This window comes from Xanthobacter sp. AM11 (assembly GCF_047444035.1).
In the GTDB taxonomy this organism is placed as follows: domain Bacteria; phylum Pseudomonadota; class Alphaproteobacteria; order Rhizobiales; family Xanthobacteraceae; genus Xanthobacter.
Map to the genome: position 1 here is coordinate 168540 of NZ_JBLAOA010000001.1, position 56695 is coordinate 225234.

47 protein-coding genes, 1 tRNA gene and 1 pseudogene (2 of these 49 only partly in view) are annotated in these 56695 nt (G+C 68.9%); 21 read left to right on the forward strand and 28 right to left on the reverse strand.

Features of this window, described 5'->3' with window-relative positions; translation table 11 throughout:
- The 3 genes in view from ACI7BZ_RS00780 to ACI7BZ_RS00790 are tightly spaced (at most 47 nt apart) and all read right to left on the reverse strand, a layout consistent with a single transcriptional unit that may run on beyond the window.
- On the reverse strand, nucleotides 1-1072 hold the 5' portion of the coding sequence (locus ACI7BZ_RS00780) for an aldehyde dehydrogenase family protein (protein WP_414115310.1). Its footprint begins 353 nt before the window's first position; 1072 of the gene's 1425 nt are visible here — the first part of the coding sequence; it begins with the start codon at nucleotides 1070-1072; the stop codon falls past the left edge of the window.
- A 47-nt stretch (nucleotides 1073-1119) separates the two neighbouring features.
- Entirely contained in the window at nucleotides 1120-2616 is a 1497-nt protein-coding gene (locus tag ACI7BZ_RS00785; RefSeq protein WP_414119056.1) for a class I adenylate-forming enzyme family protein, read from the reverse strand.
- A gap of 10 nt (nucleotides 2617-2626) precedes the next feature.
- Nucleotides 2627-3739 (reverse strand): NAD(P)-dependent alcohol dehydrogenase, encoded by a 1113-nt coding sequence (locus tag ACI7BZ_RS00790; RefSeq protein WP_414115311.1) that lies wholly within the window; start codon nucleotides 3737-3739, stop codon nucleotides 2627-2629.
- A 362-nt stretch (nucleotides 3740-4101) separates the two neighbouring features.
- Between ACI7BZ_RS00790 and ACI7BZ_RS00795 the strand changes: the two genes are divergently transcribed.
- Nucleotides 4102-4491: an IS5 family transposase gene (locus ACI7BZ_RS00795; RefSeq protein WP_414115312.1), complete on the forward strand. Its 390-nt coding sequence runs from the start codon at nucleotides 4102-4104 to the stop codon at nucleotides 4489-4491.
- Nucleotides 4488-4586 (forward strand): annotated as a pseudogene (locus ACI7BZ_RS00800) (IS5/IS1182 family transposase); the annotation flags it as partial. The gene ACI7BZ_RS00795 and the pseudogene ACI7BZ_RS00800, both read left to right, overlap by 4 nt.
- A gap of 53 nt (nucleotides 4587-4639) precedes the next feature.
- Here ACI7BZ_RS00800 and ACI7BZ_RS00805 read toward each other — a convergent pair.
- The 7 genes from ACI7BZ_RS00805 to ACI7BZ_RS00835 all read right to left on the reverse strand — a co-directional run bounded on the left by ACI7BZ_RS00805 (nucleotide 4640) and on the right by ACI7BZ_RS00835 (nucleotide 14115).
- The gene (locus tag ACI7BZ_RS00805; RefSeq protein WP_414115313.1) at nucleotides 4640-5026 is read right to left on the reverse strand and encodes a helix-turn-helix domain-containing protein; all 387 of its coding nucleotides are present in this window, start codon (nucleotides 5024-5026) and stop codon (nucleotides 4640-4642) included.
- Between the two features lie 209 nt (nucleotides 5027-5235).
- The gene (locus ACI7BZ_RS00810) at nucleotides 5236-12096 is read right to left on the reverse strand and encodes a hypothetical protein (RefSeq protein WP_414115314.1); all 6861 of its coding nucleotides are present in this window, start codon (nucleotides 12094-12096) and stop codon (nucleotides 5236-5238) included.
- Between the two features lie 528 nt (nucleotides 12097-12624).
- Nucleotides 12625-12945: a hypothetical protein gene (locus ACI7BZ_RS00815; protein WP_414115315.1), complete on the reverse strand. Its 321-nt coding sequence runs from the start codon at nucleotides 12943-12945 to the stop codon at nucleotides 12625-12627.
- Nucleotides 12946-12962: 17 nt separating this feature from the next.
- The gene (locus tag ACI7BZ_RS00820; protein ID WP_414115316.1) at nucleotides 12963-13226 is read right to left on the reverse strand and encodes a DUF1488 family protein; all 264 of its coding nucleotides are present in this window, start codon (nucleotides 13224-13226) and stop codon (nucleotides 12963-12965) included.
- Nucleotides 13227-13290: 64 nt separating this feature from the next.
- Nucleotides 13291-13557: a hypothetical protein gene (locus tag ACI7BZ_RS00825; RefSeq protein WP_414115317.1), complete on the reverse strand. Its 267-nt coding sequence runs from the start codon at nucleotides 13555-13557 to the stop codon at nucleotides 13291-13293.
- A 9-nt stretch (nucleotides 13558-13566) separates the two neighbouring features.
- Nucleotides 13567-13695 carry a hypothetical protein gene (locus tag ACI7BZ_RS00830; protein ID WP_414115318.1) on the reverse strand — a complete coding sequence of 43 codons (129 nt, stop codon included), beginning with the start codon at nucleotides 13693-13695 and terminating at the stop codon, nucleotides 13567-13569.
- 207 nt (nucleotides 13696-13902) lie between these two features.
- Nucleotides 13903-14115 carry a cold-shock protein gene (locus ACI7BZ_RS00835; RefSeq protein ID WP_414119057.1) on the reverse strand — a complete coding sequence of 71 codons (213 nt, stop codon included), beginning with the start codon at nucleotides 14113-14115 and terminating at the stop codon, nucleotides 13903-13905.
- 393 nt (nucleotides 14116-14508) lie between these two features.
- Here ACI7BZ_RS00835 and ACI7BZ_RS00840 point away from each other — a divergent pair, with 393 nt between their 5' ends.
- Nucleotides 14509-15372, forward strand: a complete 864-nt coding sequence (locus ACI7BZ_RS00840; RefSeq protein WP_414115319.1) for a transglutaminase family protein — start codon at nucleotides 14509-14511, stop codon at nucleotides 15370-15372.
- Between the two features lie 149 nt (nucleotides 15373-15521).
- Nucleotides 15522-16832, forward strand: coding sequence for an RsmB/NOP family class I SAM-dependent RNA methyltransferase (locus ACI7BZ_RS00845; protein WP_414115320.1), 1311 nt, complete (start codon nucleotides 15522-15524; stop codon nucleotides 16830-16832).
- 27 nt (nucleotides 16833-16859) lie between these two features.
- Here ACI7BZ_RS00845 and ACI7BZ_RS00850 read toward each other — a convergent pair whose 3' ends face one another.
- The 4 genes from ACI7BZ_RS00850 to ACI7BZ_RS00865 form a co-directional block, all read right to left on the reverse strand.
- A complete protein-coding gene (locus ACI7BZ_RS00850; protein WP_414115321.1) occupies nucleotides 16860-18893 on the reverse strand; it encodes a YgiQ family radical SAM protein in 2034 nt (677 codons plus the stop codon).
- Nucleotides 18894-18995: 102 nt separating this feature from the next.
- Nucleotides 18996-19676 (reverse strand): response regulator transcription factor, encoded by a 681-nt coding sequence (locus ACI7BZ_RS00855; protein ID WP_414115322.1) that lies wholly within the window; start codon nucleotides 19674-19676, stop codon nucleotides 18996-18998.
- A gap of 472 nt (nucleotides 19677-20148) precedes the next feature.
- Nucleotides 20149-20748 (reverse strand): pentapeptide repeat-containing protein, encoded by a 600-nt coding sequence (locus ACI7BZ_RS00860; protein WP_414115323.1) that lies wholly within the window; start codon nucleotides 20746-20748, stop codon nucleotides 20149-20151.
- A 106-nt stretch (nucleotides 20749-20854) separates the two neighbouring features.
- Nucleotides 20855-22687 carry a methanol/ethanol family PQQ-dependent dehydrogenase gene (locus ACI7BZ_RS00865; RefSeq protein WP_414115324.1) on the reverse strand — a complete coding sequence of 611 codons (1833 nt, stop codon included), beginning with the start codon at nucleotides 22685-22687 and terminating at the stop codon, nucleotides 20855-20857.
- 350 nt (nucleotides 22688-23037) lie between these two features.
- On the opposite strand from ACI7BZ_RS00865, the gene ACI7BZ_RS00870 reads away from it, so the two are divergent.
- From ACI7BZ_RS00870 to ACI7BZ_RS00880, 3 genes are all read left to right on the forward strand, one after another.
- Nucleotides 23038-23883 (forward strand): transporter, encoded by an 846-nt coding sequence (locus ACI7BZ_RS00870; RefSeq protein WP_414115325.1) that lies wholly within the window; start codon nucleotides 23038-23040, stop codon nucleotides 23881-23883.
- A 184-nt stretch (nucleotides 23884-24067) separates the two neighbouring features.
- Nucleotides 24068-25261, forward strand: a complete 1194-nt coding sequence (locus ACI7BZ_RS00875; protein ID WP_414115326.1) for an FIST N-terminal domain-containing protein — start codon at nucleotides 24068-24070, stop codon at nucleotides 25259-25261.
- Entirely contained in the window at nucleotides 25258-26640 is a 1383-nt protein-coding gene (locus ACI7BZ_RS00880; protein WP_414115327.1) for an ATP-binding response regulator, read from the forward strand. Before ACI7BZ_RS00875 ends, ACI7BZ_RS00880 begins: the two co-directional genes overlap by 4 nt.
- A 117-nt stretch (nucleotides 26641-26757) precedes the next feature.
- Here ACI7BZ_RS00880 and ACI7BZ_RS00885 read toward each other — a convergent pair whose 3' ends face one another.
- From ACI7BZ_RS00885 to petA, 5 genes are all read right to left on the reverse strand, one after another.
- Complete coding sequence (locus ACI7BZ_RS00885) at nucleotides 26758-27441, reverse strand: response regulator transcription factor (protein WP_414115328.1); 684 nt, start codon at nucleotides 27439-27441, stop codon at nucleotides 26758-26760.
- A gap of 299 nt (nucleotides 27442-27740) precedes the next feature.
- Nucleotides 27741-28178 (reverse strand): cytochrome c-550 PedF, encoded by a 438-nt coding sequence (gene pedF, locus ACI7BZ_RS00890; RefSeq protein ID WP_414115329.1) that lies wholly within the window; start codon nucleotides 28176-28178, stop codon nucleotides 27741-27743.
- 469 nt (nucleotides 28179-28647) lie between these two features.
- Complete coding sequence (locus ACI7BZ_RS00895) at nucleotides 28648-29499, reverse strand: cytochrome c1 (protein WP_414115330.1); 852 nt, start codon at nucleotides 29497-29499, stop codon at nucleotides 28648-28650.
- A 22-nt stretch (nucleotides 29500-29521) separates the two neighbouring features.
- On the reverse strand, nucleotides 29522-30796 hold the full coding sequence (locus tag ACI7BZ_RS00900) for a cytochrome b (protein WP_414115331.1): 1275 nt from the start codon (nucleotides 30794-30796) through the stop codon (nucleotides 29522-29524).
- Nucleotides 30797-30834: 38 nt separating this feature from the next.
- Entirely contained in the window at nucleotides 30835-31362 is a 528-nt protein-coding gene (gene petA / locus ACI7BZ_RS00905; RefSeq protein WP_414115332.1) for a ubiquinol-cytochrome c reductase iron-sulfur subunit, read from the reverse strand.
- 269 nt (nucleotides 31363-31631) lie between these two features.
- On the opposite strand from petA, the gene ACI7BZ_RS00910 reads away from it, so the two are divergent.
- From ACI7BZ_RS00910 to ACI7BZ_RS00925, 4 genes are all read left to right on the forward strand, one after another.
- Nucleotides 31632-32093, forward strand: a complete 462-nt coding sequence (locus ACI7BZ_RS00910) for a tRNA (cytidine(34)-2'-O)-methyltransferase (RefSeq protein WP_414119058.1) — start codon at nucleotides 31632-31634, stop codon at nucleotides 32091-32093.
- A 65-nt stretch (nucleotides 32094-32158) separates the two neighbouring features.
- Nucleotides 32159-33088 (forward strand): oxygen-dependent coproporphyrinogen oxidase, encoded by a 930-nt coding sequence (hemF, locus tag ACI7BZ_RS00915; RefSeq protein ID WP_414115333.1) that lies wholly within the window; start codon nucleotides 32159-32161, stop codon nucleotides 33086-33088.
- Between the two features lie 73 nt (nucleotides 33089-33161).
- A complete protein-coding gene (locus ACI7BZ_RS00920; protein ID WP_414115334.1) occupies nucleotides 33162-34055 on the forward strand; it encodes a hypothetical protein in 894 nt (297 codons plus the stop codon).
- Nucleotides 34056-34128: 73 nt separating this feature from the next.
- Nucleotides 34129-34359, forward strand: a complete 231-nt coding sequence (locus ACI7BZ_RS00925; protein WP_414115335.1) for a YodC family protein — start codon at nucleotides 34129-34131, stop codon at nucleotides 34357-34359.
- Nucleotides 34360-34393: 34 nt separating this feature from the next.
- Here ACI7BZ_RS00925 and ACI7BZ_RS00930 read toward each other — a convergent pair whose 3' ends face one another.
- From ACI7BZ_RS00930 to ACI7BZ_RS00945, 4 genes are read right to left on the reverse strand one after another with little or no spacing between them, the layout of a single operon-like run.
- On the reverse strand, nucleotides 34394-35635 hold the full coding sequence (locus tag ACI7BZ_RS00930; protein WP_414115336.1) for a CCA tRNA nucleotidyltransferase: 1242 nt from the start codon (nucleotides 35633-35635) through the stop codon (nucleotides 34394-34396).
- Nucleotides 35632-35892, reverse strand: coding sequence for a DUF6111 family protein (locus tag ACI7BZ_RS00935; protein ID WP_414115337.1), 261 nt, complete (start codon nucleotides 35890-35892; stop codon nucleotides 35632-35634). The genes ACI7BZ_RS00930 and ACI7BZ_RS00935 overlap by 4 nt, the downstream gene beginning before the upstream one ends.
- Complete coding sequence (locus ACI7BZ_RS00940) at nucleotides 35892-36677, reverse strand: CoA pyrophosphatase (protein ID WP_414115338.1); 786 nt, start codon at nucleotides 36675-36677, stop codon at nucleotides 35892-35894. The genes ACI7BZ_RS00935 and ACI7BZ_RS00940 overlap by 1 nt, the downstream gene beginning before the upstream one ends.
- Nucleotides 36678-36715: 38 nt before the next feature.
- Nucleotides 36716-37378 carry a DUF1285 domain-containing protein gene (locus ACI7BZ_RS00945; protein WP_510802831.1) on the reverse strand — a complete coding sequence of 221 codons (663 nt, stop codon included), beginning with the start codon at nucleotides 37376-37378 and terminating at the stop codon, nucleotides 36716-36718.
- Nucleotides 37379-37659: 281 nt separating this feature from the next.
- On the opposite strand from ACI7BZ_RS00945, the gene ACI7BZ_RS00950 reads away from it, so the two are divergent.
- From ACI7BZ_RS00950 to ACI7BZ_RS00965, 4 genes are all read left to right on the forward strand, one after another.
- Entirely contained in the window at nucleotides 37660-38661 is a 1002-nt protein-coding gene (locus tag ACI7BZ_RS00950; RefSeq protein ID WP_414115339.1) for an AAA family ATPase, read from the forward strand.
- On the forward strand, nucleotides 38658-39617 hold the full coding sequence (locus ACI7BZ_RS00955; RefSeq protein WP_414115340.1) for a DUF58 domain-containing protein: 960 nt from the start codon (nucleotides 38658-38660) through the stop codon (nucleotides 39615-39617). Before ACI7BZ_RS00950 ends, ACI7BZ_RS00955 begins: the two co-directional genes overlap by 4 nt.
- The gene (locus ACI7BZ_RS00960; RefSeq protein ID WP_414115341.1) at nucleotides 39617-42481 is read left to right on the forward strand and encodes a DUF4159 domain-containing protein; all 2865 of its coding nucleotides are present in this window, start codon (nucleotides 39617-39619) and stop codon (nucleotides 42479-42481) included. Before ACI7BZ_RS00955 ends, ACI7BZ_RS00960 begins: the two co-directional genes overlap by 1 nt.
- A 286-nt stretch (nucleotides 42482-42767) precedes the next feature.
- On the forward strand, nucleotides 42768-44834 hold the full coding sequence (locus ACI7BZ_RS00965) for a hypothetical protein (RefSeq protein ID WP_414115342.1): 2067 nt from the start codon (nucleotides 42768-42770) through the stop codon (nucleotides 44832-44834).
- Nucleotides 44835-45182: 348 nt separating this feature from the next.
- On the opposite strand, the gene ACI7BZ_RS00970 is transcribed toward ACI7BZ_RS00965, so the two are convergent.
- The 4 genes from ACI7BZ_RS00970 to ACI7BZ_RS00985 form a co-directional block, all read right to left on the reverse strand.
- Entirely contained in the window at nucleotides 45183-45884 is a 702-nt protein-coding gene (locus tag ACI7BZ_RS00970; RefSeq protein ID WP_414115343.1) for a haloacid dehalogenase type II, read from the reverse strand.
- A 52-nt stretch (nucleotides 45885-45936) separates the two neighbouring features.
- Nucleotides 45937-47616, reverse strand: a complete 1680-nt coding sequence (ilvD, locus tag ACI7BZ_RS00975) for a dihydroxy-acid dehydratase (RefSeq protein WP_414115344.1) — start codon at nucleotides 47614-47616, stop codon at nucleotides 45937-45939.
- Nucleotides 47617-47855: 239 nt separating this feature from the next.
- Nucleotides 47856-48584 (reverse strand): GntR family transcriptional regulator, encoded by a 729-nt coding sequence (locus ACI7BZ_RS00980; protein WP_414115345.1) that lies wholly within the window; start codon nucleotides 48582-48584, stop codon nucleotides 47856-47858.
- 138 nt (nucleotides 48585-48722) lie between these two features.
- On the reverse strand, nucleotides 48723-50009 hold the full coding sequence (locus ACI7BZ_RS00985) for a sensor domain-containing diguanylate cyclase (protein ID WP_414115346.1): 1287 nt from the start codon (nucleotides 50007-50009) through the stop codon (nucleotides 48723-48725).
- 319 nt (nucleotides 50010-50328) lie between these two features.
- Between ACI7BZ_RS00985 and ACI7BZ_RS00990 the strand changes: the two genes are divergently transcribed.
- The 3 genes from ACI7BZ_RS00990 (at nucleotide 50329) to ACI7BZ_RS01000 (ending at nucleotide 53395) form a co-directional block, all read left to right on the forward strand.
- A complete protein-coding gene (locus ACI7BZ_RS00990) occupies nucleotides 50329-51255 on the forward strand; it encodes a sulfite exporter TauE/SafE family protein (RefSeq protein ID WP_414115347.1) in 927 nt (308 codons plus the stop codon).
- A complete protein-coding gene (locus tag ACI7BZ_RS00995) occupies nucleotides 51252-52100 on the forward strand; it encodes a TIGR02186 family protein (protein WP_414115348.1) in 849 nt (282 codons plus the stop codon). The genes ACI7BZ_RS00990 and ACI7BZ_RS00995 overlap by 4 nt, the downstream gene beginning before the upstream one ends.
- A gap of 512 nt (nucleotides 52101-52612) precedes the next feature.
- A complete protein-coding gene (locus ACI7BZ_RS01000; protein WP_414115349.1) occupies nucleotides 52613-53395 on the forward strand; it encodes an enoyl-CoA hydratase-related protein in 783 nt (260 codons plus the stop codon).
- A 30-nt stretch (nucleotides 53396-53425) separates the two neighbouring features.
- Here ACI7BZ_RS01000 and ACI7BZ_RS01005 read toward each other — a convergent pair whose 3' ends face one another.
- Nucleotides 53426-54274, reverse strand: a complete 849-nt coding sequence (locus ACI7BZ_RS01005; RefSeq protein ID WP_414115350.1) for a hypothetical protein — start codon at nucleotides 54272-54274, stop codon at nucleotides 53426-53428.
- A gap of 154 nt (nucleotides 54275-54428) precedes the next feature.
- Between ACI7BZ_RS01005 and ACI7BZ_RS01010 the strand changes: the two genes are divergently transcribed.
- The 3 genes from ACI7BZ_RS01010 to ACI7BZ_RS01020 form a co-directional block, all read left to right on the forward strand.
- Nucleotides 54429-54503, forward strand: a tRNA-Gln gene (locus ACI7BZ_RS01010).
- A 504-nt stretch (nucleotides 54504-55007) separates the two neighbouring features.
- Nucleotides 55008-56537: a DUF4153 domain-containing protein gene (locus tag ACI7BZ_RS01015; RefSeq protein ID WP_414115351.1), complete on the forward strand. Its 1530-nt coding sequence runs from the start codon at nucleotides 55008-55010 to the stop codon at nucleotides 56535-56537.
- Between the two features lie 10 nt (nucleotides 56538-56547).
- A protein-coding gene (locus ACI7BZ_RS01020; protein ID WP_414115352.1) for a response regulator crosses the window boundary here: on the forward strand, nucleotides 56548-56695 show its start. The gene runs 548 nt beyond the window's last position; the window shows 148 of its 696 coding nt (coding positions 1-148); the start codon lies at nucleotides 56548-56550; the stop codon falls past the right edge of the window.

A 56695-nucleotide genomic window follows, 5' to 3' on the forward strand; every position in this document is an offset into this window, starting at 1 on the left:
AATAACCCTTGCGATCCTCGATCTCGCCGCCAAGCAGGAAGCGCTGCCCTTCGGCCTTGGCATCCGCCAGGAGATTCCTGAGCTTGTCGAACTGCATTTTGTTCTGGATCGGCCCAAGGTCTGTGCCCTGGTGTGAGCCGTCGGCGACCTTGATGGTCCGGGCATAATCCACGAGGGCCTCGGCGAGTTGGTCGTAGATCGCCTCGTGAATGTAGAGGCGCTTGGCTGCCACACAGAATTGCGCGCTGTTCTGGAACGCCGCCCAGAATAGCTTTTCGGCGGTCTCCTTCACGTCGACGTCGGGCATCACGATGGCGGGGTCATTGCCGCCCAGTTCCAGCGTGATGCGCTTCAGGTTGCCGGAGGCCGATTCCATGATCTTGCGCCCGGTCGCGGTGGAGCCGGTGAAGCTGATCTTGCGCACGTCCGGATGCTGGGTCAGCCAGGCGCCGAGGTCGTTGCCGCCGGAGACCACGTTGAGGACACCGGGCGGGAGCACGTCGCGCAGGATCTCGCCAAGCTTCAGGGTGCAGAGGGGCGTGTAGGGCGAAGGCTTGAGCACCATGGTATTGCCGGCCACCAGCGCCGGCGCGATCTTCCAGATGGCGAGCAGCACGGGGAAGTTCCACGGCGTGATGGCCCCAACGACGCCAAGGGGAACCCGTCGTGTTTCCACGGTGCGGGCCTCGCTCATCTCCACGGTGTGGACGGGCAGGTCCTGCTTGGCGATCTCGCGGCACCAGATGATGGAGCCGCCGATCTCCCATTCGGCGCCCTTGCGGGCCTTGCCCTGCTCCAAGGTCAGGAGGCGCATGAAGTCTTCGGCGTGGGCCTCGATGGCGTCGCCGATACGGGCCACCAGGGCTTGGCGCTCCGCCACTGGGCGCGCGGACCAGGCTGGAAATGCACGGGCGGCGGATGCCACCGCCAGTTCGAGTTGGTCGCGGCTCGCGTCCGGGACCGTGGCAATGACCTCCTCCGTCGCCGGGTTGAACGCCTCGAAAGCCGTTGGAGAGGTCGCCGGCAGCCCGTCGATGGTCATGCTGTAAGCGGAAAAAAAGTCGATCGACATGGCGTTCCTCGTCCCATGTTTATGTTTGTGCCCAGTCGCGCTTAAGGTCAGGCATTCAGTTCGCCCAGACGGCGACGCATGATCTTTCCGGTGCTGTTTCGCGGGAGATCTTCGACGAAGACAACCCGCCGCGGCACCTTGTAGGCAGCCAGATGCTTCCGGCAGTGGCCGACCACGTCGTCCTCACTCAGGACCGAGCCGCTCCGGCGGACGACGAAGGCCTGCGCCAGCTCACCCTTTTCGTCGTCCGCGACCCCCGCGACGGAGACCATCACCACGTCGGGATGCATGGTGATGACCTGCTCCAGCTCGGCGGGATAGACGTTGTAGCCGGCGGTGATGATCATGTCCTTGCGCCGGTCCACCACGTAGAGATAGCCGTCGGCGTCCGCTCGGGCGATGTCGCCGGTGCTCAGCCAGCCGTCCTCATCGATCGTTTCTGCCGTGGCCTTGGCGTTGCGCCAGTAGCCCTTGGTGACCATGGCGCCGCGTACCATCAGCTCTCCAGCCTCCCCAAGGACGGCGTCGCGTCGCGGATCGGCGAGCTCGGCGAGGCGTACCTCGAGGCCTGGTAAGGGAAGGCCGATGGATCCCGGCCGCGCAGGCCAGTAGGGCGAATGGGTGATGGCGGGCCCGGCCACCTCGGTCATGCCCCAGAGTTCCAGCAACGGACAGCCAAACCGGCGGGTGACCGCTTCGATCTTGGGGGTGGGCATGGTCTGGCCGCCCACAGTGCAGCGCGTGAGGCTGGAGAGGTCGGCGCCGGCCATGTCGGGGTGGGCCAGCATCTGGTAGTACATGGTGGGCACGCCCTCGAAGAGGGTCGCCTTTTCCTGCCCGATGAGGCGCAGGGACTCCCCCGCATCGAAGCGCGGCGTGGTGACGATGCGCGATCCGGCCAGGAACGCCGCGTTCAGGACGATATTGCCGTAGACATGCGGGAACGGCAGGGACGTCAGAACCACATCGTCGCGGGTGCGGACGTGGATGGTCGCGGTGCCGGCGAGGCTGGCGAACAGCCCCGCATGGGTCATGGTGGCGCCCTTCGGCTTGCCGGTGGTCCCGGAGGTGTAGCCGATGGTGAAGAGGTCGTCGGGCGCGCACTCCACAGGGGCCCTGTACTCCCCCGCGAGAAGCGCCTCGAAGTCCTCGGCGCCGTCCGCCTTGCCGAGGGTGAAGATCCGGGTCTGCCCGCCTAAGGCGCCGCGCCGCTCCCCCGGCACGATCAAGGCGGTCGCCTGCGCGTCCTCGGCGATGAAGGCCACTTCCTCGGACGTGAGCAGGATATTGGCCGGCACCACCACTGCACCAAGCCGGGCGATGGCGTGATAAGCCGCCACCCACTGCCAGCCGTTCGGCAGGTGCAGCACCACCCGGTCGCCGGAGCCGATGCCGCGCGTCGCCAGCGCGCCGGCGATGCGGCCGGCCTTGTCGTCGATCTCCTCGAAGCTGAGGGTGGCGCCGCCGGCCACGGTGAGCGCAACCTTGGCGCCGAACCGCTGCCGGGCTTTGAATGCCAGAGTGCTGATTTTGGCTTCGACCATCACGATCCCCTCAAGCGACATGTTCCGGGACCAGGACGGCCTTGAGGACCTCGCCGGTCTCGGAGAGATGAACGGCTTCGTCGATGGCCGAGAGGGGGAATTTTCGGATCAGCCGATCGAATGGGAAGCGGCCCTGCCGCCACAGCGCAATCAGTTGCGGGATGAAGATATCCGGCACGCTGTCGCCCTCGATGATGCCGCGCACGGTACGGCCGAACAGCAGGCCGTTCATGTCCAGCGCCACTTCGGTGCCGAGCGGCGCCACGCCGATGATGCCGCAGATGCCGGTGAGACGCAGGCTGTCCACCGCCTGGCGGGCAACCTTCGGCAGGCCGGTGCATTCGAGGGAATATTGCACGCCCTCTCCGGCCGTGAGCGCCTGGATCGCCGCCACCGCATCCTCGCGGCCGCCGTTCACCACATGGCTGGCGCCCAGCTCCTTGGCGAGGGCGAGGCGGGTGTCGTTAAGATCCACGGCGATGATGGTCGTGCAGCCTACGGCCTTGGCCGCCATCACCGCGGCAAGGCCTACCGATCCCACTCCGAACACGGCGATGCTGGAGCCCGCGCCTGGCTTCAGCGCATTGATGACCGCGCCCGCACCGGTCTGGATGCCGCAGCCGAGCGGCCCCATTATCTCCAGGGGCACGTCCTTCTCGATCTTGACGACGTTGCGCTCGGTCGCCAGCGCATATTCGCCGAAGGACGACTGAGAGAAGAAAACGCTGCTGAGGCGCTGGCCGTGGGCATCACAGCACGGGCTCGTCCCGTCGGAGCGGCCTCCGCTGAAGTTGCAGCCGTAAAGATTGACGCAGTAACCATATTGTCCAGAAATGCAGTTGGTGCAGGTGCCGCAGCTGGCGAAGCTGAGGACCACATGGTCGCCGGCCGCGACCTTCTTGACCTTGGCGCCCACCTGCACCACGACGCCCGCGCCCTCGTGGCCGAGAATGGCCGGCAGAGGGGTCGGAAAATACTGATCGCGCACCACGATGTCGGTGTGACAGACGCCAACGCCGGCAATCTTCACGAGGACTTCGTCGTCCCGGGGCGGCTCGACCTGCACACACTCGATCTTGAAAGGGCCGCCCTTGGCGCGCACCACTGCCGCATTGAATTGCATTGTCTCGCGCCTCCCGTCGCGATCGGGAGCGGGGCGCCTGCTGTTTTTCCGCACGCTGCCACCGATCCAGTGAAGCCATGCTACGGGCCGATGGGCGGCTCAAACATAGCTACGGAAGATAATGCATCTGCAATGTTTTATCTGATGGAGATAACTCATCGCCCTTAAGGTCCTCGCGATCCTTGCATCACGTAAGATGATCGCGGTACCTGCAGGTTCAGCTATGCAAGGGGCACGAACGCTCGGCCGGCGAAGAGCGGAGCGCAATTTCTTAATCTTCGGCGTAAGAATGGATCGCGCTCTAGGCTCTAAACCCAACGCTCTAAGTGTGATTCAATTGGCTCATTGGAGGATGATTCGCCATGAGCCGGTTGTTCTGGTTGAACGAAGAGCAGTGGGCCAAGATCGAGCCGCTTCTGCCGCATTACGGCAGTCCGCCCCGCGTCGATGACCGGCGCATCCTGTCCGGCATCATCCATGTGCTGCGCTGCGGCTGCCGGTGGTGCGACTGCCCTTCCGACTACGGCCCCTATACAACCGTCTACAACCGCTTCAACCGCTGGTCCCGCAAGGGGATCTGGCAGAGGATCTACGCCGCGATCACCGGCGATGCGCGGACACCCCGCCAGCTTCTGGCCGACAGCACCCATGTGAAGGCGCACCGCTCGGCGGCCGGCGCCGAAAAAGGGGGGACCAACGTCAGGCGATTGGTCGCTCCCGCGGCGGTCGAACGACTAAGATCCATGCCCTGAGCGACGGCAAGGGCCGCCCCCTCGTCCTTGCGCTCACGCCCGGCCAGGCCGCCGACATCAAGATGCTGCCGGTGATGCTCGACGCCGCGCCCCCGGCCCGCGCGCTTCTCGCCGACACCGCCTACGACAGCGACACGGTGCGAGATGATCAGGATGTCGGCGCGATCCTGCCCGCTGGCGTGCGCCGACTTTTTTTGAGCGTGATCTTGTGCCGGTCGAAGAACCGCCAGAGCCCGCCGATGCTGGTGCTCACGCCCCTGGCCTCCAGCGCGGTCTTGATCTCGGCCAGCGTGATGTCCTGGTTGGCCGCGACGATGTCCAGGATCGCCGCGCCATACCGCTCGATGCCCTGCGAGCGCCTGTCGCCGCCCCGCGCCCCGGGGCTGGGATCGCCTTGCTCGCGCTCCAGCTTGCGCCAGCGGCTGACGCTGGCTGCGCTCACCGCGAACCGCTCGCCGGCCTGACGATGTGTCAGACCAGATGCAATCGCCGCCAGCACCCGAACGCGAAGATCGACCGACAGAGCCTTCGACATGTCCGCCGGCCTCCGACCCGGCAGACAGTCTGAATGAGCTTTCAGCCGATTCGGGAATCCCCCGCCGATGCAATCAGATCGAAATTCGCTCTCGTGGTTCGACCGCGACAGATGGAACCCTTCTGTCGCCGGCGGGTCGAACCACAAGTCTTTGATCTAGTGGATCAACTTTTCGAAACGGATGGGAACCATCCGTTTCGGTTGATCCACTAGAACCGGTAGGCGCCGCGCAGGGTGGCGGACTGGGCGAAATAGCCATCCGCCACATCGGCCCCCACCTGGAGCTTCATCTCCCATCCCTTGGCCTGGAGCACGTCGAGGCCGAGGGCGGCCCGGCCCACCACGTCGGGCACGGGCACGGTGAGGGCGCTGCGCGCCGCCGCAGCCGCTCCCTGGCCCGCCAGATGATAGGTCGAGGTGAAGCTGTCGCCCGATAGGAAGGATACGCCAGCGTTCAGATAGGGCCGCAATTCGACGCCGGAGGGAAGGGTGATGCGGCCGCCGATCTCAAGGCCCGGCGTGGCGCCGAAATAGACCTGGTCCGCGCCCTCGAACACCATGTCGAGCGCCCCGAGCCCGCTTTCGGAAAAGCGCCCCTGGTGCACCCGCATCACGTCGAGGTCGAGGAAGGGCCGCAGCAGCCAGTCGCCCACTGGCAGCTGGTAGGAGCCGCGCAGCCGGCCGAACAGAAAATCCGTGGTGGGGGAACTGCTGGCAAGGCCCTGCACCAGCGGCAAAGCGAGGCTGCGGCTGGCATCCTGCCAGTTGGTGCCGCCGGCCAGCGATGCCGACCACAGCCAGTTGCCCCATTGCCGCTTCAGGGTGAGGCCCGCCATGACACCCGACCCGTCCGACGCTGCGGAGCTGCCGGACATGTCGGTCCAGTTCTGATCGTAGCTGAGGGCGCCACCGAGGAACCAGTCGTCGGCGATCTCCTTCTGGCCGCCGATCTGGTAGCTCAGGGTGCGGCTCTGATAGCCCTTAAAATCGGTGCTGGCATATTGCTGGGCATTGCCGCCGGTGATGCGCGCCCAACTGCAATCGCCCTCCCGCAGCACCGCAGTGGTGCCGAGGAAGCCGGGACAGCTCTGCAGCGCATTGGCGAAGGCGGTGGCCGCGCCCACCGTGCTCGCCGCCCATGCGGTCGCGCCGCCCCATGACAGGCCGTCCAGCTGGTCGCGATACTGCGCGCCGGAAAGCCCGTAAAGCCCGGTGAACAGCTTCGCCAGCTGCGCGTCATTGGCCGCGCCATCCTGGTAGGAGGCCCACAGCTGCTGCAATTGCAGGGCCATGCCCGTGCGGTTCGAGCTGAGGCCGGAGCCGAGGAAATGCGCCTCCGGAGTCACGTCGAACACGATGCGCTCGCCGGCCTGGCGGCTGGAGACGACAAAGTCGAAGAGCAGGTCACTGGTGCCGGAGAGCAGGCGGCCGGCGTCGGCATCTTTGCTGCTGCCGCTGCTGCCGGCGATGGCGCTGGCCGTGACCACGGCTTCGATGGTGCCCGGCACCAGATCGTGGGGGATGATGGTGAGGGTGCCGCCCTGGGTGGCGAGCAGGCCGTTGACCGCCAGCGTGTCGTGATCGTTGCCGCGGAAGTCTACATCCGCCTCGATGGTGCCGCCCTGGAGCAGGAACAGCCCCTCCTCCACGTTCAGCGCGGCGCTCGCCAGGTTGCGGCCGCCAATGTCGATGGTGCCGGAACCGCGGATGACGCCGATGGTGCTTTCGCCCTGCGTGCTCCACCGGCCGGAATTGTTGAGCACGCTGCCGTTGGCGGCGTCGATGCGTCCGGTGATCTGGCCGCTATTGTTGATCTCCACATAGGTTTTCTGCGTCGCATCCGCGATGATAGCGAACTCCGCCGGAGTGCAGACGCCCTGCCGCGTGCCGCACACCTCGGCATCCTTGGCGATGGCGATGGTGTTGCGCTGGCTGACGGGAGAGGACGGCTTCGGCGCGCCCCCGGAGACAAAGATGGCGGACCCGCCCGCGCCGCCATAAACCTTGGTGAATTCACCAAGATCCACCGTTATCTCACCGCTATAGTATGAATTATACCAGTTTCCGACACTCTGGGCGAAGATGCCGATGGAATTGGCGCCCGTCGCCATCACCACCGGAATGTAGTCCCCGGCCATGTTGACGTAGCCGTCTTTGGAATAGGGGACATGGCTTCGCGTATCGGAGACCACCTGCGCGCTCGCGGCGAGCTTCACCTCCACCCCGCTGCCATAGCCGTCCGCCCCCATGGTGCCCATGGCGCCGTCGATGATGCCGCCGCCGCCGCCCACCGACTGGGCGACGATGCCGTGGGCGCTGCTGCCGGTGGTGACGACCGAGCCGGCATCCCCCAGCACCACGCTGACGGCGCCGCCGCTCGCAAGCCCGTTCTTCCCGCTGCCCGACTGCGCGCCGGGAAGGACGGTCGAGAACGCCTTGCTGGTGTCGCCGACGATGCCGCCGCCCCCGCCGATGGATTGGGCGAGGATGCCGAACGCCCCGTCGCCCGACGTTTGGACGGCTGCGGTGTTGACAACGCTCACGCGCCCGCCCGCATTGCCGGCCCCGGCAAAGGCATTGGCGGTGATCTTGCCGCTGAAGAATTCAACCTCGGTCTGCTCTCCCACCAGGGTGCCGCCGCCGCCGCCGATGGACTGCGCCAGGATGCCGAACGCGCCGTCGCCGGAGGTGCGGATGCCGGCCCGAAGGCCGCCCGCATTGGTGACCGAGACGGCGCCGCCGGTGCCGGCGATGCCGCCCTGCCCGCCCAGGGCCACCACGGTGAGGCTGGGGACGGTGGGCAAGGAACCGACGCTGCGCTTGTTCTCCGAGATGCCCATTCCGCCAAGGCCGCCGCCGCCACCCACGGACTGCGCCATGATGCCGAAGGACTGGTCGCCGGAGGTGGTGATCAGCCCGTCATTGCGCACCTCAACCGTGCCGCCGGAGCCGCCGGAGCCGCCGGAGCCCCCCGCTGCGCCGCCACCCAGGGTGAACAGTCCCGATTTGGTGCTCGCCACCCCGCCGATGCCGCCGCCACCGCCGATGGACTGGGCAAGGATGCCGTGGGCGAAATCGCCCCGCGTGGTCACCGCCGCCGCGTTCGTCACGCTCACCGTGCCGCCGTTGCCGCTGGCGCCGCCGCTGCCGCCGAGCGACAGGTCGATGCCGGTGGAAAAGGTGAGCTTCACGCCCTTCGCCGTCAGCAGGCGCAGCATGAATTCGCCGAGGGAGCCCTCGGCCTCCGTCAGGGCGTCGAATGCGGGCTCGGGGATCAGCTTGCCGGCGAGGTTGCCGTCGAACTTCGCCGCAAGGCCGGCGGTGCCGGTGATGGTGCTGGTCCCCCCCGCCCCGCCGCCGCCGCCCACTGACTGGGCGACGATGCCGTGGCTCTCGGTGCCGGTGGTGGTGATGGCGCCCCTATTGGTGACGGTGACGCCGCCGCCATTGCCCGCCGCCCCGCCGGACCCGCCGATGCTGAGATTCAGGTTCCCGGCATATTCGACGACGAACTTGTCCCCGGTGATGTTGTAGGGATTGATGAGGGTTTCCTTCGACAGCGTGTCCCACAGGAAGCTGGAGAAGGACGTCTCGGCCTTGTCCGCCGCGGAAAGCTTGTCGTACTTCACCCAGGCGCCGCTCACCGCGTCTGCGGCCTGTTCCAGATAGGTGCCCCAGGGCGAGGCGTTATACTTGTCGCTGACGCCGGCGGAGCCGGCCACGCCACCGCCGCCGCCCACCGACTGGGCGAACAGGCCGTAGGCGCCATTGCCGGAGGTGCTGACGGCGCCGGAATTGGCGATGGAGACGGCGCCGCCATTGCCCGCCGCGCCACCGCTGCCGCCGGCCGCCACCTTCATGGTGATGAAGGCCTTGGTCTGCGCACTGGCGGCGGGGGCGGAGGTGGGGGCCGACAGGTCATCGAAATCCGCCGCGCCGCCGCCGCCGCCCACCGACTGGGCGAACACGCCATGGGCGGCAATGCCAGCGGTGGAGATCTTCGCGCTGGTGTCGACGCTGACCGTGCCGCCGTCGCCCGCCGCACCGCCGCTGCCGCCGACGCCCACGCCGACGGCGAAGCTCGATAGCTTGGACTCGCGCTTGCCGAACATCTTGTCGGCAATGTTGAGGCCCTTGTTGCTGTTGCGCGAGGCGGCATCCCCGCCGCCGGCCATGCCGCCGCCCCCGCCCACCGACTGGGCGAAGATGCCAGTGGAGAAGTCGCCCTCCGTCGTGATGCTGCCGGCCGAGTTGACCGACACCGCCCCGCCCTTGCCGCCGCTGCCACCGCCGCCGCCCACGCTGACGGCGATATCGATGGTAGGCGAGGTCTTGCTCAGGGTCATCCAGCTGGTGGCGCGGGCAACGGAGGATCCGCCGCTGCCGCCGCCGCCGCCCAGCGACTGGGCGACGATGCCGCGGGAACTGTCGCCAGTGGTGGCGATATTGGACTTGGCCGTGGTGTCGACGCTGACCGTGCCGCCGTCGCCCCCCGCCTTGCCCTTGCCGCCCACGCCCACCGCCACCGAGACCGAAGGCAGATCCGGCGTGGAGAAGAAGGACAGCGCGCGGGAGGAGGCATCCCCCGCCATGCCGCCGCCGCCGCCGATGGATTGCGCCAGGATGGCGTCTGCACCGGCGCCGGAGGTGCGCACCGACCCGCCATTGGTGACCGAGACGGTGCCGCCGCGCCCGCCGGCCCCACCATTGCCGCCCACCGCCATCGAGAAGCTGAGAATGCCGAGGGCCCGCGCATCGGCGAGGCCGCCGGTGCCGCCGCCGCCGCCGATGGACTGGGCAAGGATGCCGGTAGCGGCAGCGCCCGTATCCCGGTCGGCATCGCCGGTGGAGACGAAGCTGTAATTGCTGACGCTCACCGCGCCGCCATCACCGCCGGCCGCGCCGGCTCCGCCGATGGCGGTGGAGAGGCCAAAGCTCCAGCCGCCGCCGGCGATGCCGCCATTGCCGCCGCCGCCGCCGATGGACTGGGCGAGGATGCCGAAGGACAGGTCCTCATGGGTGAGGATGCGGCCAAGGGAGTCGCTGGACACGTTCACCCGGCCGCCATTGCCGCCCACCCCGCCTTCCCCGCCCAAGCTGAACAGCCGGTGGGTGGAGGGGCCGCCGAGCCCGCCGCCGCCGCCGATGGACTGGGCGACCACGGCGGTGGAGGCATAGCCGAAGGTTTCCAGCGTGCCGGAATTGCTGACCGTCACCGTGCCGCCATCCCCGCCCTTGCCGCCGCTGCCGCCGACGCGGGTGAAGAAGCCGCCGCCCACCCCCACGCCCCCGCCGCCGCCGATGGACTGCGCCACGATGTTCGAGCTCGCGCCGGAATAGGTCTTGATGGTGCCCCTGTTGTCCACCGTGACTGAGCCCGCCGGCTTGCCATCGCCCGAAAGGCCGGGCGAGGTGGAGCCGAGGCTGGTGCCGGAGAAGGCGTCCAGCATGTAGGCAACGCCGCCGCCCCCGCTCACGCTCTGCGCCAGGATGCCGTGCTGGGTGTAATCGGTGTCCAGGGCATCGCGGCTGAGGCCGGTGGTGATGGTGCCGCGGTTGGTGACGCTCACGGTGGCACTGCCGCTGGCGGTGCTGCTGGTGGAGCCGAAGCCATCGCCGGTCTGGCCATTGATGCCGACGATGCCGCCGCCGCCGCCCACCGACTGGGCGATGATGCCCATGGAGCCCCGGCCGCCGGTGCGGATGCTGCCGGAATGGTCCACCTCCACCGCGCCGCTCTGGCCGCCGGAGGTGGTGTAGGTGGTGGTCTGCCGCACGGCGGTGGAAAGCCCACCGGCGACGCTTCCCGCCACGACGCCGGCGGAGAAGGCGCCGGTGGTGGAGATATCCGCCGCATAGGACGTGGTGACCTTGACCGTGCCGCCGGTGCCGCTGATGCCCTGGCGCTTGGCGCCGATGACATCGCCGCCCGAACTGATGGCCTCGATGCCTGCGGAGCCCTGGCCGGCGGTGGCGATCGCACCGGAAACGCTCACCTCCACCCGGCCGCCGCTGCCACCGGCGATGCTATTCTGGGCCACCGAGCCGCCGCCGCCCTGGCTGATGGCCATGATGCCCGCGGAATTGGGAGCAACGGTGGTAATGCGCGAATTGCTGGAGGTGGTCACCTTGACGGTGCCGCCGTCGCCGCCTTTGCCGAGCACGGTCCAGCCGCCGGATTCGTACTGCGCCGCGGCATCGCCGCCCTGGCTCAGGGCAAGGATGCCGGCATTGGTGTTGAGGCCGCTGGCAGACTGCGCCATCCACGCGCCGGTCTCGATGGTGCCTTCGTTGACGATGGTGATGTCGCCGCCCTTGCCGCCGCGCACGCCGCTGGAGCCGAGATTCTGCCCGGACGTGTCATGGTCCGGCCCGGCGCCGCCGCCGCTGAAGGCGAGGATGCCGCCGCCCCAATTGATGTCCAGCCGGTCCGCCGAAAGCTGCCGCCAGACGGAGACCGTCTCATAGGTGGACGGGGCATCGGCAAGCTGGGGCCGGCTGCTGGTATTGACGAGGATGGAGCCCTTGTTGGTGATGGTGATGGCCCCCCCGTCGCCGGGAAGGTTTCCGGGGTTCTTCTTGTCGTAATTGTGCTGGGTGCCGCCGCTGGAGATGGCCGTTATCCCGCTCGTCAGCGCCGGCTTGTCCTGCACCTTGTAGGAAGAAGGAAAGCCGATAAGGATCAGAAGGGGATTGGTATAGACGGCCGTCGCGCTGCCGACGCCCAGCGTATATCCCCTGTCCAGGACGATACTGACCGCGCCGCCATTGCCGGCCTTGCCGGATTCCGAGTTTCCGCCGGAGGCGTTCACGAAAACGCAGGCGGTGACGCAGGATTTTCCACCGACTTCGCCGCTGGACGCGCTGACATTTTCCTTGACGACAAGGTCCACCGCGGTGCCGTTGCCTGCAGCGGCTTTGCCGGTGGCGTCCGTGGCCCAGTTGCGCAGGACGATGGCGTCCTCCGCCCGCGCCGGCACCATCACCCCCGGCAGCACCAGCGCCGTGGTGCCGCAGAGGGCGGCGCGCAGCAGCACGGCGGCGCGGTGCGTGGGTTTCGCAGTTTGCAAGACGAATTGGGAAGAGTGAGGCGGCGAGAGGCGCTGTCGCAATGTCTTCGCCGTGCGCGATGCCGTTTCATTCGCCGTTCGCATCAAATGCCCCCATCTGCGCTGCCGAACACACGGCTTCAACAGATAGAGTTACGGCGCAACGGCAATATGACGCAGCATTACGGGAAATCCGCTGCCATATCTTCTTAAGAACGTAAGTTAAATGCAGCGATCCGGCAATTCATCCGCCGCATCGTGTGGATCCGCGCCCGGGACGGGAGTACGGCGTCAGGAGAGGATGTATGCCTTTACCTTAAGCGCTGCCGCAGCGCCGGCCGCCCATTTCCCGTGCCGCGCGCCCCCTGCGCGGAAGCGAGCGAGAGCTTGCCGCATCTTGCGGTGCACGATGGCCGGGGCGGGCGCCGGTAATCGCTCGTGGCTATCGGGTTTGCCCCGCGGGTGGCGGGAGCGTCTCGACGCCGCAGCACAAATCCGTAGCCAAGCTGGTGTCCGGGGTGCGGGACGCGCAGATGCCAGGCGGCGGACTCATAACGCATTGATCCAGATGCGTGTTGCGGCGAGCTTGAGGGCTGCGAGGAAGTTGTCCGGGCGGCGGTCGTAGCATGTGGCGAGGCCACGCATCTGCTCGATACGGGTGAAGAAACGCTCGAACTGGCTCTTCTGGCGGTCGAGCCAGAGGCTGAAGGCGCACAGGGCCTGAATGCGGTGCCATGCGCCTGTTGCGGCGTTCGTGGCCGCCGGTCCTAGTGGGTTCGACCGCGACAGATGGAACCCATCCGTCGCGACCAGCTCGAACCACAACGCCTTGATCTGGTGGATCAACTTTTCGAAACGGATGGGAACCATCCGTTTCGGTTGATCCACTAGAAATCGGATGTGGAGAGACGGTGGAAGCTCTGGCGCCGCCGCGCATAGACGCCGCTGGCGACGCGCTCGATGCGGTTGCGGTTCACATCGAAGACCCGCAGCGATGCCGCTTCGTCCTCCCCCGCCTGGGGGCTGAACCGCTGCAGGACATCCCGATCGAGGTGGAAAGCGATTTCGAAGGCCGAATCGTGCCCCCAGAAGGTGACGCAGCGCCGGGCCGGATCATAGATGCGGCTGGCGTTGGGAAATTGGAGCGGCATCGGCATTCCCTTTGATGGGCACGTCCCTCTGGGCAGACGTGACGGGAGAGGAGGCCTTGCGGTTTCAAGCTGAAAGCTGCCGGTCCTTCGCCAAGGCCGCATCGAGCTCGGCGGCGTCCACGGCCAAGCACGCGCTTCTGCCCTTTGGCGCGGCGAGAGCCGGCGTGTGAAGCATTGTCGCCACGCGCCGATAGGCGACGAAGGAAAGGCCGAGAATCGGCTCCTCGTCGGTCACCACGCGATAGGTCCCCGCCGGCAGAATGCCATCGGTACCGCTCAGCTGAAATGGATGATCGAACGTGACCTGTGTTTCACGGGTCCGAACGTTCATGCCAGCACCTCAGCTCTTCTTCTTGGGTGGGCCGATGGACACCGGCGTTCCCTTCGCGAAGACGGGCGGCGCTTCCGGCACCTTGACTTTCTTGGGCTTCTTGACTTCGCGATTGCCGCGCACCTGTCCCTTGGCCATGGCCGCCTCACTCTGGGTCGCGTCGGTTGGCTCTGCGGGTGCAACGAAGAACGCCCCGCAACCTCAAGGGCTGCAAGGCATCCGTCGTCCTGCAGGGCAGGAGGATGGCGCATCGCTGTCGAAGCTGCCGGTACATCCGCGGTCAGCCACAGGGAAGCGATGCGCAGGGCCGGCCTTCCCGAATGGCTCGGGATGCCGGCCGATTGGTCAGCTCAGGTCCTTGAGCATGTCGGCGGACATCTTCCCGCTCTTGCGGTCAGTGACGAGCTCGAAGCCCACCTTCTGGCCTTCGCGCAGCTCGCCGAGCCCGGCGCGCTCAACGGCGCTGATATGGACAAAGGCATCGCTGCCACCCGCATCGGGAGCGATGAATCCAAAGCCCTTCTGGGCGTTGAACCACTTCACGGTTCCCTCAACCATGGGAAACCCTTTCAATTTAATATTTAGCTCACCGGCACGCGGCCGATGGTCGAAATCGCATTTTCGGGCGAGAATTTTTGGTTGGGCGCAGAAGATTCCTCCGCGCAAAGCCAAGTGATCAGGCTTTCGATCGACTGGGAGAATATGCTCTGAAATTTCCGATCTTGCAACAATATTTTATGGATCGAGCGTTTTTTCACTCTGCGTGGCACGTGTTATGCTAGGCAAATTATACGTTCCCGCGCCCTCCTCGCCCTGCGGCGCCTGCCTGCGCGGCCGGAGAATTGGACCCGGGAGCGTTCAGCCGAACGGGCTCGGGCCAACTCTGGCGCGCGGCCTGCCCTTGCCCCCGGGCCAGGCCATCGGTCGCGGCCCCAGCCCCGCGGAGCGCCTTTGATCCCTCTCCAGATCCGCCATACCACCACCTACCGCTTCCATCGGCCGGTGACGTTCGGCCCCCATCGCCTGATGCTTCGCCCGCGTGAAAGCCGCGACCTGCGGGTCATGTCGAACCAGGTCACCCTGACACCGGCGGCGACGGTGACATGGGCCCAGGATGTCTTCGGCAATGCGGTGGCCACGGCGACCTTTGCGTTCGCCGGCGACCATCTGGTGATCGACAGCACCACGCAATTGCACCTCGACGCCGTGCCGTGGCCGGTGTTCGCCATCGCCGGCTCGGCCGTGAGCTTCCCGTTTCGCTATTCCGATGACGAATGGACCGACCTTGGCGCGTTGGCCACGCCGCAATTCCCGGATGCCTCGGGCCGGCTGCGGAACTGGGCGCAGGGGTTCGTCCGGGGCAACCCCACCGATACGCTGTCGCTGCTCAAGGACCTGAGCGCCGGCGTCTCCCAGCGGATCTCCTACCAGAGCCGGGACGAGGAGGGCACCCAGTCGCCCACGCAAACCCTCGATCGGGGCTGGGGCTCCTGCCGGGATTTCGCCGTCCTGTTCGCGGAGACCGCCCGCAGCCTGGGCTTCGGCGCGCGCATCGTGTCCGGCTATCTCTACAATCCCGCCGGCAGCCTCGTGGGCACGGCGGGCACCGGCTCCACCCATGCCTGGGCGGAAGTGTTCGTGCCGGGGGCGGGCTGGATTCCGTTCGATCCCACCAATCGCAGCATGGGCGGGTTCAACCTCATCCCGGTGGCCGTGGTACGCGACATCCGCCAGGCGATACCGGTGCAGGGCATCTTCGTCGGCGACGGCGCCGCCTTCCGGGACATGCGGGTGGACGTGCAGGTCACAGCATGAGGAAGGTCACCGCATGAGGAAGGTCACCGCATGGGCTGGGCCGCACCGCGGCCCGTTGCGGGATCAGCCCGAAGAACAAGCGCCGCCATAGGCAAGGCCGGCGCCCTCGTCTATGATGCCGCGCCGTTTTTCAGCCTGAACGCCTCGAAGTGACACCCGCCGCCCGTCTGCAAGCCACCCTCGACCTGATGCATGAAATTGATCGCATCGCGCGTCCCGCCGATGCTGTCGTTTCCGCGTGGTTTCGGGCCCATCGCCATATCGGCGACAGGGACCGCGGCCATATTGCCGATCTGCTCTATGCCTTGCTGCGGCATCACGCACGCATAGGCTGGTGGCTCGGCAAGCATGGGCGTGAGGCGGTGCCGCGCAATCGGCTGCTGGCATGGCTTGCGCTGGATGGCGGCAAGACACTGGATCAGGTCCAGCATCTGTTCAACGGTGGAAAGCTCGCGCCGGCTCCCTTGAGGGATCACGAGTGCACGCTGCTGGTGAAATTGCAGGGCTGCCCCATCAACCACCCCGCCATGCCGGACGAGGTGCGCTTTGAATGCCCCTCCTGGGCGGTCGAGCCCTTGCGGCGGCGTTTCCAGGACTCGTTCGGGCGCGAGATGGCCGCGCTTCTCACCGCCGCCCCGCTCGATCTGCGCGTCAATCCGCTCAAGGCCACGCGCGAAACCGTGCTGCGCGCCCTGCACGATCTTGGCCTGCCGGCCGAGGCATCCGGCATGGCCCCTTACGGCATTCGGGTGAAGGAGCGCCCCCCGCTGGCCGGCCTGCCCATGCTGAAGGACGGCGAGGTCGAGATCCAGGACGAGGGCTCGCAGCTCGTGGCCATGCTGGTGGACGCAAGGCCGGGCGAACGGGTGGTGGATTTCTGCGCCGGGGCCGGCGGCAAGACGCTGGCCATTGCCGCGCAGATGGCGAACAAGGGCCATGTCATCGCCTGCGACGTGCTGGAGGGCCGCCTGAAGCGCGCCGCCGAGCGCTTCAGGCGTGCCGGGCTCCACAATATCGAGACCCGCACCCTGGCCAGCGAAACGGATCGCTGGGTGAAGCGCCACAAGGGCACGTTCGATCGCGTGCTGGTGGATGCCCCCTGCAGCGGCACCGGCACATGGCGGCGCAATCCCGATGCCCGCTGGCGCCCGCTGGGCGCCGGGCTTGAAAATCTGCTGCCGCTGCAGGCCGGCATTCTTGCCAGCGCGGCCCGGCTGGTGAAGCCCGGCGGGCGGCTCGTCTACGCCACATGCTCCATGCTGCCCGAGGAAAACGAGGCGCAGGTGGCCGGCCTCCTGGCGGCGCACCCCGATTTTCAGGTGGTGCCGCTGCGCGAGGCCGCGCCGCAACTGACCAGCTCCGCGCATCCCGACCACCTGTCGCTGACGCCCGCACGCCACGATACCGACGGCTTTTTCGCGGCTGTGATGCAGCGCGCGCCCGCGCCGTCGCCGGCATAAGGCACGGAGCGCGGGGGCGCCGGCCGGTCACTTTCTGGGCAGGCAGACGCCCTTCGTGGTGAAGCGCTGCGCCCCGCTCGTGCGGCTCACCGGCCGTCGCGTGCCGGCGGCCTTGCCGGTGCCGGGCGGCTGGTGCGCCGGCACGAGCTGGTCGGGGCGCGAGCCGATGAGATCGGCGCGGCCCATCTGCTTCAGCGCCTCGCGCAGCAGCGGCCAATTGTCGGGGTCGTGGTAGCGCAGGAACGCCTTGTGCAGCCGGCGCTGGCGCAGGCCCGTAACCGTCACCACCTTCTCGCTTCCCCCGTGCCGCACCCCCCGCAGGGGATTGACGCCGCTGTGGTACATGGCCGTTGCCGTGGCCATGGGCGAGGGCAGGAACGTCTGCACCTGGTCGGCGCGATAGCGGTTCTTCTTGAGCCAGAGCGCGAGGTTCATCATGTCCTCGTCGGTCGTGCCCGGATGCGCGGCGATGAAATAGGGGATGAGGTAGTATTTCTTGCCCGCCTGCTTCACCGCGGCGTCGAACATCTCCTTGAAGCGGTCGTAGGTGCCGATGCCCGGCTTCATCATCTTGTCGAGGGGGCCGCGCTCGGTGTGCTCGGGGGCGATCTTCAGATAGCCGCCGACGTGATGGGTCACCAGCTCCTTGATATATTCGGGGCTCTTCACGGCGAGGTCGTAGCGCACGCCGGACGCGACCATCACCCGCTTGACCCCCTCCACCTCGCGCACCTTGCGATAGAGCCGGATCAGATCGTCGTGGGAGGTGTTCAGGTTGGGGCAGATGTCGGGGAAGACGCAGGACGGCAGCCGGCATGCCGCCTCGATCTTCGGGTCCTTGCAGGCCATGCGGTACATGTTGGCGGTGGGGCCGCCGATGTCCGAGATCACGCCCGTGAAGCCCGGCGTCCGGTCGCGGATCTGCTCGATCTCGCGCAGGATCGAGCCCTCAGAGCGGTTCTGGATGATGCGGCCCTCATGCTCGGTGATGGAACAGAAGGTGCAGCCGCCGAAGCAGCCGCGCATGATGGTCACCGAGAACTTGATCATGTCCCAGGCGGGGATCTTCGCATCGCCATAGGCGGGATGCGGCGCGCGGGCATAGGGCAGGTCGTAGACCGCGTCCATCTCGGCGCCGGTCAGGGGGATGGGCGGCGGGTTCAGCCACAGGTCGCGGTCGCCGTGGCGCTGGACGAGGGGGCGGGCGTTGCCCGGATTGGCCTCCCGGTGCAGCACGCGCGAGGCGCGGGCGTAGGCCTCCTTGTCCGCTTCCACCTGCTCGTAGGCCGGCAGCCGGATGACCACATCACCGGGGCGGCGGGCGGCCCCCTCGTCGGCGGTGTCGAGATCGTCGGCGTGAAGTTCCGTGTAATGGTCCGGCACGCGGCGGAACAGGGCGACGCCGCGAACGTCGTCGATATCCCGCGGCGCCTCCCCGGCGGCGAGGCGGTTCGCCACCTCGATGATGGCACGCTCGGCATTGCCATAGACCAGCAGGTCCGCCTTGGCGTCCGCCAGGATCGAGCGGCGCACCTTCTCGGACCAGTAGTCGTAATGGGCGATGCGGCGCAGCGATGCCTCGATGCCGCCAAGCACGATCGGCACGTCCTTGAACGCCTCGCGGCAGCGTTGCGTGTAGACGATGGTCGAGCGGTCCGGCCGCCGGCCGCCCTCCCCGCCGGGGGTATAGGCGTCGTCGTGGCGCAGCCGGCGGTCCGCCGTGTAGCGGTTGACCATGGAATCCATGTTGCCGCCGGTGACGCCGAAGAACAGCTCCGGCCTGCCCAGCGCCTTGAACGGCTCTGCCGACTGCCAATCGGGCTGCGCGATGATGCCCACCCGGAAGCCCTGGGCTTCCAGCAGCCGGCCGATGATGGCCATGCCGAAGCTGGGATGATCCACATAGGCGTCGCCTGTCACCAGCACGATGTCGCAGGCGTCCCAGCCGAGCGCGGCCATCTCGGCGCGGCTCATGGGCAGGAACGGCGCCGCCCGGCCGGCAGGCGGCCGGTAGCAGGACAAGGAACTCAAGGGTTTCTCTGCGTCAGCGTGGATATGCATCGCTTTCGCATAAGGCTGCCTTGCAGCGAATTCAACTCGCCGTGTTGAGGACCACAGGACCCATCCCCGCATCCATGGCCGCAGGGGCGGCACCCGCCCGCTTCAGCCCGCAGCCAGCTTGAAGCCCACGCCGCGCATGGTCACGATCCGCGCCGAGCCGGAGAGCTCGTCGATCTTGCGGCGCAGATAACCCACGTACACATCGACGGAATTCTCGGTCACGTCCGCATCCAGGCCCCACACGCCGGTAAGGATGGCCGCGCGGCTCAAGGCCTTGTTGGGGCTCTTCATGAAGAATTCCAGCAGATGGAACTCGCGCACCGTCAACGGCGCCGGCACGCCGCAGACCAGCAGCTGATGGGCGTCGCGGTCGAGCACGAGGTCGCCCACGCGCAGCTTCGGGGCCGGCTGGTCCACCGGCGCGGGGCTGCGCCGCAGCAGCGCCCGCAAGCGGGCCAGCAGTTCGTCGAAGGCGAAGGGCTTGGCCAGAACGTCGTCGCCTCCGGCATCCAGCGCCCCCACTTTCTGCGCCACGCTGTCATGGGCGGAAAGCACGAGGACCGGCGGCCCGTTCTCCTCGATCCGCAGCATCCGGCACACGTCGAGCCCGTCCATGTCGGGCAGGGTGAGGTCGAGGATCACGGCGCCGTAGGGGCCGGTCCGCGCCTTCTGCAGGCCGTCACGGCCGCTTTCGGTCCAGTCCACGCAATAGCCGGCCGTCTTGAGGCCATGGGTGAGAATGCGGCTGGAGGCGATGTCGTCGTCGACGAGCAGGAGATTCATCGGAGCGTCTTCCCTGGTGGCCGCGGCACGGTGGCTTGGCCGTCGCCGCTTGCTTGGTTTCGTCCCGTCTGGCGCGGGATTGACAAAAGGGGTGGCCGGCACCGAACGCGCGCCGGCGGCACCGCATCAGCGGTCCGCTGCGTGGGGCGGGCGCGTTTGAGGGCAGGCGCCGGCGCATGCCGTGCAGCGGCGGGAACGGGTCCGGCGACGGACACCGCGCGGGGCGGGCGTGGGCGGGCGCACGGGCGCCGCCGGTCACGGCGCAACCGCTCGCCGCGGGGCCGGAGCGCGGGCGTGTGGATGGGATCTTGTGCGCGGCGTGCGGCATCGTCGGCGGAGCCCGGCTTCAACGGGGCATCACCCTACCAACGTCCCCGGCACCCCGACATTTCACCTTCGGGCAATACGCCCCGGCCCCGGCGGGGGCCAGCGGCCTTGCCCTGCGGCCCGGCCTCGGCTGCGGCTCCGGGGCCTACCAGTCGAACGGGCAGCCCTTGCAGCCTTCCATGAAGGCGTCCTGGAAGATGGCGAACTTGATCTTCGCGCCGGTCATGTCGGCAAAGGACAAATTGGCCTCGTAGAGCTTGGCCTCCTGAAGGGCCGCATTGACGAGGCGCGCGCGCACCAGCTGCACGCGCTGCGCCCGCACCGCCTCCAGATTGGCGGCGGTGAGGTCCGCCCCGCTCATGTCGGCGCCGGCGATGCGGGCGAACTCCAGGTCCGCGCCCCGCAGGCTCGCGCCGGAAAGATCGGCCCCCTGCAGGAACGCCATCTGAAGCCGTGCGCCGTCGAGGTTGGCGCCCTTCAGCCTGGCGCCGCGCAGATTGGCGTAGCGCAGGTCGATGCGCGCCATGTTGGCGCCGGTCAGGTCTGCATTGGAAAGGTCCACGCCCTTCAGTTCCGCATGGCGCAGATCGGCGCCCGGGCACGCCGCATTGGGCGCGATGCGGCAGCTGCCGATGGCGAGAGGCTCCGCGGCATCGTCCCCCTCCCCGTCGCCGGCCACCGCGGGTGCCAGCATCAGAAGCAGCGAAACGACGAGGGCAATGCCCGTCCTGGGAAGGGTGGCCATGGCGGAACGGGTCCTGGAGCGGGGATGAGGGGCGGCCGGATCGTCCAGGGGACAGGTCCGGCCGCGATGGGGGATCAGGGACGGCGGGGCAGGCCCGCCGCCGGCCTCAGCGCAGCTCGAACACCCAATAGGACCCGCCCTGGGTCACCTGCCGGGTCAGCTCGGCCATGTCGCCGCCCCACAGGGGCACGGCGCCGCCATAGCCCGAGGCGATGCCCACATATTGCTTGCCGTCCATCTCCCAGGTGATGGGCGAGCCGACGATGCCCGAGCCGGTCTGGAACTTCCATAGCTCCTTGCCGGTCTTGGCGTCGAACGCCTTGAAGTAACCGTCGCTGGTGCCGGTGAACACCAGATTGCCGGCCGTGGTGAGCGTGCCCGCCCACAGGGGGAAGGTTTCCTTGTGCTCCCAGGCGACCTTGCCGGTCTTCGGGTCCATCGCGCGCAGAATGCCCACGTGGTCATTGTACATGCGCTTGATGCGGAAGCCCTGGCCGAGATAGGCGGCACCCTCCTTGTAGGTGACGTTCTCGGTCCAGTAATCCTCCTTCCAGTGGTTGGCCGGAATGTAGAACAGGCCGGTGTCCGGGCTGTAGGCCATGGGATTCCAGTTCTTGCCGCCGAGGAAGGGCGGCGAGACCTCGACTGCGGCGCCCTTGCTCTCGCCCTCCTTGGGCAGCGGCGGGCGCTGGCCGTCCACCTCGATGGGCCGGCCGGTCTTCAGGTCGATGCCCTTGGCCCAGGTGATGCCGTCCACGAACGGATAGGCGGCGATCACCGCATTGGGCTTGTTGATTGCGCCGTCGGCGGTGGCGAGCTTGGTGCGGTCGGTGACGTAGAAGAAGCCGTTGCGGTCCGCATGGGCGCCGGCCTTCACGGTCTTGCCGGAGGCATCCTTGTATTCGAACAGGATGATCTCGTTATTGCCCGAGAAGTCCCAGGCGTCGTTGGGGGTGTGCTGGTAGAAGCCCTTCAGCTCGCCCGTCGCAGGGTCCACATAGGCCTGCCCGGAGGTGAACAGGCTGTCGCCGGGCCACCTTTTCCAGCCGTTCCACGGGGCGGGGTTGCCGGCGCCGATGACGATGGTGTTGGTCTCGGTGTCGAAGGCTGCGCTCTGCCATGGGGCGCCGCCGCCGTGGTGCCACGCCTCCACCAGCTCGCCCTTGGCGTCCCGCGGCCAGGACGGGGCCTTGGGATCGCCGGTGATGGTGGACTCCTTCCCGTCGAGCCGCCCCTTGTGGCCTTCCACCAGCGGGCGCATCCACACCTCTTCGCCGGTTTCCGGGTCCCGCGCGAACAACAGGCCCACCACGCCGAACTCGTCGCCCGACGAGCCGTGGATGAGCAGCACCCGGCCGGACTTCTGGTCCTTCACCAGGGTGGGCGCGCCGGTCATGGTGTAGCCGGCCTTGTGGTCGCCGAACTTCTTCTTCCAGACGACCTTGCCGGTATCCTTGTTCAGCGCCACCACGGAGGCGTCGAGGGTGCCGAAATAGACCTTGTCGCCATAGATGGCGGCGCCGCGGTTGATCACGTCGCAGCACGGGCGGATGTCGTCGGGCAGGCGATGGGAGTAGGCCCACAGGCGCTTTCCGGTCCGCGCGTCGATGGCGAAGATGCGGGAATAGGAGGCGGTGACGTAGAGCACCCCGTCGTGAAGCAGCGCCTGGGTCTCCTGGCCGCGCTGGCGCTCGTCGCCGAACGAGAACGACCAGGACGGCACGAGCCGCGACACGTTATCGGCCGTGATCTTGTCGAGCTTGCTGTGGCGCTGGGCCTTGGGGCCGAGGCCGTACATCAGCACGTCGCCGGGGGTCTCGGCGTCGTTCACGATGTCGTTCCAGGTCACGTCCTTGGCGAGCGCGCCGGCCGTGAAAGCAACGGCCAGAGCGCCGGCGCTCACCACCGTCAGCGCCGCACGGCGCAGTAGGTTCAGCATGTTCCGCATCCTCCCTCTTATGGTTCGGCCAATGCCGCTCTTGTCGGAGCAAGATGCCGGAACGCTATCGCTTCAAATATAAGATTGTCATGAGAACAGAGTGATAAGGAGATGATAAAATACTGAGAGAACACAAATTGTTGCGCTGCTAATTTTGATGAAATCCATATTTCAAGCCATATTTTATGTTATCGACAGGCGCAACGCCAGAATTCTCCATCGACGTCTTTCCCCAAAGGGCAATGGCAAGAAGCGCGAACGCGCCAGACAGTGGCCCCGGCTCGCTCGAACGGGTGGAGGCGCCACGTCCGCCCGTTCCGCAGCGCAATAAATAACAGGGGGAGAGAGAGATGAACGCCAACTGGGCTCAAGCAGTTCTGGCCGGATTGGTAGCCGTCGGCACGCTGAACACCGTCGCGCATGCAGGTTCCGTCACCCAGCCCGGCGAGACGGTCGGCCTTGCCGTGGGTGCGCCGTTGCCGGAAGGCTTCTATTTCGTCAACACCGCGGACTGGGGCTGCCGCAACACCGATCCCGACACCTGCCTAGGGGTGAGCATTCCGGTGCTCGCCTGGTCCACCCCCTGGCATCTTGCCGGTGCCCGGCTGCAGTTTCTTGCCGCAGCACCGGTGGCCGAGGTGGGGATTACCGACACGACCTATCTCTACGGCTTCTACAACCCGTTCTTCGCCGCCCAGCTGGCCTGGGACCTCGGCGGCGGCCTCGGCTTCAGCTATCTCATCGGCGCCTATGCCGGGGTCGATACGGATGTGGGGTTCGACAGCAGCTCCCTGAACCAGCGCTTCGCCGTGAGCTATACCGGCGACGGCTGGAATCTCACCGCCAACGTCATCTGGGGCATCCAGGCCGACGGTGCCACCAAGACCGTCAATCCCGACTTCCTGAACATTGACCTCACGGCAACCAAGAAGTTCGGCAAGTGGGAGATTGGCCCGGTCGCCTATTATTCCACCGATCTCAACACCCCCGTCTACGGATACCGCAAGCAGAGCCAGTTCGCCCTGGGCGGGCTTGTGGGCTACGACTTCGGCCCGGTGATCCTGCAGGCCTACCTGACCTCCGACGTCTATGAGGAAAACTACGGCGGCTACGACACCCGCCTGTGGGGCCGCATCATCGTGCCGCTCGGCAATCCCTTCGCCGCCCCGACGCCGGCCGGCCTCGTCACCAAATAGGCGCCCCCGCCTGCCTCGCCCGGATGCCCGTGCATCCGGGTCCTTTTCGTGACGGGACGGCCCCTTCCCCTGCCGGCCCAAGGGGGCGCTGCGGCCCGTGATGTGATGTGGTTGTGACGGCTGGCGCGAAGGGTTACCTTTAAAAAAAACGTCAATCTCAGGGATGGAAAGGGAGGGAACGCCATTGCTGCGTTTATCCGCCCATGCAAACGCCACTGCCGGCAACGGCATTGTCACCGTCGCGCAAGCGGAGGCGGACATAGACGGCTTCGCGGCCATGGTGCGGGCGGCGGCGGCGGAGCGCGAATTCTCCGCCATGCTGGTGTTCTTCTCGTCGTCGCTGGACGCGGCATCCCTCGCTGCGACGCTGAAGCGCGAGGTCGATATTCCCATGCAGGCGGGGTGCTCCACCGCGGGCGAGATCGGCCCCTTCGGCATGAGCGACGGCGGCGTCGTGGCGCTGTTGTTCCCGGCCGAGAAGTTCCGCTGCCTGGCCGGCCTCGTCACCCAGATCTCACGGCACGGCTTCGAGCGCGGTATCGCCTGCGCCCAGATGCTCAAGGAGCGCTGCGCCGCGCTCATCGGCAGCGAGATGGCGCATTCCGCCTTCGCCGTCACCCTCATCGACGGCCTGTCCAACTGCGAGGAGGTGATGGTCTCCGCCTTCCAGGTGGAGCTGAGGGACATTCCCCAGGTGGGCGGATCGGCTGGCGACGGGCTGGCCTTCCGGGAAACCTGGATCATCCACGATGGCGCGGCCTACACCGATGCGGCGCTGCTCTGCCTCTTCCACTCGGCGCTGCCCTTCAGGATCTTCAAGTCCGATCATTATGAGCCGACGGACGTGCGCCTCGTCGTCACCGAATGCGATCAGGAACGGCGCGTCGTCACCGAGATCAACGGCGCCCCGGCGGGCGAGGAATATGCGCAGGTCACCGGGCTGGACGCCGGCACCCTTTCGCCCATGAGCTTTGCCTCGCATCCGCTGATGGTGAAGATTGGCGGCGACTATTTCTGCCGCTCCATCCGGCGGGTGGAGCGGCAGGGCCTGTCCTTCTTCTGCGCCATCGACAACGGCGTCGTCCTCACCCTGGCGCGCCGGCGCGACATTGCCGAAAGCATCGACAGCGCCCTCGGCCGCCTGGAGGCCGAGATGGGCGGGATCGACGTGGTGCTGGGCTTTGATTGCGTCCTGCGGCGGGTGGAAGCCGAGGATCGCCAGCTCTCCCACCGCGTGGCGGAGCTTTACCGCCATTACCATGTGGTGGGCTTCAGCACCTATGGCGAACAATACAAGGCCATGCACATCAACCAGACCTTCACCGGCATCGCCTTCGGGCGCGCGGCGGCCGGGCAGCACGCGTGGCCGACCCCATGACCGACATCATCCTGGGCAGTTGCGGAAGCCTCGACGGCCGTTCTTCGCGCGTGGAGGATCCCGAGCGGGTGAAGCGCCTGGAGAAGGTGAACGCCGCGCTCATCGACCGCGCCGAGCGCATGATGGACGGGCAGGCCAACGCCTATTCCCTGTTCCAGGCGGCCATCGTGCTTCAGGAACAGGTGCATCAGCGCACCGAGGAACTGCTCGCCGCCAAGCGCTGGCTGGAGAAGAGCAACCGGGAAATGCTGGAGGCGAAGGAAGCTGCGGAAATTGCGAACCGTTCCAAGAGCAAGTTCCTCACCGCCGCCGGTCACGACCTGCTGCAGCCGCTGAACGCCGCGCGGCTGCTGCTTTCGGCCTTGTCCGAAGTCTCCCTCTCCGCCGACGGCCAGCATCTCGTGGGGCAGGTGGACCGGGCCCTGGCCAGCATCGAGGACCTGATCAAGAGCGTGCTCGACATCTCCAAGCTCGATGCCGGGGTGATGGTGGCCAACCAGGGCGCCGTGCGGGCGCGCGATCTTCTGGCCAGCGTTGCCGGCGAATTTGCGCCCATGGCGTCCCAGAAGGGGCTGCGCATCTGCGTGCGCGCGCCCGATGTAACCTTGTGCAGCGACCCCGTGCTGCTCAAGCGCATCATTTCGAACCTCGTTTCCAATGCCGTGCGCTACACGCCGGAGGGCGGCGTCCTTTTGGGCGCGCGGCGGCGCGGGCAGCACGTGCGGATCGATGTGGTGGACACGGGCATCGGCATTCCGCCATCCTGCCACGAGAGCATCTTCGAGGAATTCCAGCGCGGCCCGGCCGCGGGACTGGATGGCCCCTGCGGCAACGGCCTGGGCCTCGGCCTCGCCATCGTGCGCCGCATGAGCGACACGCTCGGGCACCGGCTTTCCTTCCGTTCGGTGGAGGGCCGCGGCTCGGTCTTCTCCCTGGAGGTGCCGGTGATCGACGACGCCAGCGTGCTGCCGCGGCCCGAGCGGCTTCTCGTGTCGCGCGCCTATGGCATCGCCGACGCCCGGCTGCTGCTGGTGGAGAATGACCGCCTGGTGGTGGACGCCATGCAGGCGCTGGTGGCCCGCTGGCAATGCACCCTGCGCTTCGCCCACGACGTGCCTTCCGCCTTGACGCTTCTGGACCAGGACGGTTTCATCCCCGACCTGATCGTGGCCGACTATCATCTCGACCACGGGCTCTGCGGCCCCGAGGTGGTGGAGCGCGTGCGGGCCATGGCGGGCCGGGCGATTCCGGCCATCATCACCACTGCGGACTATTCCCCCCATGTGGAGGCCGAGGTGGCGGGGCAGGGCCTGGCCCTGCTGAAGAAGCCCCTGAAGCCCGCGGAGCTGCGCGCGCTGATCGCGCATCACCTTCCCTAGAGCACGCGCCGATCAGCTTGCATCGCATGCTGATCGGACAACGCGTTCTCTTTCCTTAAGTTAGAGCGCCGTGCGCCCATAGCGGACCCGGGCGGCAAGCCCGCCGGCAAGGCGTTCTTATGCCGCGGTGCCCCGCGCGTGGGCGTTCTCGGTGAGCGATTCGAAGTCGATCTTGGCGGTTTCGATGACCACCTGCGTGCGGCTGTAGACGCCGAGCTTGCGCAGGATTTCCGAGACATGGGCCTTCACCGTGCGCTCGCACACGTCGAGCTCATAGGCGATCTGCTTGTTGAGGCGACCCTGGCGCAGCATCTGCAGCACCCGCAGCTGCTGTGGCGTCAGCGCCGCGAGGCGGGTGAGCACGTCGTTCTGCTCCGTCCCCTCCAGGCCGGAGGAGCCGGGCCCCAGAAGGGCTTCGGGAATATGGATCGCCCCGCTCATCACGGCGGTGATGGCCCCGGCGATGACCTCCCGGGATGCGGATTTGGGAATATAGCCCGCGATGCCATAGAAGAGGGCGCGCTGCACGATGCGCGCATCGTCGAGGCAGGAGACGATGACGATGGGCAGTTCGGGGAAACGGGAGCGCAGCTCCAGCAGCCCTTCGAACCCCTCGGTTCCCGGCATCGAAAGGTCGAGCAGAACAAGGTCGAAGGCGCGCTCGGGCTGCTGGATCTGGACCACCGCCGCGGCAAGGGTGGTGGCTTCCTCGATCTGTGAGGACGGGCAGGCAAGCCGGACCGCGCGGTGGAGCGCCTCGCGGAACAAGGGATGATCATCGACGATCAGAAACCGGTTCATCGCGCTTGCACCATGGCAGGCGTGCCGTCCGCTCAGGGATCGAGCACCGGGCACGCTATCGGATCCGACATTCGGGGGCACCGTTCCCGCCGGAATGCCCCCACCCGAGAGAACGCCCCGATCAGCTTGCGTCGCAAGGTGATCGGACAACGCGTTCTCTATCCTTAAGTGAGAGGGCGATTGACCGAGCAAATGGATTCAATTTGCTCGGATCGCGCTCTAAGGGTCGCCGCCATACGAAGGGTAGCGGCAAAGCGGCCCCGCCGCCAGCCCCGCGGGACCGGATAGGCGGCGCCCCGTCAGTTCGGACGGGTCTCAAGGTAGGAGCGGATGGCCCACATGGCTTCCTGGTTCAGGATGTTTTCGAACGGCGGCATCTTCACGCTGCCGTCCTGGCTGTAGCCATGGCGGATGCGCTGCAGGAACCACTGGTCGCCGTCCGTGCCAGTTTCGAGATAGCGCAGATCCGGGGCGATGCCACCGGACACGGCTTCGAGGCCATGGCACCGGGCGCAATTCTGATTGTAGCCGGAGGCGCCGATCTGCTGTGCCAGCTCATATTGCTTGCCCCCTTTCAGCCGATAGGGGTTCTCCTCAAGCCAGACGGTTCCCACCGGATCGAGACCGGCGGTGTCCACCGGCTGCGGCGCGGCATCCCCATGGCCGTGCACGGCCGTCATCGGTCCCACGGCGGCAGACAGGAGCGTGATCAAGACAAGGGCGCGGCGAGCCCACATTTCAGTCCTCCCAGCAGATCGTTCTTGTTGCGGCGCTTTGCTGCGGCCGCTTTCCGACGACATGCTAGCGATGGACGAATGGGTGCCAATTGCCCCTTGGTACATCACCATCGCGCAGGGCACGGCCCAGCGATCCACCGGCCGGGTGAATGGCGAACCGCCGGCCTGGACGCAGGGCCATTCCGCGGGGAGGCGGCACGGGAAGCGGCGTCAGCGGCAGCGCCAAGACGCGAAGGGAAGCGTCAGGAACGGCGCCCCAGGTCGGGACCCGCCCCGCCCCCTCCACGCCGACACGCAAGGATGCCGCAATGACCATCTCCAGGCAGCGGCGCACAGCCGATGGCGGGCCGGCCCATGCGCCGCCGGGGGCCGGCGCCGAGGCACGCCTCCCCGCGCCCCGCACATATGAAAAGGGGCCCCGCAGGGCCCCCGTCACCACACGATCCACACAGGCGGGCCGGAAGCCCGCTCAGTGCGCAATGTGCGACCAGATCTTCTTCTTGGTGAAATAAAGGAGGCCCGACAGGACGATGAGGAAGATCATCACCTGGAAGCCGATGCGCTTGCGGTCCTCAAGGTGCGGCTCGGCGAGCCACATGAGGAAGGCCGACACGTCCTCCGAATATTGCTCCACGGTCTGCGGCGTACCGTCCGTGTAGTCCACCTGCCCGTCGCTGATCGGCTTCGGCATGGCAATCTGGTTGCCCGGGAAATAGGTGTTGTAGTGCAGGCCCGGCTGCACATCCACGCCTGCCGGCGGGTCCACATAACCGGTGAGCAGCGCGTGGATATAGTCCACGCCATGCTCCTGGTACTGGATAAAGGCGTCCGTGATGAAGCCGGGGAAGCCCACGTGGTAGGAGCGGGCCTTGGCGATCACCGACAGGTCCGGCGGCAGCGCGCCGCCGTTGGACGCGCGGGCGGCATTGTCGTTGGGGAAGGGCGCCGGCCAGTGGTCGGAAAGGCGGCCCGGGCGCTGGAACATGTCGCCGGCGTCATTCGGGCCATCGGTGATCTGGTATTCGCTCGCCACCTGCTTGGCCTGGGCCTCCGTGAAGGACGGGCCGCCCGGCTGGGCGAGGTTGCGGAAATAAAAGTAATTCGCGGAGTGGCAGGCGCTGCACACCTCCTTGAACACCTTGAAGCCGCGCTGGAGCTGGGCCTGATCATAGAGGCCGAACGGCCCGGCGAAGGACCAGGACATGCGGTGCGGGCGGGCATCGTGACCGCCGCCCTCGGCGGCGGTGGCCGGAGCCCCGGTGCCCGCCGCGAGGAGCAGCGCCGCCGCGACGGCACCGAAGAGACTGCTACGAATGGTCATTGCTGTTCTCTCCGCGCCCGGCTCACTTGGTCTCGGGGGCAGCCGCCCCGGCGACCACAACCGCACCGCCCTTGCCCTTGGCGAGAACGGCATCCGCAATGGACGCCGGCTGGGGCTTCGGGCGCTCGAACAGGCCGAGGAGCGGCAGGATGATGAGGAAGTGAATGAAATAGTAGGCGGTGAAGATCCGCGACACGATCAGCGCCAGGCCTTCCGCCGGCTGGGACCCGAGATAGCCGAGGCCGATGGCCACCACCGTGAACACCCAGAAGAACTGGCGGTACAGGGGCCGGTACTTGGCCGAGCGCACCTTGGACGTATCCAGCCAGGGCAGGAAGGCCAGCACCACGATGGCGGCGAACATGGCGAGCACGCCGCCGAGCTTGTCGGGGATGGCGCGCAGGATCGCGTAGAACGGCAGGAAGTACCATTCGGGCACGATATGCGCCGGGGTCGAGAGCGGGTTGGCCGGGATGTAATTGTCCGAGTGGCCGAGATAGTTCGGGGTGTAGAAGATGAACCAGGAGAAGAAGATCAGGAACACCACCATGGCGAACACATCCTTGATGGTCGCGTAGGGGGTGAAGGGGACCGTGTCCTTGGCGACGCTCTTCACCTCGATCCCGTCGGGATTGTTCTGGCCCACATGGTGCAGCGCCCAGATGTGCAGCACCACGACGCCGGCAATCATGAAGGGAAGCAGGTAATGCAGGGAGAAGAAGCGGTTCAGCGTGGGGTCACCCACCGAATAGCCGCCCCACAGCCACTGCACGATGGTCTCGCCGATCCAGGGGATGGCCGAGAACAGATTGGTGATGACGGTGGCGCCCCAGAACGACATCTGGCCCCACGGCAGCACATAGCCCATGAAGGCGGTGGCCATCATGAGGACATAAATGATCACGCCCAGGATCCACAGCACTTCGCGGGGCGCCTTGTAGGAGCCGTAATAAAGGCCGCGGAAGATGTGGATGTAGACTGCGATGAAGAACATCGACGCGCCGTTGGCGTGAATATAGCGGATGAGCCAGCCATAGTTCACGTCGCGCATGATGTGCTCGACACGGGCGAAGGACACCGGCGCATAGGCCACGTAATGCATGGCGAGCACGACGCCGGACACGATCTGACAGACCAGCATGAAGGTCAGGATCGCACCGAAGGTCCACATGTAGTTGAGATTCTTCGGCACCGGATAGGCGATTGCCGAAGAATGAATCAGCCCAACGATCGGCAGGCGGCTTTCGAACCACTGCGCGACCTTCCCCTTGGGCTGGTAGGTGGAATGTCCTTCCATGGGTCCAACCTTTTTTGAAAGCGGCGACGAAGCGCGCGTCAGCCGATCACGATCTTGGTGTCGGATGTGAATGCATAGGGCGGGAGCAGAAGATTAAGTGGCGCAGGCCCCTGGCGGATACGGCCGGAGGTGTCATAGGCCGAGCCGTGGCACGGGCAGAACCAGCCGTGATAGGCGCCCTGGTGACCCAGCGGCACGCAGCCGAGATGGGTGCAGATGCCGATCACCACCAGCCACTGGTCCTTGCCGGCCTTCACGCGGTCCTGGTCGAGCTGCGGATCCGGCAGGGCCGAAAGCGGCACAGCGCGTGCCTCCTCGATCTCCTTCGCGGTGCGGTGGGAGATGAAGATGGGCTTGCCGCGCCACTGCACCGTGACGATCTGGCCCTCGGCGATGGGGGAGAGATCCACCTCGGTGGTGGAAAGCGCCAGCACCGATGCATCAGGCTGCAGCTGGGAAACGAACGGCCAGACCATTGCCGCCGCACCGACCGCGCCCACGGCGCCGGTCGCGATGAAGAGGAAGTCCCGACGCGTCGTCGTGTCCGACGTCTCCGTATGTGCCACGGCGCAGTTCCCCGATCCTGTTTTCGTCTCGCCCGTGTGCCTTGCACCCGTCCCGGTGCCGGGCGCACGCGCGGTCATGATGTCCACGCGCAGACGCGGGCCACCACCTTCGAGCGCCTCTAATTGCACCCTCTCATCATCTTGTCCAGATCGTGGCCGTGCGGCACGCGGTCCTGCCATAATGTCCTATTGCCGGCGCACGCTCCGCCCGGCACGTGCGGACCGGCGCGCCGCGGTGCCGCGCCTTCCTTGATCCGGGCTTGGCAAGCATGATCCTCGCGCTCTATTGCCCCGACATCGCGCAGAATGCGGGTACCTGCCTGCGAACCGGGGCCTGCCTGGGCGCCGAGGTCCACATCATCGAGCCTGCGGGCTTCCCCGTGGGGGCGGCCGGCTTCCGCCGCGCCGGGATGGATTATATCGACGCGATCGCCTGGCAGCGCCACGCTTCGTTTGCCGCTTTCGACGCCATGCGGCGCGCGCAGGGGCGCCGGCTGGTGCTGTTCACCACCACGGGGGCGGTGCCGCTCACCGCCTTCCGCTTCCGTCCCGGCGATGCGCTGCTGTTCGGCCGGGAATCGGCCGGGGTGCCGCCGCAGGTGCATGACGCGGTGGATGCGCGGGTGAAGATTCCCATGCGCCCGGGATTGCGCTCGCTGAATGTGGCGGTGGCCGCCGGCATCGCCTTGGCCGAGGCGCTGCGCCAGACCGACGGCTTTGGCGGCGCCTGAGGCCGGCGGCTTCCGTCGCCGGGCGGCAGGGAGTAGAAGCCGCGGGTGCACTTGCGGAGCCGCCCATGCCCACCACCTCCCCAGCCCCCGCGCCTTCCGGCGCCGATGCGACGCCGGCCCGGCGCACGGCCGCTCAGGCCTGGTTCGCAGAGCTGCAGGGCCGAATTCTGGCGGCTTTCGAAGCACTTGAGGACGAGGCCGCACCGCAGCTCTACCCCGGCGCGCCCGGCCGTTTCACGCGCACGCCCTGGAACCGCACCGACCATACCGGCGCGCCCGGCGGGGGTGGGACCATGGCGCTCATGCGGGGGCGGCTGTTCGAGAAGGTGGGGGTGCATATTTCCACCGTCCATGGGGAGTTTGCGCCGGAGTTCCGCGGGCAGATCCCCGGGGCGGCGGAAGACCCGCGCTTCTGGGCGGCCGGAATCTCGCTGATCGCCCACATGACCAACCCCCATGTGCCTGCCGTGCATATGAATACGCGCTTCGTGATGACCACCAAGGCGTGGTTCGGCGGCGGGGCGGACCTTACTCCGCTACTGTCAAGCAGGCGCACGCAGGAGGATACAGATACCATCGCATTCCATCGGGCCATGGAGGCGGCCTGCACCGCCCATCCGGTGGCCGATTACGGGCGCTACAAGTCCTGGTGCGACGAATACTTCTTCCTGAAGCATCGCAACGAGATGCGCGGCGTGGGCGGAATATTCTACGACTACCTGGACAGCGCGGCCGCCGGACGGGGCACCTTTGAGGACGACTTCGCCTTTACGCGGGATGTCGGGCTCGCCTTCCTCGATATCTATCCAAAGATCGTGCGCGCCAACATGGCCAAACCCTGGAGCGAAGCCGAGCGGGAGGAGCAGTTGGTCAGGCGCGGCCGCTATGTGGAATTCAACCTGCTCTATGATCGCGGCACCATTTTCGGCCTGAAGACGGGGGGAAATGTGGAATCCATCCTCTCCTCCATGCCACCCGTGGTGAAATGGCCCTGATCTTCCCCCGTTCTGGGGATGCGCCTTTCGCCTGCGGGGATAGGCTGGTGGCGTCGCAGCATCGGGGCCAGCCATGCCGCCGGAGATCGAGCCCGCAAGCATTCCACAGCCGTTCCGCATCCTGAGCGAGCAGCCGCCCGCCGGCAGGAAGAGCTTTTTCTCGCGACTCAAGGATATCGGCCTCATCGGCATTGCGGGAACCATATTCGCCGCCGCCGTAGGCACGGCATTTCAGTATGCACGATGGTACGTTGAAGAAAAACTGGAGCGGAACGCCGATGACTTCACGGAAGCCACCAGGACATTCGATTCCATGAACGTGGAACTTGCCAAGGCCCAGACCTTGCAAGAAGTGATCTATTTCACCTACGCCGACGCCATGGAACCCCACCCGCCGCAGAAGCTGAAATACCTGCGCGAGCGCGCCGCCGCCACTTTCCCTGCCTATGAAGCACAACGCATGATGCTGCGCCAGAAGATGGATGCCCTCGTCTTCGATGCCCAGCGTCATCTGGACTGGGCTTCTGCGCCACAGTACCGCGACATGAGCGCTTCTACCGGTGCCGCGAAAGATCCACTGAGCTATGGCAAGTTGAAGCAAGCAAAGTTCGATTGCACCGGCGAAGCCAGCATGCCCCATTTCCCGGATGAGAAGACCCTTGATGTCGTCAGCTTCAAGGGGTTCGATATCGACTGGCGCAGCATCAAGCACCACCTCATCGTGTTCAATTATTGCTTCCGGCAGGTCCATGATGCCATCGAGCCGGCCCGGGTGTGGGCGGCCGGCGCGCCGGATGTGAGCCAGGCCCCGCTTCCCGCGCCCCCGCCGGCGGCCACGCGCCAGCAGCTGGACAACAATGTGCAGCGCCTGAACGGAATCTCCATGCTGGGGATGATCCAGGTGGAGCGGGTGCGCGGCCTCAACACCCCGCCAGACCTTTTTTATTTCCTTCGGTGGAAACCGTGACCGGATCGTCATGAAGCCCGACTAAGCGTTTCCCCTGCGGCTCCGGCCGCGCCTTCAGCGGGGAGACACAGCCATGGCGTTCGCGCCCGGAGAGATCGTGCAGCTCAAGTCCGGCAGTCCGGCCCTCACTATCGTCGCCGTCGCCGGCGAGGATGTGTCGGTGATCTGGTATGCCGACGAGGTCAGCGAGTTCCGCACCCAGACCATCCCCGCCATCGCCCTCGAAACCCTTGATATCGCCGAATTCGACGAAGACGAGGACGAGGATGAAGACGAGGACGAGGCGGACGACGACGAGGACTGACCCCGGCCGTCCTTCACTCCCCTGATACCTTCGGTCAGGCCCCGCCGGGCAGCCCTGCCGCCGCGCGCAGCAGGGTATTGATGGTATCAGGTTCCGCGGGAAAATCAGCCGCCACCCAGGCCTCCTCCGCCCGCCCCAAGGCGACGCCGAGGGCCCGGCCGGGAGCGAGGCCCAGGGCCATGAGGTCGGCGGCGCCGAAGGGCGGTCGCGGCGGTGTCCAGCTGTGGCACAGGGCCACCACCGGCTCCATGCCGCTGCGCCCCCGGGCCGCGGCAAGCAGGGCGCGATCCGCCGCCGCCGCGCCGGCCCGGTAGATGAAGGCCCGCGCCGCCTGCGCATCGGGCAGGGGCGGCACCGGTCCGCACAAGGCCATCAGCCGGCGGGTTTCCGCATTGGACAGGCGCAGCCGGTCGCGCAGCCGCTCCACATCGTCCACCACCCGCAACGCCAGCGCCGCCAGCCGGCGCACCGGGTCCGGCGCAACGGCCAGGCGTTGCTCCAGCGCCGCCAGGCGGATGAAGGCCGGCACATCGCCAATGCCGGCCAGCAGCATCTGCAGCAGCCCCGCGTCGCCCATGGTGGCCAGAGTCGGCCCGGCGCCGGCGGCCACCAGCAGCTTCATCATCTCCGCCCGCACCCGTTCCCGCGACAGGCTGAGCAGCCCGGTGCGCAGGCCGATGGCGGCGGTGAGGGCGGCGGCGTCCACCGGCCCGTGGCCGTAAGCGGCATGGAAGCGGAACAGGCGCAGGATGCGCAGGTAGTCCTCGCGGATGCGCGCCTGCGCATCGCCGATGAAGCGCACCCGGCGGGCGGCAAGGTCGGCAAGGCCGCCCACCAGGTCCAGCACCGTCCCGTCGGGCAGGGCATAAAGCGCGTTCAGGGTGAAATCGCGCCGCTCCGCATCATGCAGCCAGGAGCGGCCGAATCGCACCACGGCGCGGCGCCCGTCGGTCTGCATGTCCTCCCGCAGGGTGGTCACCTCGAAGGCGTGGTGGTCCACCACCACCGTCATGGTGCCGTGGTCGATGCCGGTGGGCACCGCCTTCAGGCCGGCGCGCAGCGCCCGCGCGCGCACCACCTCGGGCAGGGCGGTGGTGGCGATGTCCACATCGGCCACCGGCAGGCCCAGCAGGGCATTGCGCACGGCGCCGCCCACCACCCGGGCCTCCTCCCCCTCCGCATTCAGAAGGCCGAGCAGCACCAGAAGGCCGGGCGTCGTCCAGAAGGCCGCGCCCGCGAGGTCGTGGCGCCCGGCCGCGCCGGCCGGTCCGCTCATTCGAAATGCCCGGGCACGAACACGCCGTCGCGCACCTGCGCCGGCACATAGCGGCTGCCGGGCGGGGCCTGGCGGCCATGCTCGAACACGAAGAGGCCCAGCACCACCAGGAGGATCGCCACCGTCGAGACCGCCACGAGGGCGCCCAGCGACCAGTGCTCCGGCACCAGCGAGCCCTTGGTGGCCAGCAGCAGCGCGCCATAGAGGAGGAAGGGGGTGAGGAACAGGACAAGTTCGATGAGAAGGCTGCGCACCATCAGGCATAGATCCGTTCATAGAGGTTGCGCAGCATGCCCGCCGTCGCGCCCCAGATGTTCCGCCCTTCATAGGGCATGGCGTAGAAATGGCGCAGCGTGCCCTTCCATTCGCGCGACTGGCGCTCGTGATTGCGCGGCGTCATGAGGAAAGAGAGCGGCACCTCGAACGCCTCCGCCACCTCGGCGGGATTGAGGGTGAGATCGTAGGCGGGGTCCACCAGCCCCACCACCGGCACGATCCAGAAGCCGGTGCCGGAAAGATAGCCGTCGAGATAGCCCAGATGGCGCACGAATCGCCGGTCGAGCCCCACTTCCTCCTGCGCCTCGCGCAGCGCCGCGGCGCGCTCGTCCGCATCGCCGGGGTCCACCCGCCCGCCGGGAAAGGCGATCTGCCCCGCATGCTGGGACAGATGGGGCGAGCGCAGGGTGAGCAGGATGGAGGGCTGCGGCCGCGCCACCACCGGCACCAGCACGGCGGCGTGCCGCGGCACGGCGGCGGGGGCGAGATTCTGGCGGTCCGGCTGCAGCGCGTGGTCGCCATTGAGGCCGGCGAAGGCCGCCTCGGAATAGAAGGGCGGCGGCGCGGGCAGAAGGCGCGCCCCGGCCCGCTGCAGGAAGTCCGCCAGCGTCAGGTCCGCCGGCGGCCCCTCCCCCTCGGAAGCATGAGCGGGGCCGGGCGCATCGTCATCCTCGGGCGGCGGCCCGTCGGCGGCCCCGCCGGACGATGCATCCGGCCCGAATGCCGCATCATGCCTGTGCGCCTCGGGGGGCTGGTCCTGCGGCATCGAATCATCCGCGGTCGAATCATCAGGGGGCAGGCGGGTCATGGGCACAGGTCCAGATCCAGGTCGGCGGCCGGCATCACGGGAAAGAAGCTACCGCCGGAAGCAACTCCGAACATGGGCTGTCCCGCCACGTCCCGCACCTCCCCTTCGGCCATGAGGTCGAGATGCAGGGCCCGCGTCAGCCGCGCCTCCAGCCCCCGCCGCACGTGGAGATAGGGCACCCATTCCCCCGGACCGGCCCCGGCAGCAAAGCGCAGGTCGTGCCCCGGCCCGCAGCGCACCACGTCATCCATATTGGTGCGGAACACCAGGGTGCGGCCGTCCGCCGCATCTTCCACCGCCATGTCCACGGCCAGGAAGGGCACGTCGTCCACCCGGATGCCCACCTTTTCCACCGGCGTCTTCAGCACGTAGCGGGTCCCCTCCCGCGCCAGCACCGAGGCGAACAGGCGCGCCAGCGCCGGCCGCGCCACCGGCGTGCCCATGTAGTGCCAGGTGCCGTCGGCGGCGATGCGGATGTCCAGGTCGCCGCAATCGGGCGGGTTCCACGCCTCCACCGGGGCCGGCCCGCGCCCGCCGGCGGCCTGCGCCGCCGCCATCAGCGCCTCCAGGCGCCCGGGCGCGGCGGCCGGAGGGGCGGAGGGCGGGGCGGAGGGCGGAGGGGCGGGGACCACATGGGCGCCTTTCCGCAGACCCGGCATGTCATTCTCCTTGCGTGCAGCGAAGGCCCCGTGGCGCGCCCTCGCGATGACGTGAGCGCGGCGCTCCGGCGCCGGGCCGGCGCGGGGTTCGACCTGCGCCGATCTTAGCGTAAGCTCTCCGTTCGGCTGGCGCGAGGCTTGCAACGCTGCGGCCGGGGGGCCGGGTTGCGCGGCCGGGGCGTTTTGTTGCCGCTTTTGGCGGCAAGCCTGTCCGGGGCGCGCGTGTGATGTGCCAGTGTTGCGTGCCGGGCGAAACGGGCCCGGCTCAAGGAGAAGCGCAGATGTCCGCTGCCGGCGAGACCTTCGACCTCGACCAGATGATCATCCGCAATGCGGAGACGGCGGCGGCGCATGTGAAGGCGGCCCGCGGCGCCATCGCTTCCGTCATCTTCGGCCAGGAGGCGGTGATCGAGCGCGCGCTCATCACCATCCTGTCGGGCGGCCACGCCCTGCTGGTGGGCGTGCCCGGCCTCGCCAAGACCAAGCTGGTGGAAACCATGGGCACGGTGCTGGGGCTCGATGCCCGCCGCGTCCAGTTCACCCCCGACCTCATGCCCTCCGACATCCTCGGCTCCGAGGTGCTGGAGGAGAGCGCCGGCGGGCGCCGCGCCTTCCGCTTCATCAAGGGCCCCATCTTCGCCCAGTTGCTGATGGCGGACGAGATCAACCGCGCCTCGCCGCGCACCCAGTCGGCGCTGCTGCAGGCCATGCAAGAATATCACGTCACCGTGGCCGGCGAGCGGCACGACCTGCCCAAGCCGTTCCACGTGCTCGCCACCCAGAACCCGCTGGAGCAGGAGGGCACCTACCCCCTGCCCGAGGCCCAGCTCGACCGCTTCCTGATGGAGATCGACGTGGATTACCCGGACCGCGACGCGGAGCGGAAGATCCTGTTCGAGACCACCTCGGCGGAAGAGCAGAAGGCCCGCGCCGCCATGAGCGTGGACGAGCTGGTGGCCGCCCAGCGCCTGGTGCGCCGCCTGCCGGTGGGCGAATCGGTGGTGGAAGCCATCCTCACTTTGGTGCGTTCGGCCCGTCCCGGCGCCGAAGGCCCCGAGCAGCGCTACATCGCCTGGGGTCCCGGCCCGCGCGCCAGCCAGGCGCTGATGCTGGCGGTGCGCGCCCGCGCGCTGCTGGACGGGCGCTATGCCCCCTCGGTGGACGACGTGGTGGCGCTCGCCGAGCCGGTGCTCAAGCACCGCATGGCGCTCACCTTCGCCGCCCGCGCCGAGGGCGAGAACGTGCCGCACATCATCCGCCGCCTCACCGAGCGGCTCGGGTGAGCGCCGGACGCGACACGCGCGCCACGGCGGGCGACGCGCATCACGCCGTGGAAACCGCCGCCCTCGCCGCGGCCGGCCTTGCCGCCGCCATGCCGCGCCTGGTGCTGGAGGCCCGCCGCATCGCCATGAGCGTGCAGCACGGCCTGCACGGCCGCCGGCGCTCGGGGGCGGGCGAGAATTTCTGGCAGTACCGCCGCTTCGTGGACGGCGAGCCGGCCCAGCGCGTGGACTGGCGCCGCTCCGCCCGCGACGATCATCTTTATGTGCGCGAGCGCGAATGGGAGGCGGCCCACACGGTGTGGGTCTGGCCCGACCTCTCCCGCTCCATGGACTATGCCTCCCGCGGGCAGGCGCCCAAGCGCGAGCGCGCCCTCGTCATCGCCTTCGCTTTGGCCGAGCTGCTGGTGAAGGGCGGCGAGCGGGTGGGCATTCCCGAACTCATGCGCCCGTCCGCCAACCGCCGCATCGTCGAGCGCATGGCCGAAGCGGTGGTGCTGGCGCCGTCCCTGCCGGCCAGCCTGCCCCCCGCCTTCGCCCCCTCGCCCTTCGCCGAAGTGGTGCTGCTGGGCGATTTCTGGAGCCCGGCCGGCGAGGTGGCGGCGCGCCTGCACGCGCTGGCCGCCTCCGGCGCCCATGGCCATGTGGTGCAGATCGTCGATCCGGCGGAGGAGACCTTCCCCTTCTCCGGCCGCATCGAGTTCCAGGAGCCCGAGGGCGGCGAGCGCCTCACCGTGGGCCGCGCCGAGAGCTGGCGCACCGATTACGAGCTGAAGCTGGTGGAGCACCGCGCCCGCATCCGTGCCGCCGCCGGGCGGCTGGGCTGGAGCTTCGTCGTCCACCGCACCGACAAGCCGGCGAGCGAGCTGCTGCTCGCTTTGCATGCCCGCATGGGCGCGGGCGGCGCGCCGGCGCGCGCCTCCGGCGGGCATGCCTTCGTTTCCGGGGAGTTCACCTGATGCTCGGCCTCCCCCTCGCCTTTTCCGCCCCGCTGCTGCTCACCGCCTTCCTCGCCTTGCCGCTGCTGTGGTTCCTGCTGCGGGTGGTGCCGCCGAAGCCGCGGCCGGTGAGCTTCCCGCCCATGCGGCTGCTGCTCTCCATCACCCCCAAGGAGGAGAGCGCGGCGCGCACGCCGTGGTGGCTCACCCTGCTGCGGCTGCTGCTGGCGGCCCTCGTCATCCTCGCCGCCGCCGGGCCCATCTGGAACCCGCCCGCCGCCGGCCCCGCGGGCAGCGGCCCGCTGGTGCTGATGCTGGATCAGGGCTGGCCGGCGGCCCCCAGCTGGGAGGCCCGGCGCAGCGCCGTTGCCGCGCTGATCGACGAGGCGGAGACCGGCGGGCGCGGCGTCGCCCTCATTCCCACCGGCGACGTGCCGCGCGAGCCGACCCTGATGACCCCCGCCGCCGCCCGCGACCGCCTGCGCTCCCTGGAGCCGGTGCCCTACGCCCCGGCCCGCGGCGATGCCCTGGCCCTGGCCCGGCGGCTGCTGGCGGCCGAGCCGCAGGCCGGCGTCGTCTTCGTCAGCGACGCGGTGGACCTGGGCGCCGACCCCGATCTCGCCCGGGCCTTCGCCGATCTCGGCCCGCGCCTTCTGGTGGTCGGCGGCGGCACCCCCGCCCCCCTCGCCCTCGCCGGCGCCGAGAATGCCGCCGAAGCCCTCACCGTGAAGGTGCTGCGCCCCGAGGCCGGCGCCCCGCGCGCCGGGCAGGTGGTGGCCCGCGACATGCGCGGCCTCTCCCTGGGCGAGGCCGCCTTCACCCTGCCGGAAGGCGCCACCGAGACCGAGGCGCGCTTCGACATGCCGGTGGAGATCCGCAACGAGGCGGCACGGCTGGAAATCTCCGGCGAGCGCTCGGCCGGCGCGGTGCAGCTGCTGGACAAGAGGTGGCGCCGGCGCTCCGTGGGCATCGTCTCCGGCACCTCCACCGATACCGGCCAACCGCTGCTGGCGCCCACTTATTATCTCTCCCGGGCGCTGGGCCCGTTCGCCGACCTGCGGGTGGCGGAAACCGGCTCGGCCACGGAGAATATCAATCGCTTCCTGGAGCAGCGCCTGCCGGTGCTGGTGCTGACCGACGTGGGCACCATCCCGCCGGCCACCCGCACCCGCCTCGCCCGCTTCGTGGAGGATGGCGGCGTGCTGGTGCGCTTCGCCGGCCCGCGCCTCGCCAATGCGCAGGACGACCTGTTGCCGGTGAAGCTGCGCCGCGGCGGCCGCGTGCTCGGCGGCTCCCTGTCGTGGGAGACGCCCCAGCAGCTGGGCGCCCTCACCCCCGAAGGCCCGTTCCGCGATGTGCGCGCGCCCGGCGACGTGACGGTGAACCGGCAGGTGCTGGCCGAGCCCGACGGCACGCTCGGCGAACGCACCTGGGCGACCCTGGCGGACGGCACCCCCCTCGTCACCGGCGTGCGCCGGGGCAAGGGCGCGCTGGTGCTGTTCCATGTCACCGGCGACACCTCGTGGTCCAACCTGCCCCTCTCGGGCGCCTTCGTGGAGATGCTGCGCCGGGTGGTGGCCCTGTCCGACACCCCCGCCGCCGCCGAGGCCGCGCCCGCGGACACCACCCGCGCCGTTGGCCGGCCGGACGTGGCGGCCCTGCCGCCGGCCCGGGTGCTGGACGGCTTCGGCGCCTTCCATCCCCCCGGCCCCACCGCCCGCGCCCTGCCCGCCGATTATGCCGGCCGCGCCAGCGCCGACCACCCCCCGGGCTTCTACGGCCCGCCGGACGGGCTGTTGGCGGTGAATGCCCTCCTCCCCGCCGACCGGCCGAAGGCCCTCGACCTGGCCGGCCTCGGCGGCCGGGTGGAGCCGCTGCAGGAGAGCGCCCCGCGCGACCTGCGCGGCACGGTGCTGGCGGCGGCCATGGGGCTGCTGCTGCTGGATGCGCTGGCGGTGCTGCTGCTGGCCGGTGGCCTGTCGCGCCTGACGCGCCCGCCCGCCGCGCCCCGGGGCAAGGCGCGCGCCACGGACCGGGACACCCCCCGCGGCGCCGCGGCGGCGCTCATCGCCGCCCTCGCCCTCGGCACCCTGGCCGGGCTCGGCGCGCCGCCTGCCCCGGCCCGCGCCGACGACGCCTTCGCCCTCAAGGCCACCATCCAGACCCGCTTTGCCTATGTGATGACCGGCGATGGCGAGGTGGACGACATCTCCCGCGCCGGGCTCGACGGCCTCGCCACCTTCCTCGGCCAGCGCACGGCGCTGCAGGCGGGCGAGGCCATGGGGGTGGACATCGCCAAGGACGAACTGGCCTTCTTCCCCGTGCTCTACTGGCCCATCCTGCCCGACGCCCCGGTGCCCCCCGCCCCGGTGCTGGCCCGCATCGACGCTTATATGAAGCAGGGCGGCACGGTGATCTTCGACACCCGCGACGCCATCGAATCCCCCGGCGGGCCGGGCACGCCCCTGTCGCCGGCGGGGGCGAAGCTGAAGGAGATCCTCTCCCGCCTCGACATTCCCGAGCTGGAGCCGGTGCCGCGCGACCACGTGCTCACCAAGGCCTTCTATCTGCTGAAGGATTTTCCCGGCCGCTTCACCGGCGGCACCACCTGGGTGGAGGCGCTGCCGGCGGTCGCCGAGGATGCGGACCGCCCGGCGCGGGCCGGCGACGGCGTTTCGCCGGTGATCATCACCTCCAACGACCTCGCCGGGGCCTGGGCGGTGAGCCGCAATGGCGAGCCGCTGCTGCCCCTCACCCCCGGGGAGCCGCGCCAGCGCGAGATCGCCTTCCGCGCCGGCGCCAACATGGTGATGTATGTGCTGACCGGCAACTACAAGGCGGACCAGGTGCATGTGCCGGCCCTGCTGGAACGGCTCGGGCAATGACGGCGCGGCTCCAGGCGCCACCGCGCCCCCGCTCCGCCGCCGCGTTCGGCTGCCCCACGCCGGAGCTGGAGGCCCCCCGCTTCCGGCACGGGCGGGCTGGGAAGGGGACGGCGCCCCGGGGCGGCCGTGCGCCCTCCCCCACCCGAGTTCCGCCTGAAACCCCATCGGCGGGTCCCGCCGACGCCTTGCCCGCCCCGGCAGGCGGAAGCGGGCTTCAGGCCCCGCAGCCCACCTGCGGCCGCCGGGCCCGGCGCGGCGCCACGACGCCGAGAGGCAGCATCCGCCCATGAGCTACGGCCTCGCCTTCTCCCCCTTCGTGCCGCTGCCGGTGCTGATCGCCCTCGCCGTGGTGGCGCTGGTGCTGGCCGGCCTGCTGCTGGCCGCCCGCACCCGCGGCGCGGTGTTCCGCGCCCTGGCGCTGGCGGTGGGCCTCTTGGCCCTGTCCAACCCCTCCTTCACCCGCGAGGAGCGCGAGCCGCTCACCTCCGTGGTGGCGGTGGTGGTGGACAAGAGCCAGAGCCAGTCCTTCGGCGAGCGCACCCGCCAGACGCAGGCGGCCCAGGCCGCCCTAGCCGAGCGCCTCGGCAAGCTCTCCGGCGTGGAGGTGCGCACCATCGAGGCCGACGCCGCCAATGGCGACACCGACGGCACGCGCCTGTTCTCCGCTTTGTCCGCGGGGCTTGCGGACGTGCCGCCGGAGCGGGTGGCCGGCGCCATCCTCATCACCGACGGGCGGGTGCACGACGCCCCGGAGAACCCGCAGGCGCTGGGCTTCTCCGCGCCGATCCATGCCCTCGTCACCGGCCAGCCCGGCGAGCGCGACCGCCGCGTGGCGCTGGAGAAGACCCCGCGCTTCGGCATCGTCGGCCAGAAGCAGAGCGTCACCTTCCGCGTCACCGACGAGGGGGTGCCCGCCGGCGCCCGGGTGGCCGTCACCATCCGCCGCGACGGCGAGGTGATCGCCCGGCCCACCGTCACCGCCGGCCGCAGCACCAGCGTGGAGGTGGACATCACCCACGCCGGCGCCAACATCGTGGAATTCGAGGTGCCGCCGCTGGAGGGCGAGCTGACGGCGGTGAACAACCGCACCGCCGTCGCCATCGACGGGGTGCGCGACAAGCTCAAGGTGCTGCTGGTGTCCGGCGAGCCCAACGTGGGCGAGCGCACCTGGCGCAACCTCCTGAAGAGCGACGCCAATGTGGACCTCGTGCACTTCACCATCCTGCGCCCGCCGGAGAAGCAGGACGGAACCCCCATCAACGAGCTGTCGCTCATCGCCTTCCCCACGCGCGAGCTGTTCCAGACCAAGATCAAGGATTTCGACCTGATCATCTTCGACCGCTACGCCCAGCAGGGCGTGCTGCCGCAGGTCTATTTCGACAATATCGTGCGCTATGTGCGCGGCGGCGGCGCGGTGCTGGTGGCGGCGGGGACCGACTTCATCGATTCCGGCTCCCTGTTCAATACGCCGCTGGAGGAGATCCTGCCCGGCATGCCGCGGGGCGAGGCCACCGATGCGCCCTATCATGCCCGCCTCACCGATCCGGGCAAGCGCCACCCGGTGACCCGCGCCCTGCCGGGATCGGACAGCGAGCCGCCCCGCTGGAGCCGCTTCTTCCGCGTCATCGACGCCACCGCCCGCTCGGGCACCAGCCTGCTCGGCGCCCCCGGCGACAAGCCGGTGCTGCTGGTGGACCGGGTGGGCGAGGGCCGGGTGGCGCTCTTGTTGTCGGACCATATCTGGCTGTGGGCGCGCGGCTATGAAGGCGGCGGCCCGCACATCGACCTGCTGCGCCGCCTCTCCCACTGGCTCATGAAGGAGCCGGACCTGGAGGAGGAGCGCCTCCGGCTCACCGTCTCCGGCCGCGAACTGGTGGTGGAGCGCCAGACCATGGCCGATGCGGTGCCGCCCGCCACCGTCACCACCCCGTCGGGCGCCGTGCGCACGCTGGCCCTGGCGCAGGCCGAGCCCGGCCTGTGGCGCGCCACCACGCCGGCGGACGAACTGGGCCTGTGGCGCGCCGCCAACGGCACCCTCACGGCGCTGGCCAATATCGGCCCCCTCAACCCCAGGGAATTTGCCGAGGTGACCAGCACCCGCGACGTGCTCGCCCCGGTGGCGCTGGCCACGGGGGGCGGCATCTGGCGCCTGTCCGATCTCAACGGCGCGGTGCCGCGGGTGGTGCAGGTGGCCTCCACCGACCGGTTGGCCGGAGAGGACTGGATGGGCCTGCGCACCCGCGACGTTTCGGTGGTGCGCGGCATCGGCCTGTTCCCGCTGTTCGCCGGCCTCTCCGGCCTGCTGCTGCTCCTGGGCGCCATCACCGCCGCCTGGGTGCGCGAGGGGCGCTGAAGCATCCGCCGACCCGCTTGCATCGCGTGCTGGTCGGCGAAGGCGTCTCATACGTGTTCCGTGGCGGGCCTCGTGCGCGAGGCGGCAGGCACAGCCCCCCAGACCAGGCTCCAGATCCCGCAAGATGCTTGGATTGGCTCGGTGCATCCACGCCTCCCGCACCACGCGGCCGTTGGCGATGACGAGGCGTGGTCCGCCACCGCCAGGGTGATGTTGGCGAGGACGGACTTTACCCGCTTCGGCGCCGGCCCCAGGGATGGCGCCTTCGACGGGTCCGTCGCCGATGCGGATGCGGCCCGATGCCGGCGCGTTTCGGCCGGCTTTTTCTTGCGGCTTTTCGGCGGGGCGTCAGGCCCAGCCGAGGGTGCCGAAATAACCGGGAACGCGGTCGAGGGTGGCGAACACCGCCTCGGGGCTGTAGTCGGGCAACGGCTTGCGGCCGGTGCCGCGGTCGATCCAGATGCAGCGGAAGCCCATGTCCCGCGCGGCGGCAAGGTCGAGGTGCGGGCTTGCGCAGATGTGCACGATGTCTTCCTTCGCCACGCCCAGCGCCCGGTGGGCATGTTCGAAGATCTGCCGGCTGGGCTTGTAGGCCTGGGCCTGCTCGGCGGTGATGACGCGGTCCACATGGCCGCCGAGCTGGGCGACGTTGCCGGCGATGATGTCGTCGTCCGTGTTGGAGACGATGCAGAGCCGGAAGCCCTGCGCCTTCAGCGCGCCCAGGGCGTCCACCACTTCCGGGAAGGGCGGCATGCGGGAGATGGAGCCGGTGAGGATCTCGATGTCGGAGGCGGTGTAGGCCAGCCCCAGCTCCTCCATGGCACGGCGCAGGCCTTCGCCGGCGACCGTGCGGAAGTTCCGGTGCGGGCGCTCCTCCTCCAAAGCGTGCTCGTATTTGTCGTAGGTGTGGATCAGGGTGGCCGCATCCACCGCGCTGGCGCCCTGCCGGGCGAGGATGGCCTCCACCGCGGCCAGCAGCCCCTCGTCCCACTGGATCAGGGTACCGTAGCAATCGAACGTGAGCCATTCGGGTTTGCGACCCGCCATCATGGTCTTTCCTTTCCTCGTTCGGCCCCGCCGTCGGCGGGAGAAGCTGAGCGGATCAGAAGCGCGGCATCACCGCGCCTTCCGAGGCCGGGGTCACGTGCTCCGCGTAGAACTTCAGGTAGCCGCGCCTGGCCCGCGGCTCCGGCGCCACATAGGCCTCCCAGCGCGCGCCGATCTCCTTTTCCGGCACGTCGAGGTCGAGGGTGCGCGCGGCGAGGTCGATGGAGATGAGGTCCCCGTCGCGCACCACCGCGATCACCCCGCCGCGGGCGGCTTCCGGCGTCACGTAGCCGATGGCCGGACCGTGGGTGGCGCCGGAGAAGCGGCCGTCGGTCACCAGGGCGCAGCTGTCGCCGAGGCCGGCGCCCATGAGGGCGGAGGTGGCGCCCAGCATCTCGCGCATGCCCGGTCCGCCCCTGGTGCCCTCGTTGCGGATGACGATGCAGGTTCCGGGGCCGATGGCGCCGGCCCGCAGGGCGTCGATGGCGCCTTCCTCAGCGTCGAACACCCGCGCGGCGAGGGTGCAGCGCCACATGGCGCGGCTGACGCCGGAGGCCTTCACCACCGCCCCGCCGGGGGCCAGCGAGCCCTTGAGGATGTAGAGCGAGCCTTCCGGCTCCACCGGATCATCGGCGGTGCGGATCACCTGCGGGTTCTCGATGCGGGCCGCATCCACGATCTCGCCGGCGGTCTTGCCGGACACGGTGCGCGCGCTGCGGTCGATGCCGGCACCCAGCGCCTTCATCACCGCCGGCACGCCGCCGGCATCGTTGAGCTCGGTGACGCCCCAGGGGCCGGAGGGGGCGAGCTTCACCAGCGTGGGCGTGGTGCGCGAGAGACGGTCCCAGGTGTCGAAGCTGACATCGACGCCAGCTTCCTTCGCCATGGCCATGAAATGCAGCACCATGTTGGTGGAGCCGCCCACCGCCATGCCCACCCGCATGGCGTTCTCGAACGCCTGCTGCGTCAGGATCTGCGAGGGGCGCACGTTCTGCGCCAGCAGCTCCATGATGCGCATTCCGCTGTATTTGGCGGCGCGCAACTGGTAGTTGGAGCCGGCCGGCAGCGTGCCGGAATGCGGCAGGGCCAGGCCCAGCGCCTCGGTGTAGATGCCGGCGGTGTTGCCGGAGGTGGCGGTGTCGCACGCTCCGGCGAAGGGGAAGTGGTTGTCCTCCAGCCCCTTCAGGTCCTCGGCGGAAAGCTCGCCGCGGATGTGCTCGCCCACGCCGTCATAGACCGTTTCCAGGAACACCTTGCGGCCGCGGTAGCGGCCCACCGGGGTTGGGCCGCCATAGAGCATGATGGCGGGCAGGTCGAGCCGCGCGGCGGCCATGACCATGCCGGGCATCACCTTGTCGCCGGAGCCGATGAGCACCAAAGCGTCCAGCCGGTGGCCCTCCACCATCAGCTCGATCATGTCGGCCACCACGTCGCGGCTCGGCAGCACATAGCGCATGCCCACGGAGGCGAAGGTCTCCGAATCCGTCACATGGAACGTATTGAATTCGCAGGGGGTTCCCCCGGCCATGCGGATGCCGGCCTTCACCGCGTCCGCCACCTGGCGCAGGTGGATGTTCTCCGGCGAGAAGTCCTGCCAGGTGTTCACCACGGCGATCATGGGGCGGGCGAATTCCTCGTCGATGAGGCCCGCGCCCTTGGCCCACGCCCGCTGCAGGGAGCGCTCGACCCCCTGAAACTGGTGCTTGCTGCGGCTGTTGTTCTGGTGGTCGGCCATCGTTGGTCCTTTCCCGGTCGCCGGCCCGCTTGCGAGCCGTTTCTGGCCGCGGGCGATCAATCACGGGACTCAATGAACCACATTCTCGATTGTCTAACAACCGACAATTTTGCGTGACGGCTGAATTTCTGCGCCACGCCCCCGCGAGGCTGAGAAAGTCCCCCGCGAGGCTGCGAAATCCCCCCGCGAGGCTCAGAAATGCCCCTGCGAGGCCCCTAAACGCTGCTGCACGGCCTCCCTCAGGCGGAGGCGCGGGCCTCCTGGTCGCGCAGGAAGGCCACGAGGATCTCGCCTTGCTCGGTGTTGTGCTCCACCGACAGTTCCGCCGCCGCCGGGGCATCCCCGCGCACGATGGCATCCACGATGGGCTGGTGCTGCGCCACGATCTGCTCGGGATGGGGCACGAGGGAATCGCTGGAGGCGATGTAGATGCGCACCTGCTGTTCCACCTGGCGATATTGCTCGGCGAGCCGGCCGTGGCCCGACAGGTCGATAATGGCCTTGTGCAGGGCGAAGTCGGCCTCGGCCATGTCGTGCACCCGTCCGCCCGAGCAGGCCGTCGCCAGCGCCTTCAGCGCCTTGTCCAGCCGCTCCTTCACCGCCCGCGCCTCCTCCGCCGAGCCCGCGGCGCGCTGCGCCACGAGGCGGGCGGCCAGGGCCTCCAGGCTGGAGCGCAGGGTGTGCAGTTCCCACGCATCCACCGATGTCAGGGTCATCACCGTCCATCCCGTATAGGGCACCTGGATGATGAGCCCCTCCTGCGCCAGCTGGTGCAGCGCCGCGCGCACCGTCGCCCGCGACACTTCCAGCTGCTCGGAGAGCTTGATCTCCGTCAGGCGCGCGCCGGGAGGCAGGCGCCCGCTGACGATGCTCTCGCGCAGCGCATCGGCGGCCTGCGTCTCCGCGCTCACCTTCTTGACCGGCTTGATGGCTCGTCCCGGGCTGCCCATGTCCTTCTTCGCCCTCATGTCGATTGTCCGACAAGATAGACAGTTGCTGGATTTTGCCAAGTGTGTTGCCAAGTCTGTTGCCAAGTGGCGTGCCAAGCGTGGCGCGGACGGGTGTTGTCGGACGGGAGACGCGCCCCCGCCCGGCGCCGCCGGGGCTCAGCCCGGCTGGATTTCGATCCGGTCGCGGCCGCGGTTCTTGGCGCGATAGAGCGCCTCGTCGGCCTGCTGCATGGCCTGCGCCACCGCCACGGTCCCCACCCGGCGCAGCGCGCAGATGCCGATGCTCACGGTGAGGGACGACAGGCCGGGGTGCACCTGCGTCCAGCGTTCCATGCGCAGCGCGCGGCGGATGCCCTGCGCCACCGCGAGGGCCTCGTCGGCGGTGGCATTGGGGAGCAGCACGGCGAATTCCTCGCCGCCCTGCCGCGCGGCGAGGTCGCCCGACCGCGTCACCGCTCCGCGCACCGCCGCCCCCACCCGACGCAGGCATTCGTCGCCCGCCGCATGACCGAAGCGGTCGTTCACCAGCTTGAAATTGTCGAGGTCGATGACCATCACCGCCATGGGGGTGTCCGCCTCGGCGCAGGCCCGCCAGGCCTCGTCGATGGCGGTGTCGAAGCGGCGGCGGTTGGCGAGGCCGGTCAGTCCGTCGGTGGCGGCGATGGCGGAAAGCTCGTCCAGCGCGCGCTCCAGGGCAGCCTGCTGGCGCTTCAGCTCGGTGATGTCGGAATGGGTGAAATAGCCGATGCCGCTGGCGATGCGCCGCGCGATCACCCGCCGCCACCGCCCGCCCGGCAATTCCACCTCGAACGGGGCGCCGGCGAACACCAGCGCATCGCGCACGAAGCCGCGCGCGCCGCCATCGGGCTGGCCGGCCCGTGCCCAGGCCGCGTGCACCACATCTTCCAGGCTGGCGCCGACCACCGACTGGCCCTCGGGCACGTCGTAGAGAATGCGGAACTCGGCATTGGTGTTGATGATCCGGTCGTCCTGGTCGAGCACCGCCGCGCCGTCGGCGATATGGTCCAGAAGGTCGATGGGGAAGTCGTGATGGCCGGCGCCCGTGGCGCTCGCCCCGTCGGCGAGCTGGACCCAGAGCCGCAGCCGCGATCCGTCCGGCGTTGGCAGGGAGGCCACCTTCAGGCGCCGTCCCAGATGGGTGAAGACGAAGGGGCGCGACTGCGCCCGGTGGCGGGCGATGCCTTCCGACACATAGCGGTCGCGCATGGCGCGCTCCTCGCCGGTGAGGCGCGCGTCGTAGAAGCGGCGGAGGTTCTCGCGATAGGGCTCGCCTGCATGGACGTGCCCGGAATGCTCGGGAAAGAACCGCAGGAAGGTGGCGTTCCACACGAGGCTGCGGTCCTGCCCGTCAAACAGGCAGAGGGCCACGTCCAGCGAATCAAGGAGGGTTCCAAGGAAGCTGTAGATGCGCGTATTCGACACGAACCGCCTCTCGTCACCGGCGCCGGGATGCAACCACGGGGCGCACGGCCGGTCAACAGGCCACCCGTCGCCCCCTGGAGCGGCGCGGGGCAGCCGGGCGCGGGCATTGTAGAATGCGGCCGCATCTCCGCTTGAAAACGAGCGGCGCCGGAACCACCGCCGCCACCTGCGCGGCGCGCTCGGAACGACCCCGGCGGCGCACGCGTCTTCATGCCGGGACACGACCAAAAAAGCTATTCGATGGAAGTAGTTCTTCTTTTCTTGTACATTTGCCCGCTTTATACGCGCGGCACACACCGCTTTTTGCGAAGATCGTCTCGTGACCATCTATCTGCCCATCGCCGAGCTTCCCGTCGCCATCTTCACGGTCTTCGCCATGGGACTTGCCGTGGGCTTCATCTCCGGCATGTTCGGCGTGGGCGGCGGCTTCCTGATGACCCCCCTGCTCATCTTCACCGGGGTGCCGCCGGCGGTGGCGGTGGCGAGCGTTTCGCCCTACATGGCGGCGTCCTCCTTCTCCGGCGCCTTGTCCTACTGGCGCAAGGACATGGTGGACCTGCCGCTGGCCGCGGTGCTGCTCACCGGGGGCCTCGCCGGCACGGTGGCGGGGGTGGCGCTGTTCCTGTGGCTGCGGATGATCGGCCAGGTGGACCTTGCCATCCGCATTTCCTACACGCTGCTGCTCGGCACCATCGGGTCCCTGATGCTGGTGGAAAGCGTGCGCGCCATCGCCCGCACCCGGCGGGGCGAACGGCCGGTGGTGCGCCGGCCCGGCACCCGCGCCTGGTTCATGCGGCTGCCGCTGAAGCTGCGCTTCCGCCGCTCGCGCATCTATGTGTCCGCGCTGCCGGTGGTGGGCATCGGCTTCGTCATCGGCCTTCTGGGCGCGGTGCTGGGCGTGGGCGGCGGCTTCATCCTGGTGCCGGCCCTCATCTACCTGCTGCGCGTGCCCACCCAGACCTCGGTGGGCACATCGCTGGTGCTCACCCTGGTGACCATGGTGGCGGCCACCGTTCTGCATGCCGAGGCCAACGGCACCGTGGACGTGGTGCTCGCCTTCGTGCTCATGGTGGGCGGCACCATGGGCGCCCAGTTCGGCGCGCGCACCGGGCAGACCCTGAAGGCCGAGCACCTGCGGCTGCTGCTGGGCCTGCTGGTGCTCTCGGTTGCCGTGCGCGTGGCGGCGGACCTGGTGAGCCAGCCGCCCGACACCTACGCCGTCACCGTCATCGAGGCCGCGCCATGATCGGTGCCAAGGTCCGCTCCGCGATCCGCGCCGCCCGCGCTAAGGTGTCGGGGGGGCGCCTGCTGCTGCTCGTCGCGGCGGCGCCGGCAGCTCTCGCGGCGGCGGCGCCGGCAGTTCTCGCGGCGGCGGCGCCGGCATGGGCGGACCGGCTCGTGCTCTCGGTATCCCAGCCGCAGGTGCGCATCACCTCCAGCTTCGCCGGGGCCGACCTGGTGGTGTTCGGGGTGGCGGAGATGGAGGGTGCCGGCCCCGCCGCCCCCGACGTGGTGGTGAGCGTGCGCGGCCCGCGGGAGAATTTCACCACCTGGCGCAAGTCCCGCGTGCTGGGCCTGTGGGTGAATTCCGACAGCCGCACCTTCCTGGAGGTGCCGGCCTTTCTCCATGTCATGGCCAACCGGCCGCCGGAGGCGATGGCAAGCCCGGAAACGCTGCGCGTGGAGCAGATCGGCCTTGCCCGCAACATCCTGGTGCAGCGGATCGGCCCCGACTTCGCCGACGTGGTGCCCACCGACCCGTTCCGCGCCGCCTTCCTGCGCATCCAGGCGGCGCAAGGCTTCTACCGGGAGGACCCGCACGGCGTCGCCTTCCTCGCCCCCCACGTCTTCCGCACCGAGGTCAGTATTCCCGGCGTCGCGCCGCTGGGGCGCTATACAGTGGAGGTCAAGCTTCTGCGGCAGGGCAATGTCACCGCCACGGCTACCACCACATTCGATGTTGAGAAGACAGGAATAGAGCAGAAGATCGCAGAATTTTCACAGCAGGACCGGCTTATTTACGGCTTCGTTGTGGCATTCGGCAGCCTTATTGTCGGCTTCATCGGCAACCTGCTGTTCCGCAAGGAGTGAACGACCCGCGACGATCGCCTCGCCAGGCACCGGTTCGGCCGCTGTAACGCCGGAAACAGGGGCAAGGGATTACCGATTTCCTGATTTCCCTGCATCAAATGTCATTTTTTCCTTGAAAGGTCCGGCAACCGGCGCCAGACAAATAAAAAGGAGGCTGCGGGCAGCTCCGGTACGGCGCGGCGGCTCCCCGCCCCCGGCGCAGTGCCCCAGCCACGTCACCGCCGCATTGCAGCTTCGGGTGCCAAGCCCTGACCGGCGCCCGTTGGGGAGGGGGTGGTGCTTTGCACCACCCCCGAACCCGCCCGGCGGGCACTGCGGCATCTCCGCCATCGCGCGCCACACGTCGTTCACGGGCCCCTCTGTCGCTGTCCCGCGCGCCGGCCCGGCCTGCCCCCGCCATGCCGTCATGCGTTGCCATCCGGCCGCTGCGTGCTCTAGAGGTGGGCAGGCTCCGGCGACCGGGGCCAGTGCCGGCCGCCGCGATGGCGCCGGACCAGCGGGGGAGCGCGCGCGTGGCCGGCAGCATCGCCATTTCCGTCGAAGGCGGCATCGCCCGTCTCGTCCTCACCAACCCGGAGCGGCGCAACGCCATTTCCAGCGGCATGTGGCGGGCGCTGAGCGCGTTCGCAACCGAGGCGGCCGGCCGCGCCGACATCCGCATGGCGGTGCTGCGCGGCGAGGGCGAGCTGGCTTTTTCCGGCGGGGCCGACATTTCCGATTTCGATGCGGCCCGCTCGGATGCCTCCGGCGCACAGAGCTATGACGATCTGGTGGAAGCCGCCTGCGCGGCGCTGGAGGCCCTCTCCTTCCCCACCCTCGCCCTGCTGCGCGGCGCGTGCGTGGGGGCCGGCGCGGCGCTGGCCGCGAGCTGCGACATGCGCATTGCCGCCGACGACGCCTTCTTCGCCATTCCCGCGGCGCGCCTCGGGCTCGGCTACGATCCGCGCGGCCTGCCGCGGATTCTGCGGGTGTTCGGCAGCCACGGCGCCCGTCAGTTGTTCTTCACCGCCGAGCGCCTGGATGTGCACCGCGCCCACGAGATGGGCGCGGTGGACCTGATCGCCCCCGCTGCCGAGGTGGAGGCCGCCGCGGAGCGCACCATCCAGCGCATCGCGGAGAATGCGCCCCTGACCCTGAAGGCGGCCAAGCTCGCCATCCGGGCGGCCGAATCGGGGGCGGGCTCTCTCCTGGCGGAGGCGCGGCGCGCCACCACCCTCGCCAATGCCAGCGCGGATTATCGCGAGGGCCGGCGCGCCTTCGCCGAGAAGCGCGCGCCGCGCTTCTCGGGAAGCTGAGGGGAAGGCCGCCCGCGCGGCCCGGCGGGACTACTTCCCCGCCGCCTTCAGGCGCTTGTTGCAGGCGCTCCAATATTGCGGCCAGGTCTGGCCTTCGGGGATCTTCCCCGCCTCCTTGGCGGCGCGCCACTCCGCCCCGCAATCCTTCATGCGCTGGCGGGCGGCGAGCTGGCCCGGCGTGGGCTCGCGCACGCCTTCGCCGGTGTCCTCGTCGTCATCCGGCTTGGCGGCGGCGGGGGAAGCGGCGGGGGAAGCGGCGGGCTTGGCCGCAGGAGCGGCGGCCGGCTTCGCGGGTGCGGGCGCGGCGGCGGGAGCGGCCTGGGGCTTGGCCGGCGCTGCCGGGGGCTTGGCCGGCGCTGCCGGGGCGGTCGCTGCCGGCGCGGCCGCGGGCGCCGGGGCGGCGCCGGACAGGCGCGCATTGCACTCGGAATAATATTTCTGCCAGGTCTGCCCCTGCGGAACCTTTCCGCCGGCCTTGAGCGCCTGCCACTCCTCGGCGCACTGCTTCATGCGCGACTGGGGGGTGGCGGGCGCAGCGGCGGCGGGGGCGGCAGCAGCAGCCGGCGGGGCCGCGAGGGTGGCAGCGGGTGCGGCGGCGGTGGGTGCGGCGGCGGTGGGTGCGGCGGCGGTGGGTGCGGCGGCGGGAGTGGCAGGCGCGGCAGCCGGAGCCCCGGCCTGGAGCCGCGCGTTGCATTCCTTGAAGAAGTCCTGCCACTTCTGGCCGGCGGGAACCTTGCCCGCCTCCTTCGCCGCACTCCATTGCGCGCTGCAGGCCTTCATGCGGTCCTGTGCGGTTGTGGCGGTCTGGGCGAAGGCCGGAGCGGCAAAAGCCATGGCTGCGCCAATGGCGACACTGAAGACAGCGGTGCGCAGGGCCATTGCGCAACCTCCCCATATGAGCCACGCGGAAGCTGCGCAGCAGGCGCAACCTACTCCCGCGCGCAGGCGGAGGCGAGGCGGTTTCCACAACGCCGCCGCTCTGTCCGCAACGTTGGACAGGCGGGCGCGCGGACGATATGTTCCGCGCCCGCGTTGGGGCGTAGCCAAGTGGTAAGGCAGGGGATTTTGATTCCCCCATCCCCTGGTTCGAATCCAGGCGCCCCAGCCATTTTCCGGCTTGCCTCACCTTTCAATAACTTACCGGCACCCACACAGATCGCTCCGGGACCGCGCTTTAGCGCGTTTCACATCGACACCGCGGGAACAGGGATCAGCTGAGCGCCACGCGGCGCCCACGGCGGGCGGGGTGAGTCGAAACGGCCTGCGGGCCTCCACCGGCGGGGCCAATCAGGGGCGCGGCCCGCTCCGCCCAGCGCAAGGCGCTTCGCGCGTCCGCCGACGACCGATTGATCTGCACATAAGCTGCACAGCAATCCGCGAAATCTCCTTGCGCCCCTCAAGGGCGCTGCACAGCCGCCGTCCATCCTGCGCGGCATGCAAAACCTGACCGACCTCCCCGTCCGACCCGCTTTGCTGCCGCGCCGCCTGACCCGGGACGGCTGGTGGCTCGTTGCCACGCCGAGATCCTCGTCGGCGGCAATTCCCGGTCCCGCACCGGGGCAACAGCAGCGGCCGCCGCACGCTTCCCCGCTCCCCTGCCCCGAGGTCTCCCATGACGACTGACGCCCGCTTCCGCCCGGCGCGGGCGTCACTCAGCTGGCTGGCCTGCAAAGCCGGGCTCGCCCTCGCCGCCGCCGGGCTCGCCGACTGGCTTTTCTTCAACAGCCATGCGGTCGGCATCTCGCTGCCGCTCTTCCTTGCCGCCTGCGCGGGGCTGCTGGTGGCGGCGAACCCGGTTCGGGTGCCCGCCCGGCTCCAGTTACTCTATGGACTTGCACTCGTTCTCGCGCTCGCGGCGCTGGTCGAGAATGTGTCCTGGCTGTCGCTGCTCGTGGCCGGCGCCACCCTCCTGTATCTTGTCCGCCTGATCGCCGGAAACCGGGAGCCCTGGCCGGCGGGGCTGGCGCGCAGCCTGGGCCTGCCTTTCGTCGGCCCCCTCCGGCTCGCGCGGGATATATCCCGCGCCTTCCGCCTCGCGTCGCGGAGGCGCAGGGCCAGCGTGAGCGCCGCATCCCTGGCGGCCTGGATTGTGCCGGTCTTTCTGTCGCTCGTATTCCTGGGATTGTTCGATGCCGCGAACCCGCTGATCCACGACTGGCTGCGCGCGCTCGATCCCGCGCGCATTCCCGCGCTCATATCGGTTCCCAGGGTCGCCTTCTGGCTCGCGGCGCTCTGCCTCGTCTGGCCGCTGGTGCATATGAGGCGGGCGCGCAGGCGGGCTGCCCCGGTGCAATCCGCGCCGCCGGAGGACCTGCCGGAAGTGTCGGCCCTCCTCGGTCCGCCGGCGGTGATGCGCTCGCTGGTCCTGTTCAATGCGCTGTTCGCCATCCAGAGCGGGCTCGACGCGGCCTATCTGTGGGGCGGCCTCGCCCTGCCGGACGGACTGACCTATGCGGCTTATGCCCATCGCGGCGCCTATGCGCTCATCGTCACGGCGCTGCTGGCCGCCGCCTTCGTGCTCGCCGCCATGCGCCCGGGCGGGCCGGCCGAGGCGTCGCGCCGGCTCCGGCCCCTGGTGCTCGTCTTCGTGGCGCAGAACGTCGCGCTTGTGGCCTCCTCCATCCTGCGCACGGCGCTCTATGTGGAGGCCTATGGGCTGACCCAGCTGCGGCTCGCGGCATTCATCTGGATGGGGCTGGTGGGGCTTGGCCTCCTGCTGATCGTGGTCCAGATCATCGGCCGCAAATCCAATGCGTGGCTGCTCGACGCCAATGCGATCGCGCTGGCGGCGACGCTCTATCTCTGCTGCTTCGCGAATTTTCCCTATATCGTTGCGCGCTACAACCTGGCGCATTGGCAGGAGAGGGATGGGATGGGACCCGTGCTCGACGTCGGCTATCTGGCCTCCCTCGGGCCGGATGCGCTGCCCGCATACGCCGGGATCGCGGCGGCCACCGGGCCGCATCCTCTGCCCGGCTGGCAGCGCGGCCTGCTGCAGCGGGAACAGCGCGCCGCCGCGCACATGCTCGATCAGGCCGACTGGCGCAGCTGGACCTTGCGAAACTGGCGGCTGAAGCGCGTTCTCGATGCCCATCCCCTCGATGAGGCTCCGGCGGGCACCGCGCCTGCCGCCGCGAACTAGACCCGGAGCCATGGCCTACCGCATCCTCGTCGCCGACGACGATCCCCACATCCGCGACATCATCTGCTTCGCGCTGGAGAAGGCTGGCATGACCGCCCTCCCCGCCCGCGACGGTGCGGAGGCGCTGCGTCAGTTCGTTGCAAGCCCGCCGGATCTCA

Excerpts from the sequence above, each read along its gene's own strand:
- ACI7BZ_RS00785 (WP_414119056.1), bottom strand. The coding sequence starts at position 2,616 with ATGGTCGAAGCCAAAATCAGCACTCTGGCATTCAAAGCCCGGCAGCGG.
- ACI7BZ_RS00790 (WP_414115311.1), bottom strand. The coding sequence starts at position 3,739 with ATGCAATTCAATGCGGCAGTGGTGCGCGCCAAGGGCGGCCCTTTCAAG.
- ACI7BZ_RS00795 (WP_414115312.1), top strand. The coding sequence starts at position 4,102 with ATGAGCCGGTTGTTCTGGTTGAACGAAGAGCAGTGGGCCAAGATCGAG.
- ACI7BZ_RS00805 (WP_414115313.1), bottom strand. The coding sequence starts at position 5,026 with ATGTCGAAGGCTCTGTCGGTCGATCTTCGCGTTCGGGTGCTGGCGGCG.
- ACI7BZ_RS00815 (WP_414115315.1), bottom strand. The coding sequence starts at position 12,945 with ATGGTTCCCATCCGTTTCGAAAAGTTGATCCACCAGATCAAGGCGTTG.
- ACI7BZ_RS00820 (WP_414115316.1), bottom strand. The coding sequence starts at position 13,226 with ATGCCGCTCCAATTTCCCAACGCCAGCCGCATCTATGATCCGGCCCGG.
- ACI7BZ_RS00825 (WP_414115317.1), bottom strand. The coding sequence starts at position 13,557 with ATGAACGTTCGGACCCGTGAAACACAGGTCACGTTCGATCATCCATTT.
- ACI7BZ_RS00830 (WP_414115318.1), bottom strand. The coding sequence starts at position 13,695 with ATGGCCAAGGGACAGGTGCGCGGCAATCGCGAAGTCAAGAAGCCCAAG.
- ACI7BZ_RS00835 (WP_414119057.1), bottom strand. The coding sequence starts at position 14,115 with ATGGTTGAGGGAACCGTGAAGTGGTTCAACGCCCAGAAGGGCTTTGGA.
- ACI7BZ_RS00850 (WP_414115321.1), bottom strand. The coding sequence starts at position 18,893 with ATGCATATCCACGCTGACGCAGAGAAACCCTTGAGTTCCTTGTCCTGC.
- ACI7BZ_RS00855 (WP_414115322.1), bottom strand. The coding sequence starts at position 19,676 with ATGAATCTCCTGCTCGTCGACGACGACATCGCCTCCAGCCGCATTCTC.
- ACI7BZ_RS00860 (WP_414115323.1), bottom strand. The coding sequence starts at position 20,748 with ATGGCCACCCTTCCCAGGACGGGCATTGCCCTCGTCGTTTCGCTGCTT.
- ACI7BZ_RS00865 (WP_414115324.1), bottom strand. The coding sequence starts at position 22,687 with ATGCTGAACCTACTGCGCCGTGCGGCGCTGACGGTGGTGAGCGCCGGC.
- ACI7BZ_RS00870 (WP_414115325.1), top strand. The coding sequence starts at position 23,038 with ATGAACGCCAACTGGGCTCAAGCAGTTCTGGCCGGATTGGTAGCCGTC.
- ACI7BZ_RS00880 (WP_414115327.1), top strand. The coding sequence starts at position 25,258 with ATGACCGACATCATCCTGGGCAGTTGCGGAAGCCTCGACGGCCGTTCT.
- ACI7BZ_RS00885 (WP_414115328.1), bottom strand. The coding sequence starts at position 27,441 with ATGAACCGGTTTCTGATCGTCGATGATCATCCCTTGTTCCGCGAGGCG.
- pedF (WP_414115329.1), bottom strand. The coding sequence starts at position 28,178 with ATGTGGGCTCGCCGCGCCCTTGTCTTGATCACGCTCCTGTCTGCCGCC.
- ACI7BZ_RS00895 (WP_414115330.1), bottom strand. The coding sequence starts at position 29,499 with ATGACCATTCGTAGCAGTCTCTTCGGTGCCGTCGCGGCGGCGCTGCTC.
- ACI7BZ_RS00900 (WP_414115331.1), bottom strand. The coding sequence starts at position 30,796 with ATGGAAGGACATTCCACCTACCAGCCCAAGGGGAAGGTCGCGCAGTGG.
- ACI7BZ_RS00910 (WP_414119058.1), top strand. The coding sequence starts at position 31,632 with ATGATCCTCGCGCTCTATTGCCCCGACATCGCGCAGAATGCGGGTACC.
- hemF (WP_414115333.1), top strand. The coding sequence starts at position 32,159 with ATGCCCACCACCTCCCCAGCCCCCGCGCCTTCCGGCGCCGATGCGACG.
- ACI7BZ_RS00920 (WP_414115334.1), top strand. The coding sequence starts at position 33,162 with ATGCCGCCGGAGATCGAGCCCGCAAGCATTCCACAGCCGTTCCGCATC.
- ACI7BZ_RS00925 (WP_414115335.1), top strand. The coding sequence starts at position 34,129 with ATGGCGTTCGCGCCCGGAGAGATCGTGCAGCTCAAGTCCGGCAGTCCG.
- ACI7BZ_RS00930 (WP_414115336.1), bottom strand. The coding sequence starts at position 35,635 with ATGAGCGGACCGGCCGGCGCGGCCGGGCGCCACGACCTCGCGGGCGCG.
- ACI7BZ_RS00935 (WP_414115337.1), bottom strand. The coding sequence starts at position 35,892 with ATGGTGCGCAGCCTTCTCATCGAACTTGTCCTGTTCCTCACCCCCTTC.
- ACI7BZ_RS00940 (WP_414115338.1), bottom strand. The coding sequence starts at position 36,677 with ATGCCGCAGGACCAGCCCCCCGAGGCGCACAGGCATGATGCGGCATTC.
- ACI7BZ_RS00945 (WP_510802831.1), bottom strand. The coding sequence starts at position 37,378 with ATGCCGGGTCTGCGGAAAGGCGCCCATGTGGTCCCCGCCCCTCCGCCC.
- ACI7BZ_RS00950 (WP_414115339.1), top strand. The coding sequence starts at position 37,660 with ATGTCCGCTGCCGGCGAGACCTTCGACCTCGACCAGATGATCATCCGC.
- ACI7BZ_RS00960 (WP_414115341.1), top strand. The coding sequence starts at position 39,617 with ATGCTCGGCCTCCCCCTCGCCTTTTCCGCCCCGCTGCTGCTCACCGCC.
- ACI7BZ_RS00965 (WP_414115342.1), top strand. The coding sequence starts at position 42,768 with ATGAGCTACGGCCTCGCCTTCTCCCCCTTCGTGCCGCTGCCGGTGCTG.
- ACI7BZ_RS00970 (WP_414115343.1), bottom strand. The coding sequence starts at position 45,884 with ATGATGGCGGGTCGCAAACCCGAATGGCTCACGTTCGATTGCTACGGT.
- ilvD (WP_414115344.1), bottom strand. The coding sequence starts at position 47,616 with ATGGCCGACCACCAGAACAACAGCCGCAGCAAGCACCAGTTTCAGGGG.
- ACI7BZ_RS00980 (WP_414115345.1), bottom strand. The coding sequence starts at position 48,584 with ATGAGGGCGAAGAAGGACATGGGCAGCCCGGGACGAGCCATCAAGCCG.
- ACI7BZ_RS00995 (WP_414115348.1), top strand. The coding sequence starts at position 51,252 with ATGATCGGTGCCAAGGTCCGCTCCGCGATCCGCGCCGCCCGCGCTAAG.
- ACI7BZ_RS01005 (WP_414115350.1), bottom strand. The coding sequence starts at position 54,274 with ATGGCCCTGCGCACCGCTGTCTTCAGTGTCGCCATTGGCGCAGCCATG.
- ACI7BZ_RS01015 (WP_414115351.1), top strand. The coding sequence starts at position 55,008 with ATGACGACTGACGCCCGCTTCCGCCCGGCGCGGGCGTCACTCAGCTGG.